A 56343-nucleotide genomic window follows, 5' to 3' on the forward strand; every position below is an offset into this window, starting at 1 on the left:
CCCCACCCCGCTCGCGCGGTGCGCGAGCGACCCTCCCCCTCCAGGGGAGGGTAAGGGAAGCGCGCTCGCGGCACAATTGCAAGTAGTGGACGGCTACACCGCCGCCGTGGTCACGCCGCCGTCGATGACGATGGTCTGGCCGGTCATGAAGCTCGATGCGTCCGAGGCGAGATAGGCGACGGCGCCGGCGATCTCGTCGGGTTCGCCGATGCGGCGGAGCGGCGTGGTGGCGGTGCGGCGCTTCAGCATGGCTTCGTCTTCCCACAGCGCGCGAGCGAAATCGGTCTTGACGAGGCCGGGGGCGATGCAGTTGACGCGGACGCCTTTCGGGCCCCATTCGCCGGCGAGCGAGCGGCACAGCGCGAAGTCGGCGGCTTTCGAGATGCCGTAGGCGCCGATCACGGTGGAGCCGCGCAGGCCGCCGATCGAGGAGATGATGATGACGGAGCCGCCTCCGCGTTCGGCCATTTGCGGGATCGCGAGCGCGGAGAGCCAGATGTTGCTCTTGACGTTGCTGCCCATGATCTTGTCGAAGGCTTCATCCGTGATGTCGAGCAACGGGCCGTAATACGGGTTCACCGCGGCGTTGCAGACGAGGATGTCGATCTTGCCGTAATGCTTGGTCGCCCCCGCGATCAACGCCTCGACCTCGGTCTTGCGTGCGATGTTGCAGGGAATGACGATGGCATCGCCGCCGGCCGCAATGATGCCGTCGGCGACCTCCTTGCACGCGTCGGCCTTTCGCGAGGACACCACGACTTTTGCCCCGAGCTTTGCCAGGAGTTCAGCGGAGGAGCGGCCGATGCCGCGGCTGGAGCCGGTGACCACGGCGACCTTGCCGGTGAGATCGAACGGGGTGTTTTTCATTGTTGGGCTCCGCTATGGCCGCACACTCGGTGTCATCGCCCGACTTGATCGGGCGATCCAGTACTCTGCGGCTGAAGTTGCGTAAACGAATTGCCGCCGCGGAGTACTGGATGCCCCGGTCAAGCCGGGGCATGACAGTCTTCGTGTGGTCTAGATCAACTCAGATCAACCCGCCCGCGTCGGCGACGCGGCGTTGGTGGTAGTCGGTGTCGCCAAAGCTGTTCTCGATCATGGTGAGGCGCTTGAAGTAGTGGCCGATCTTCGCCTCCATGGTCATGCCGATGCCGCCATGGAGCTGGATCGACTGCTGGCCGACGAATTTCAGCGACTTGCCGATCTGCACCTTGGCGGCGGCGATCGCGTTGCTGCGCTCCCTAGCGTTCTCGAAGTCGTTCGCCATGGTCGCGAACATCGACATCGAGCGCGCCTGCTCAGCGGCGACAAACATGTCGGAGGCGCGGTGCTGCAGGGATTGGAACGAGCCGATCGCGACGCCGAACTGCTTTCGCGTCTTGATGTACTCGACCGTGGTCTTGAGCGACTCGTCCATCAGCCCGACCGCCTCGGCGCAAAGCGCGACGCGGGCCTCGTCGACGACGCGCTCGATCAGCGCGAGCGAATCCTCGGGATTGCCGAGCACGGCCTCGGGGCCGACCTCGACGCCGGTGAAGGTGATGTCGGCAGCATGCAGGCCGTCCTGGGTCGGATAGCCCTTCTTAGCTACGCCCTTTGCATTGGCGGGAACCAGGAACACGCCGATGCCGCCATGATCGCGGCGCTCGCCCTTGGTGCGTGCGGTGACGATGAGGGTGTCGGCATTCTCGCCGTTGAGCACGACGAATTTCTCGCCGTCGATCACATAGCCATCGCCCTTCTTCTTCGCGGTCGTGGTGACATCGAACAGATCGTAGCGCGAGTTCTTCTCGAGCTGGGCAAACGCGAGCGTCTTGCTGCCGTCGATAAGCGAAGGCACGTGCGCGGCCTTCTGCGCGTCGGTGCCGGCATGGCGCAGGAAGCCGCCGCCGATCACCACCGTTGCGAGATAGGGCTCGAGCACCAGCGCCTTACCGAGCGCCTCCATCACGATCATGGTCTCGACGCCGCCGCCGCCGAAGCCGCCATCGGCCTCGCTGAAGGGCAGGCCAAGCAGGCCCTGTTCGGCAAGCTTGAGCCAGACGGCTTTGCTCCAGCCGCCCTTCTCCTTCATGTACTTCTTGCGGCTCTCGAAATCGTAGGAATCGGTCAAGAGGCCGTCGATGCTTTCCTTGAGAAGCCGCTGCTCCTCGGACAGATCAAAATCCATTTCTGTTTCCTCAAGTAACGAGTGTGTGCGTTGCGTGGGGCCCTTCTTCACCTCTCCCCCGTTTGCGGGGAGAGGTCGGATCGCCTCGGCGATGCGAAGCATCGTCCGGTGCGATCCGGGTGAGGGGGTACCGCTCTCTCGACGATCTCAAGCTCGGAGAGAGGCCCCTCACCCCGACCCTCTCCCCGCAAGAGCGGGGCGAGGGAGAAGGGAGATCACAGCCCCAGCACCGCCTTCGCGATGATGTTGCGCTGGATCTCGTTGGAGCCGCCGTAGATCGAGACCTTGCGGTTGTTGAAGTAGCTCGGCGCGATCTGGGCGGTCCAGTCCATGGCTTCGTTCGAGCCGTCGTCGCCGTGCACGTCGTAGGGCGCGGCGAACGGGCCGATCACTTCCATGAGCAGCTCGGTGGTGGTCTGCTGGATCTCGGAACCCTTGATCTTCAGCACGGACGAAGCCGGATTTGGCTTGCCCTTGCCGTGCTTGCCTTCATCCGCGACGACCCGGAGCTGCGTCAGCTCGAGCGCCTTGAGCTCGATCTCGCAGGCGGCGAGCTTCTCGCGGAAGGCGGGATCCTGGATGATCGGCTTGCCAGCGGATTCCACCTTGGAGGCGAGATCCCTGATGCGGCGGATGCGCTCCTTGGAGACGCCGACGCGGGCGATGCCGGTGCGCTCATTGCCGAGCAGGAATTTTGCGTAATCCCAGCCCTTGTTCTCCTCGCCGATCAAATTCTCGACGGGCACCTCGACGTCGTCGAAGAAGACCTCGTTGACCTCATGGCCGCCGTCGATGGTCTGGATCGGGCGCACGGTGACGCCTTTCGACTTCATCGAGAACACGATGAAGGAGATGCCCATCTGCTTCTTGGCATTGTTGTCGGTGCGGCAGAGGCAGAAGATCATGTCGGCGTGCTGGGCGAGCGTGGTCCAGGTCTTCTGGCCGTTGATGATCCATTTGTCGCCCTTGCGCTCGGCCTTGGTCTTGAGCGAGGCGAGGTCGGAGCCGGAGCCGGGCTCGGAGAAGCCCTGGCACCACCAATCGTCGACATTGGCGATGCGCGGCAAATACTTCTTCTTCTGCTCCTCGTTGCCGAAGGTGTAGATGACCGGGCCGACCATGCTGACGCCGAAGGCGAGCGGCTGCGGCGCCGGATAGGACTGCAGCTCCTCGTTGAAGATGTAGTGCTGCACGGATGTCCAGCCGGTGCCGCCATATTGCTTGGGCCAGTGGCTGACGCCCCAACCCTTCTTGTTGAGGATGCGCCACCACGTCACCATCTCGTCCTTGCTGAGGTGACGGCCCTCGACCAGCTTGCGCCGCGTATCCGGCGGCACGTTGTCGCGGAAGAACTGCCGCACTTCCTCGCGAAACGCCTGCTCTTCTTTCGTGAATGCGAGATCCATCGGATCCTCCTACCCTTGTCGTCCCGGCGAAGGCCGGGACCCATAACCACCGGCCTTCGTTGTTTTGTGAAGGCCACTACCATCTGCGTTCCACACTCCTGCTGCGGAGTATGGGTCCCGGCCTCCGCCGGGACGACGTAACTACTACAACACCTCAAGAAGTCCGGCCGCGCCCATGCCGCCGCCGACGCACATGGTGACGACGGCGTACTTCGCCTTGCGGCGGCGGCCTTCGATCAGGGCGTGGCCGGTGAGGCGCGCGCCCGACATGCCGTAGGGATGGCCGACCGCGATCGCGCCGCCGTCGACGTTGATCTTGTCGGGGTCGATGCCGAGCTTGTCGCGGCAATACAGCACCTGCACCGCGAAGGCTTCGTTGAGCTCCCAGAGGCCGATGTCGTCGACGGTAAGGCCGTGACGCTTGAGCAGGCGCGGCACGGCGAAGACCGGGCCGATGCCCATCTCGTCCGGCTCGCAGCCGGCGGAGACGAAGCCGCGGAAGATGCCGAGCGGCTTGAGGCCGCGCTTGGCGGCTTCCTTGTCGCTCATGATGACGGAGGCGCTGGCGCCGTCGGAGAGCTGGCTGGCATTGCCGGCGGTGATGGTGAAACCTTCGCCGCGCACGGGCTTGAGGCCGGCAAGGCCTTCGGCCGTGGTTTCGGGACGCGGACCTTCGTCTTGCGACAGCGTGACCTCTTTCATCGACACCGCACCGGTGGCCTTGTCGGTCACCGCCATCTGCGTGGTGATCGGCGCGAGCTCGTCCTTGAACTTGCCGCCCTGCTGCGCGGCGACGGTGCGGCGCTGGCTCTCCAGCGAATACTCGTCCTGCTTCTCGCGCGAGATGCCGTAGCGCTTGGCGACGACCTCGGCGGTGTCGATCATGGGCATGTAGACCTCGCCCTTGATCTTGAGCAGCGCGGGATCCTGGGCGTGGAAGCCGTTCATCTTGTCGTTCTGCACGAGGCTGATCGATTCGCCGCCGCCGCCGACCGCGATCTCGACGCCATCGAAGATCACCGAGCGTGCGGCGAGCGCGATCGCCTGCAGGCCCGAGGCACATTGCCGGTCGATGGTGGTGCCAGCGACGGTGACGGGCAGGCCGGCGCGCAGCAGCGCCTTGCGCGCGATGTTGCCGCCGGTCGCGCCCTGCTGCAGCGCTGCGCCCATCACGACGTCCTCGATCTCCTTGGGGTCGACCTTGGCGCGGGCGACGGCCTCGCCGATGGCGTGGCCGAGCAGGGTCGCCCCCTCGGTGGCGTTGAGCGCGCCGCGATAGGCCTTGCCGATCGGGGTACGGGCGGTGGAAACGATGACGGCGTCGGTCAAGAGCGACCTCCTGATGCGGTTTTGGTGGATTGTGACGATTTCTGCTGCTGGCGCAATTCGTGGCGCGACAGCTTTCCGACCGGCGTGCGCGGCAGATCATCGACGAATGCGACCTCGGCCGGCAGTTCATGCTTGCCGAGCTTGCCGGAGAGCTGCGCGCGGAGCTCGTCGAGCGAGAACGGTTTTGCGTCGGGCCTCAGCTTGATGAAGGCTTTTGCGGCCTCGCCGCGATACTGGTCGGGAATGCCGAGCACGATCACCTCGTGCACGCCGGGGATGGTGTAGATCGCCTGCTCGATCATCTGCGGATAGACGTTGAAGCCGCCGGAGATGATCATGTCCTTCTTGCGATCGACCAGGAAGAAATAGCCGTCGGCATCCATGTAGCCGATGTCGCCGCTGAGGAAGCGGCCGTCGACGAAGGCATCAGTGGATCCCTCCGGCTTGTTCCAGTAGCCCTTGGTGACGTTCGGACCCTTGATGCGGATCTCGCCGACGTCGCCCGGCGGCAGCACGCGTCTCGGATCGTCCAGCGCGACGACGTCGAGCTCGATGCCGGGCAGCATCAGGCCGATCGAGCCAGGCTTGTCAGGGCCAACAGGCGGATGGCCGGTGCCGGGCGAGCAGGTCTCGGTCATGCCCCAGCCGCTGCGCAGCTTCTTGCCGACCTTGCGCTCGAAGAAGCTCGCGATCTCCACCGGCAGCGGCGCGCCGCCGGAGCCGATGCTGGCGAGCGAGGAGAAGTCGCGCTTGTCGAGATCGGGCTGCGCGGCGATCGCAATCCACATCGTCGGTACGCCCGGAAAATATGTCGCGCGCTTGACCTCGATGTCGCGCATCACGGCTTCGACGTCGAAGCGCTGATGCAGCGAGATCAGATTGCCGCGGCGGAGCGAGGACAAGAGCACGACGGTCAGCGCATAGATGTGAAACAGCGGCAATACGCAGATCACGCGCTCGACGACATCGCCGCGCGCGGCGCGCGCCGGCTTGCCCCAGACGTCGTAGATCGACACCGCGGAGGTGAGATTGCCGTGGGTGAGCATGGCGCCCTTGGGCAGACCGGTGGTGCCGCCGGTATATTGCAGCAGCGCGACGTCGTCGGCCGCGACGGATGGCCACTCTGCCGGCGCGGCCGCGCCCTCGACGAAGGCTTTGAACGTGACGATGCGGGGATCCCTGGGGATCGCGGCCTGCGGCGTGCCGACCTTGCCCCAATGATCGTCCTCGCAGACGACCAGGCGATCGATCAGCCCCTTCTCCAAAAATTTCAGCGCCGTCGGCAGCAGCGCCGCGAGATTGGAGGTGACCAGCAGGCGCGAGCCTGAGTCTGACACCTTGTGCGTCAGCGCGATCTCGCCGTCGAGCGGCGACAGATGCGCGACGCGGGCGCCGGCCTTCAGCGCGCCGAAGAAATTGACGGGATGATCCGGCGTGTTGCCGAGGAACAGCGCGACGGAACTGTTCTTGCCACAGCCGGCGCGCAGGAACGCCGCGGCGGCGCGTTCGGCCATCGCGGCGAGCTCGGTGTAGCTGATCGGACGGTCCCGGAATTCCAGCGCGGTGCGCGGACCGTAGTCAGCGGCGGCCTTTGCCAGCAAGTCCGGAAGCGTGCCCTGGACGATGGTATCATCCCACCGCACGCCCTCGGGATAAAACTGTTCGCCGGGATGGGTCATTCTCTGCACCACAATCAGTCGTCATTCCGGGGCGCGACAAAGTCGCGAGCTACGATGCGCAATTGCGCATCGGAGAATCCATCAGGCAGCACACTCAAAGGCGAAATGGATTCCGGGCCTGGCCCTTCGGGCCATCTCCGTTGCGCAATTGCGCAACGGAGAATGACGCCCGGAGAGGCAGCCGCCATCACGCCGCCTTCGACGCCGCCGCCAGTGACGCGAAGGTCTTGCCCTCCGCCGCGAGCTTCTTCAGCAGCGGCGCGGGCTCGAGGCTCGGGTCGTTGGTCTCCTTGGCATAGAAGGCCAGGCGATCGGCGATGTGCTTGAGGCCGACGCTGTCGGCCCAGAACATCGGGCCGCCGCGGTAGATCGGCCAGCCATAGCCGTAGAGCCAGACCACGTCGATGTCGGAGGGACGCGCCGCGATGCCCTCCTCGAGGATCTTCGCGCCCTCGTTGATCATCGGATACATCATGCGCTCGAGGATCTCCTCGTCGCTGACGGCGCGCTTCTTGCGGCCGAGACGGGCAAGCGTCTCGTCGATCAGCTTCTCGACCTCGGGATCCGGCAGCGGCGCGCGCGAGCCTGCCTCGTATTTGTAGTAGCCCTTGCCGGTCTTCTGGCCGAAGCGGCCGGCTTCGCACAACGCGTCCGCGATCTCCGACTTGATGCCGCGATCTTTCCGCGAGCGCCAGCCGATGTCGAGGCCGGCGAGGTCGCCCATCGCGAACGGCCCCATCGGCATGCCGAACTTGGTCACGACAGCATCGACCTGCTGCGGCAGCGCGCCTTCGAACAGCAGCTTCTCGGACTGCTTGCCGCGCTGGGCGAGCATGCGGTTACCCACAAAACCGTCGCAGACGCCGACCACGGCCGGCACTTTGGCGATCTTGCGCGCGATGGTGACGGCGGTCACCAGTGCGTCCGGCGCGGTCTTGTCGGCGCGCACGATCTCGCACAGCTTCATGACGTTGGCCGGCGAGAAGAAGTGCATGCCCAAAACGTCCTGCGGACGCTTGGTCGACTTCGCGATTTCGTCGATGTTGAGATACGAGGTGTTGGAGGCGAGCACCGCGCCCGGCTTGGCGTACTGGTCAAGCTTGCCGAACACTTCCTTCTTCACCGCCATGGTCTCGAACACGGCCTCGATGATGAGATCAGCATCGCCGACATTCTCGATGCCAACGACGCCGTTGATCAAAGCCATGCGCTTGGCGGGCGCATCGGCCGGGATGCCGCCGCGCGCCGCGGTGGCTTCCCAGTTCTTCTGCATGACGCCCATGCCACGCTTGAGCTGCTCCTCGCCGGTCTCGATCAGGGTGACGGGGATGCCGGCATTGGCAAACGACATAGCAATGCCGCCGCCCATGGTGCCGGCGCCGAGAATGGCAACACGGTTGACCGAGCGCGACTTGGTCCCGTCAGGGACACCCGCGATCTTGGCAGCTTCGCGCTCGGCGAAGAAGGCATAACGCTGCGCCTTGGACTGGTCGCTGGCGACGAGCTTGAGGAAGCCCTCGCGCTCCTTCTTCAGACCTTCGTCGAACGGTAGGTCAATGGCGTAGCCAACGGCGTCGGCCGCCGCGAACGGCGCTTCCAGGCCGCGCGACTTCTTGGTCATGGCCGCAACGGCATTGGTGAAGATCGAACGGTCGGCCTTGGCCGCCGCGAGCTTGGAATCGTCGTCGCACAGGCGCCGCAGCGGGCGCTTCTCGGCCAGCAGCTTGCGCACAAAGGCCTCGCCGCCCGAGGCCGGGCCTTCGATGATCTCCTCGATCAGGCCGTTCTTGAGCGCTTCCGCAGCACCGATGGGATCACCGCCGACGATCATCTTGACCGCGAGCTCGGGGCCGACCGCGCGCGGCAGGCGCTGGGTGCCGCCGGCGCCTGGCAGCAGGCCGAGCTTCACCTCGGGCAGGCCGAGCTTGGCTTCCTTAACAGCGACGCGGTAATGACAGGCGAGCGCGACCTCGAGGCCGCCGCCGAGCGCGGTGCCGTGGATCGCGGCGACCACTGGCTTCGGCGAATTCTCGATCTCGGACAGCACGTCATTGAGGGCGGGCGGCTTCGGCGGCTTGCCGAATTCGGTGATGTCGGCGCCCGCAATGAAGGTGCGGCCGGCGCAGGTCAGAACGATGCCCTTGATCGCGGGATCGGCGACCGCGGCCTTGATGCACTCCAAGATGCCGCCGCGGACCGCGGCACTCAGCGCATTGACCGGAGGGCTGTCGACCGTAACGATCCCGACTTCATCATGACGCTCAAGCTTGACCACTTCGCTCACGGTGTCCCTCCTTGGTGGGGATTTAATTTTGTTCGATTTCGCGGTGCGGAATTTAATTCCGCATCTTGACGGCAGGGTTATTTTGAAGCACGGACGTTGTCAACGACTCCGCGCAAGAAGCAGATTAGGGATGAAGCGTACAGGAAAGAAGACCGCGACTGATCGGAATTTCGTCGTCGCGCTTTCCCGCGGACTGGACGTATTGCGCGCATTCCAACCCAATGACGGCCTTCTCGGCAATCAGGAGATCGCGGCGCGGACAAATCTGCCCAAACCGACCGTGTCGCGGCTGACTTATACGCTGACGAAGCTCGGTTATCTGACGCCGGTTCCCCGTTTCGAGAAGTACCAGCTCGCACCCGCGGCGATGTCGCTCGGTTACGCCGCGCTCGCCAATCTCGGCGTTCGGCATTTGTCCGAGCCGTTCCGCGAGGACGTGATGCGCGCGACCGGCGGAGCGGTTGCCGTCGGCGGCCGCGACCGTCACAGCATGATCTATTTCGGGCAGAGCCGCGGCAGCGAGACGGTCGGGGTTCAACTTGACGTCGGCTCGCGCGTGCCGATTGCAACCAGTGCGATGGGTCGCGCCTATTTCTGGGCGCTCGACGCCGATGATCGCGCAGAGCTCTCGCGTCTCTTGCGCGAGCATTACGGCAGCCGCTGGCCAAAGATGCGCGATGGATTGGAACGCTCCGGCGAGACCGTGGCGAAATACGGCTTTGCGATTTCCGTCGGCGACTGGCACGACGACATCGGCGCCGCCGGCGTCGCGCTCAAGCTCAACGACGGAACCGGACCCTACGCATTCAATTGCGGCGCGCCCGCATTCCGTTTCACGGAAGAGCGTTTGATCAACGACATTGGACCGCGTCTGCTTGCGATGGTAAGGAACATCGAAGCGGCACTCGGGGGTCTGATGCCGCATTCAAAAAAAGACGTCAGCAAAAAGCTGAAATCAGGAGGAAAAGTTGCGCGTGTGGCCGAGGGATTCAGATAGCCTTTGTCATCATCGGGAGCGGTCCGCATCGCCCCTTCGCCCACTGCTCAGTGTGGGCGAGACGAGATGACGCAGGCACAGCTCGCGCGGGGGACATCGCCCCTGCTCGCGGTTCGCGACGTCAGCGTCGTGTTCGGCGGCATCATCGCGCTCAACGGCGTGTCCTTCGACATGCACAAGGGACAGATCCTCGGATTGATCGGCCCCAACGGCGCCGGCAAGACCACGCTCTTCAACTGCCTTTCGCGGCTCTACCAGCCGTCGTCCGGCGACATCCTGATGGAGGGCGTGAGCATCCTGTCGCGGCCGCCGCACCGGATCGCCGAGATCGGCATCGGCCGCACCTTCCAGAACGTGGCGCTATTTCCGAATCTCTCGGTGATGGACAATGTCCGTGTCGGCGCCCATTCGAAGACCTCCAGCGACATCGTCAGCGACTCTCTGAAATTGGCCTGGGTCCGGCGCAGCGAAACCAGCGTCAACAAGAAGGTGCACGAGATCCTCGCCTATCTAGACCTCGAGAATGTCGCCCACACTGTCGTCTCCGGCCTGCCCTTCGGCACACAGAAGCGCGTCGAGCTGGCCCGTGCGCTGGCGGCCGACCCGAAGATCCTGCTGCTCGACGAGCCGGCCGGCGGCCTCAACCACGAAGAGGTCTATGTGCTCGGCGACCTCATTCGCCGCATCCGCGACGATCGCCACATGACCGTGCTGCTGGTCGAGCACCACATGGGCCTCGTGATGTCGATCGCCGACCACGTCGTCGCGCTCAATTTCGGCAAGAAGCTCGCGGAAGGCACGCCTGCCCAGGTGCAGGCGGACCCGGACGTCATCAAGGCCTATCTCGGGAGCAAGGACCAATGACGACGCTGCTCAACGTCAAGGACCTGCGCGCCTATTACGGCCAGGTCCAGGCGCTCCATGGCCTGTCCTTCTCGCTCAACGAGGGCTCGCTGACGACGCTGCTGGGTGCCAACGGCGCCGGTAAGACCACGACGCTGCGCGCGATCTGCAACATGGTGCGCTCGACCGGCGGCATCGAGTTCGACGGCAAGCCGCTGAACAACCGCTCGACCGAGAACATCGTGCGGTTCGGCATCGCCCATGTGCCGCAGGGTCGCGGCACCTTCACCACCATGACGGTGGAGGAGAACCTCCAGCTCGGGGCCATTACCCGCAAGGACAGCGCCGGCATCGTCTCCGACATCGAGCGCATGTATGCGCATTTCCCTGTGCTGAAGCAGCGGCACACCCAGCAGGCCGGCACGCTGTCCGGCGGCGAGCAGCAGATGCTCGCGGTAGCCCGCGCGCTGATGCTGAGGCCACGGCTGATGCTGCTCGATGAGCCCTCCTTCGGCCTCGCGCCGCTGGTGGTCCGCGACCTCTTCGGCATCCTCGGCAAGATCAACCGCGAGGACAAGGTCACGATCCTGGTGGTCGAGCAGAACGCCCAGCTCGCGCTCGAACTCGCCGACCATGCCTATGTGATCGAGACCGGCCGCATTGTGATGTCGGGCAAAGCCAAGGACATCGCGAACAACGAAGAAATCCGCAAATCCTATCTGGGTTACTGAGGGAGCGGATGATGGCAATGAATTATCCGCGCTCTCCGCATACCTCTCCCCGCAGGGGAGAGGTCGATTTGCGCAGCAAATCGGGTGAGGGGCCGCAGCTTCACCGTGAGACCAAGACCCCTCACCCGCGCCTTCGGCGCGACCTCTCCCTAAGGGAGAGGTGGACCTTTGAAGCATCTCAACCCACATCGGGCAAGTTTTAGGGAGCCGGGACAATGGAGCTGTTCACCAACCAGGTCCTGGCCGGGATTGCCACCGGCGCGATCTATGCCTGCATGGCGCTCGCCGTGGTCATGATCTACCAGGCGATCGACCATCTCAACTTCGCGCAAGGCGAGATGGCGATGTTCTCGACCTTCATCTCCTGGCAGTTGATGCAATGGGGCGTGCCCTATTGGGTCGCTTTCGTCCTTACGTTGGCTTTCGCGTTCGCAGGCGGCATCGCCATCGAGCGCATCCTGTTCAAGCCGCTCGCCAAGGCGCCGATCCTGACCAATGTCGCCGGCTTCATCGCGCTGTTCGCCATCATCAACTCCTCGGCCGGCCTGATCTGGGATTTTACCATCAAGCAATATCCGACCCCGTTCGGCTCCTCGCCGTTCCTGGGTAGTCAGCTGATCTCGACCCACCAGGCCGGCATGATCGGTGTCACCCTGCTGCTCCTGGTCGCGCTCTACTTCTTCTTTCAGTACACCCGGATCGGGCTCGCAATGCGGGCGGCCGCCTCGTTACCTGAATCGGCGCGGCTCGTCGGCATCAACACGAGCTGGATGATCGCGCTCGGCTGGGGCATGGCTTCTGCCATCGGCGCGATTGCCGGCATGCTGATCGCGCCGGTCGTGTTCCTGGAGCCCAACATGATGGTCGGCGTCCTGCTTTATGGCTTTGCTGCGGCGGTGCTGGGCGGTCTGTCGAGCCCGTTCGGCGCTGTGGTCGGCGGCTTCCTGATGGGCATCTTCGAAAACCTCGTCGGCACCTACATTCCCGGCGTCGGCAATGAACTGAAACTTCCGATCGCGCTTGCGCTGATCATTTCCGTCCTGGTCGTCAAACCCGCTGGCCTGTTCGGCCGGCACATCGTCAAGCGAGTTTGATCATGAGCGCAGCAGAAGAAGTCGTCGCGGAAGGCCACGAGACGGTCGAAGCCGTTCCGAAGCGGGCCATGACGCTGAGCACGACCACCTCGCTGGTCGTGCTGGCTGCACTGCTAATCGCGCCCGTCTTCGTCAAGAACTTCATCATCTTCCAGATGACGATGCTGCTGATCTACGGGCTTGCGGTGCTGGCGCTGAACATCCTGACCGGCGGCTCCGGCCAGTTCTCGCTCGGCCAGAGCGCCTTCTATGCCGTCGGCGCCTATACGACCGCGGTGTTGATGGAGTACTTCAACGTCAACTACGCGCTGACGCTGCCGATCGCCGGAGTCGTCTGCTTCGGCTTCGGCTTCCTGTTCGGGCAGCCGGCGCTGCGGCTTTCCGGCGTTTACCTCGCGCTCGCGACCTTCGCGCTCGCCACAGCTATGCCGCAACTGCTCAAGCTTAACTTCCTCGAGCACTGGACCGGCGGCGTGCAGGGCCTGGTCGTCACCAAGCCGGACGCGCCGTTCGGGCTGCCGATGTCGCAGGACATGTGGCTCTATTACTTCACGCTTGCGGTCACGCTCGCGATCTACGTCTTCTCGGTGAACCTGCTGCGCTCCCGCTCGGGACGCGCCTTCATGGCGATCCGCGACAACGAGATCGCGGCGTCCTCAATGGGCGTCAACGTCGCGCTCTACAAGACGCTGGCGTTTGGCGTGTCCGCCGGCATCACCGGCATCGCCGGCGCTTTGGGTGCGATCGCGGTGCAGTTTGTGGCGCCGGACAGCTTCACGATCAACCTCGCGATCTCGCTGTTCCTCGGCATGGTCGTCGGCGGCGTGGGCTGGCTGCCCGGCTCGTTCGTCGGCGCGGCCTTCATCATCTTCGTGCCGAACATCGCGGAGGGCATCTCCAAGGGCCTCTCCGGCGCTGTGTTCGGCGTGCTCCTGTTGCTCGTCATCTACCTCGTGCCGCATGGCGCAAGGCAGCTCGCGATCCTGGGCCAGCAACTTTCCGGCAAGCTCAGAAAGACCTGAATACCTCTCATCACGACAGTCGTTTAACGAAGGAGACCGAATTGCTTTCTGGAAGAACACTGCGAGCCGCCGCGCTGGTCACGGCAACGGCGGCCATTGCCCTCACCTCCGGCGCTGCACTCGCCCAAAAGAAATACGACACCGGCGCGTCCGATACCGAGATCAAGATCGGCAACATCATGCCGTACAGCGGTCCGGCGTCGGCCTATGGCATCATCGGCAAGACCGAAGAAGCCTATTTCAAGATGATCAACGACAAGGGCGGCATCAACGGCCGCAAGATCAACTTCGTCACCTATGACGACGCCTATTCGCCGCCGAAGGCGGTCGAGCAGGTCCGCAAGCTCGTCGAGAGCGACGAGGTGCTGGCCGTGTTCAACCCGCTCGGTACGCCGTCGAACAGCGCGATCCAGAAATACCTGAACGCCAAGAAGATCCCGCAGCTCTTCGTCGCCACCGGCGCCACCAAGTGGAACGACCCGAAGAACTTCCCCTGGACCATGGGCTGGCAGCCCTCCTACCAGAGCGAAGCGCAGATCTACGCGAAATGGCTGATGAAGGAGAAGCCGGACGCCAAGGTCGCGATCCTCTACCAGAACGACGATTTCGGCAAAGACTACCTCAAAGGCACCAAGGACGGCCTCGGCGCCAAGGCCTCGTCCATGATCATCATGGAAGAGAGCTATGAGGTGTCCGAGCCGTCGATCGACGGCCATATCGTCAAGATCAAGGCCGCCAATCCCGACGTGCTGCTGATCTATGCGACGCCGAAGTTCGCGGCCCAGACCATCAAGAAGACCGCCGAGCTCAGCTGGAAACCGCTCCAGATCCTCACCAACGTGTCGATCTCGGTCGGCAGCGTGATGAAGCCGGCCGGCTTCGAGAACGCTCAGGGTGTGCTGTCGGCAGCCTATGCCAAGGACTCGACGGATCCGCAGTGGAACAACGACCCCGGCATGAAGAAGTGGAACGAGTTCGTCGACAAGTACATGCCGGGTGCCGACAAGACCGACACCGCCATGGTCTACGGCTATGGCGCAGCGTCGACCCTGGCCAAGGTCCTGGAACTGTGCGGTGACAATCTGACCCGCGCCAACCTCATGAAGCAGGCGGCGTCGTTGAGGGACTTTGCTCCGGACACGTTGCTGCCCGGCGTCAAGATCAACACCAGCGCCACCGACTTTGCCCCGATTGCGCAGCTCCAGATGCAGCGCTTCAAGGGCGAGAAGTGGGAACTCTTCGGCGAGATCATCAGCGGCGACGTCGCCTCCGAATGACACGCTGACGCAATAATTCAAGTCGATAAGCCCCCGCGGGCGACCGCGGGGGCTTTTTGTTGACGCCGAGCGCCAATCTTGTTCAATGCGGCGCCGATCCAGCTCGGGGTAGGAGAACAATGACTGCCGTTCGTTTTCAGGTTGCGGCCTTCTTTGCCGCACTCGCGTTGTGCACTGCAATGAGCAGCGAGGCGCTGGCGCAAAAGAAATACGACACCGGCGCGTCCGATACCGAGATCAAGATCGGCAACATCATGCCCTATAGCGGCCCCGCCTCCGCCTATGCCGCGATCGGCAAGACCGAGGAGGCCTATTTCAACAAGATCAATGCCGAGGGCGGCATCAACGGCCGCAAGATCAAGTTCATCTCCTATGACGACGCCTATTCGCCGCCGAAGACGGTGGAGCAGGCACGCAAGCTGGTCGAGAACGACGGGGTGCTGCTGATCTTCGGCTCGCTCGGCACCTCCACCAACAGCGCAATCCGCAAGTACATGAACGAGATGAAGGTGCCGCAATTGTTCGTGGCGAGCGGCGCCTCCAAGTGGAACGATCCCAAGCAATATCCCTGGACCATGGGCTGGCAGCCGAGCTACGTCAGCGAGGCGCGGATCTACGCCAAATACATCATGAAGGAGAAGCCGGACGGAAAGATCGGCGTGCTCTATCAGAACGACGATTTCGGCAAGGACTATCTGAAGGGATTGAGGGACGGCTTGGGGTCCAAGGCCTCGATGATCGTGCTGGAAGAACCCTACGACACCTCCGAGCCGGCGATCGACGAGCACGTCGTAAAGCTGAAGGCGGCTGGCGCCGACATCTTCATCAGCATCACCAGCCCGAAATTTGCCGCGCAGGGCATCAAGAAGGCGGCGGAGATCAATTGGCATCCGATGCACATCATCTCCAACGTCTCGGCCTCGGTCGGCGGCGTGATCGAGCCGGCGGGCTTGGAGATCTCGCAAGGCATCCTGTCGGCGAGCTATACCAAGGACGGCTCCGACCCGCAGTGGAACGCCGATGACGGCATGAAGAAGTTCTATAACTTCCTCGCCCAATACGCGCCCAAAGCGAACAAGCTCGATGCCGGCGTGGTGTTCGGCTATGCCGCCGCGCAGACCATGGTGAAGGTGCTGCAAATGTGCGGCGACGACCTCACCCGCGAGAACGTCATGAAGCAGGCCGCAAGCCTGAAGGATTTCGAACCGGATACGCTGCTGCCCGGGATCAAGATCAACACCGCGCCGGACAATTTCGCCCCGATCGAGCAGCTCCAGATGATGCGCTTCAAGGGCAAGAAGTGGGAGCTGTTCGGCGACATCATCTCCAGCGAGATCGGACACTGAGCGTCGCAAGCGCGCAATTCAAAATAGCCTACATTTAACAAGACAACTTCCGCGCAGCTGGTTAACGGCGCAGCCCATCTCAAGCGCCGGAATATTCCACATCCTCTCAAAAAAGATCGCCTCGCGGCGGCAGCCCCGGCGGGGCGTTCTCCTTGCTGGCCGCCCGGGAAGGGTATTGAATGCTTACCAGAGCGACGCGCAACGATCGCTTCCGATCAAGAACACGGCACATTCAAACCTACCTAGGGAGATCAAGATGCCTGCAATGCATGTGCGATTGGGGGCCTTCTCGGCTGCCCTCGTGCTGGCTGCCACCCTGTCCACGACAGCCCTGGCGCAGAAGAAATACGACACCGGCGCATCCGACACCGAAATCAAGATCGGCAACATCATGCCCTATAGCGGACCAGCCTCGGCTTACGGCGTGATCGGCAAGACCGAGGAGGCCTATTTCCGCAAGATCAACGCCGAGGGCGGCATCAACGGCCGCAAGATCAATTTCGTCACCTATGACGACGCCTACTCGCCGCCGAAGACGGTGGAGCAGGCACGCAAGCTCGTCGAGAGCGACGAGGTGCTGCTGATCTTCAACTCGCTCGGCACACCGCCGAACACCGCGATCCAGAAATACATGAACCAGAAGAAGGTGCCGCAGCTGTTCGTCGCAACCGGCGCCACCAAATGGAACGATCCGAAGGACTTCCCCTGGACCATGGGCTGGCAGCCCAACTACCAGAGCGAGTCGATCATCTACGCCAAGTACATCCTGAAGAACCATCCGAACGCCAAGATCGCCGTGCTCTACCAGAACGACGATTACGGCAAGGACTATCTGAAGGGCTTCAAGGACGGGCTCGGCGCCAAGGCCTCGATGATCGTGATGGAGGAAAGCTACGAGGTATCGGAGCCGACCATCGACTCCCACATCGTCAAGATGAAGGCGACCGGCGCCGACGTGTTCTTCAACATCACGACGCCGAAATTCGCGGCACAGGCGATCAAGAAGAATGCCGAGATCGGCTGGAAGCCGCTACACTTCCTCAACAACGTATCGGGTTCGATCGGCAGCGTGATCAAGCCGGCCGGCTTCGAGAACGCCCAGGACATCATCTCCTCGCAATATTTCAAGGACCCGACCGACGCGCAATGGAAGAGCGATCCGGCGATGATCACCTGGAACGAATTCCTGGATAAGTACTATCCGGAAGCCAACCGCGCCGACGCCTCCGTGATGTACGGCTACATCGTCGCGCAAGGCCTGGTGCACGTGTTGAAATCCTGCGGCGACAATCTGACCCGCGAAAACATCATGAAGCAGGCCGCCAATATCAAGGACTACGAGCCGGCCGGCCTGTTGCCGGGCATCAAGGTCAACACCTCGGCCACCGATTTCGCGCCCCTCTCGCAGCTGCAACTGATCCGCTTCAAGGGCGAGCATTGGGAGCGATTTGGTGACATCTTGAGCGGCGACGTCGGCGGCTGACCTTAACCAATCGCTAAAGACGTAATCCCAATCGACTAAAGACGAAGCCCCTGCGGCCTTGCCGCAGGGGCTTTTCCTTGAAGCTCTTGGGCAAATCGTATTGAATTGCGGGCTGCGTCACCAAAAACGATCAAGCCAAGAAGAAGGACGCACACACCAAGAAAATTAGGGAGATTGGAATGCCTGCTGTCACCGGCAAACTTGCGGCCGCGTCACTGGCGCTCGCGCTCATTGCGGCCTCGGCCTCCACTGCATCGGCCCAGAAAAAATACGATACCGGTGCGACCGACACCGAGATCAAGATCGGCAACATCATGCCCTATAGCGGACCGGCCTCCGCCTACGGCATCATCGGGCGGACCGAAGCCGCCTATTTCAAGAAGATCAACGACGAGGGCGGCATCAACGGCCGCAAGATCAATTTCATCAGCTACGACGACGCCTATTCGCCGCCGAAGACGGTGGAGCAGGCGCGCAAGCTGGTCGAGAGCGACGAGGTGCTGTTCATCTTCAACTCGCTCGGCACGCCGCCGAACTCGGCGATCCAGAAATACATGAATTCGAAGAAGGTACCGCAGCTGTTCGTCGCCACCGGCGCCACCAAATGGAACGACCCGAAGGACTTCCCCTGGACGATGGGCTGGCAACCCAATTACCAGAGCGAGACGCAGATCTACGCGAAGTGGCTGCTCAAGAACAAGCCGGATGCCAAGATCGCCGTGCTCTACCAGAACGACGACTACGGCAAGGACTATCTGAAAGGCCTCAGGGACGGCCTAGGGGCGAAAGCCGCTTCGATGATCGTCATCGAGGAGAGCTACGAGACCTCCGAGCCGACCATCGACAGCCACATCGTCAAGATGAAGTCGACCGGTGCCGACGTGTTCATGAACATCACGACGCCGAAATTCGCCGCGCAAGCGATCAAGAAGAACGCCGAGATCGGCTGGAAGCCGCTGCACTTCCTCAACAACGTCTCGGCCTCCGTCGGCAGCGTGATGAAGCCCGCTGGTTTCGAGAACGGCCAGGACATCATCTCGGCCGACTATCTCAAGGACGTGTCGGATCCGGAATGGAGCAACGATGCCGGCATGAAGGAGTTTCTGGCGTTTATGACCAAGTACTTCCCCGACGGCGACAAGCTCGATAAGGGCACCATCGTCGGCTACGCGGTGGCGCAGACGCTGGTTCAGGTGCTGAAGCAGTGCGGCGATAATCTCACGCGCGAGAACCTCATGAAGCAGGCCGCCAGCCTGAAGAACTTCCGCACGGAGGCACTGCTGCCGGGTATCCAGATCAACACCGGGTCGAACGACTTTGCGCCGATCAGCCAGCTCCGCCTCGAGAAGTTCAAGGGCGAGCGCTGGGAACTGTTCGGCGAGGTGATCAGCGCCGACGCCGGCGGCTAGCAGCCTGACGCAACGACAACAGGCCCCCCCGCGAACCATCGCAGGGGGCTTTTGCTTGCGTGCCGATTATGATCACGCGATTGCATAATCGAATGATGGCAAAGCCTGCTTACGCTTTTGCGCCCGATGCGGTAGGCATGTGACTGACGGCGCTTGCCGCCGATCTCTCCTGCCCAAGGCCTTCGTCATGATCGACCGACGTCCCCTGCTCCGCGCGCTCTACGACGCCGCCGTTGCCGCCGCCCATCCGAGCACAATTCTGGCGCCGCACTTAAGGCCCGCGCCCAAAGGACGCGTGATCTGCCTCGCCGCCGGCAAGGGTGCAGGCGCGATGGCCGCGGCCGCCGAGCGGCATTATCTCGACACCTTGAAGCTCGCGCCGGAGCGGCTGCTCGGCATCGCCACCACGCGCCACGGCTATGGCGTGCCGACGCGCCGCATTCGCGTGGTCGAGGCCGGCCATCCCGTGCCTGACGAGGCCGGGCTGAAGAGCGCGGCCGATACGCTCGCGCTCGCAGGCGAGGCCGGCCCTGACGATCTCCTCCTGGTGCTGCTCACCGGCGGCGGTTCGGCGAACTGGATCGCGCCGGTCGACGGCATCAGCTTTGCGCAGAAGCAGGCGGTCAACAAGGCGCTGCTGCGTTCGGGCGCACCGATCGGCGAGATGAACACGGTCCGAAAGCATCTGTCGCGGATCAAGGGCGGCCGGCTGGCGCGCGCCGGCAAAAATGCCGCCGAGATTGTGACGCTGGCGATCTCCGACGTGCCGCATGACGACCCTTCCGCGATTGCCTCCGGCCCCACCGTGCCGGATCCGACCACGCTGGCCGATGCGCGCGCGATCGTGGCGAAATACAAGCTCGTCATCGACGAAGCCGTCCGCCGCGCGCTCGACGATCCCGCCAATGAAAGCTGCAAGCCCGCCGACGCCGCCTTCGCGCGCGCGCATTTCGAATTGATCGCGCGGCCCAAGCAATCGCTCGAGGCGGCGGTGAAGCTCGCGCGCGAATCCGGTTACGAGACCATCGACCTCGGCGCCGATCTCGAAGGCGAGGCCCGCGAGGTCGCTGCCGATCATGCCAAGCTCGCGCTGCAAGCGCGCGCGCAAGGCAAGCGCGTCGCGATCCTCTCCGGCGGCGAGCTCACGGTCACGGTGCGCGGCAATGGGCGCGGCGGACCGAACCAGGAATACGCGCTGGCGCTCGCCAGCCTCTTGAAGGACACGGCTGGCATCTCGGCGCTGGCCGGCGACACCGACGGCGCCGATGGCGGCGCCGGCCATCCCACCGACCCCGCCGGCGCGCTGATCGACGCGGCCACCTTCGCCAAGATGAAGGCGCAGGGGCTTAAGCCGCAGGCCTATCTCGACAACAACGACGCGACGACCTTCTTCGAGGCGACCGGCGATCTGCTCATGCCGGGACCGACGCTGACCAACGTGAACGATATCAGGGTGATCCTGGTGGATTAGGGCTCGTCCTGTTCGACACCATCGCGGCTTGGCCTGACCATGATCGCCTTGAGGAGTGTGTGGGTGCGGCTTAGCGCTTGCGGCTGACGTGCTCCAACAGCGCGAGCAGGCCCTTCAACAAGTCCGTCGGCGACGGCGGGCAGCCCTTGATGTGCAAATCCACCGGAATGGCTTCGGACACGCCGCCAACGCAGGCGTAGCTGCCTCTGAAAATGCCGCCATCGATCGCGCAGCCGCCGACCGCGACGACCCATTTCGGATCGGGCGTCGCGTTGTAGGTCCGCTCCAGCGCCTGTCGCATGTTCTTCGTCACCGGACCCGTGACCAGCAGCACGTCGGCGTGGCGCGGCGAGGCGACGAAGCGCAGGCCGAAACGTTCGATGTCGTAGAAGGCGTTGGACAGCGCGTGGATCTCCAGCTCGCAGCCGTTGCAGGACCCGGCATCGACCTCGCGAATGGCAAGAGAACGCCCAAGCCTGGCCTGGGCGGCGCGGTCAACTCTCGTTGCAAGCTCCGCCAGCGCCGACTCGTCCGGCGCCGGTGCGGGCTCCGTCAGCGAACCATGAGTGAGGCTTTCGAGCAGGGTCTTGCGCATGGCTTAGAGGTCCGCGCCCGAATAGGAACAGTTGAACGACTTATTGCAGAGCGGAAAGTCGGCAATGATGTTGCCCTCGATCGCGGTTTCCAGCAGCGGCCACTGGAACCACGACGCGTCGCGCAGGTGGCAGCGTTCGACGCGCAACTCGTCATCGAGCCGCAGCCACACCAGAACGTCGCCGCGGAAGGCCTCGGTGAGCGCCATGCCTTCACAGGCACCGTGGCCGATCCTGGGAGGCAGCGCGGTTGCGAGCTCTCCCGGCCCAAGTCGGTCGAGGATCTGCTCGATCAACTCGACGCTCTGCTCGACCTCGCGGATTCGGATCCAGACCCGCGCGTTCACGTCACCGGCCTGTAGTACCGGCACCTCGAACGATAACGCGTCGTAAGGCGTGTAGGCAATCGCCCGCCGCGCATCGAAATCGCGGCCCGAGGCGCGGCCGACATAACCGCCGGCGCCAAACTGGCGCGCATATTCCGCCTTCACGATGCCCGTGGTGACGGTGCGGTCCTGCAAGGACGCCGTGTTGTCATAGAGCTCGATCAAGCGCGGAAAGACCTTTCGTAGCTCCGCGAGCAGCGCGCGTAGCGCGGCAACGCCGTCCGGCGCGATGTCACGCGTCACGCCACCGGGCACGATGACGTCCATCATCAGGCGATGGCCGAACGCGACATTCGCAGCGCGCAAGCAGCGCTCACGCAAAATGCCGGTCTGGGCATGCATCAGCGCGAACGAAGCGTCGTTGCAGATGGCCCCGATGTCGCCCAAATGATTGGCGAGGCGCTCCAGTTCCGCCATCAGCGCCCGCAAAAGCGTCGCTTGCCGAGGCGCCTCGATCTGCAGCGCCGCTTCCACGGCGCACGCAAAGGCGAAGGCATAGGCGACGGCGCTGTCGCCGGAGGTGCGGTTGGCGAGCTTTGCCGCGGCCTCGAGGCTCGCGCCCTGCATCAGCGACTCGATACCCTTGTGGGTGTAGCCGAGCCACTGCTCCAGCCGCACCACATGCTCGCCATTGGCGGTGAAGCGGAAATGGCCGGGCTCGATGGTCCCGGCATGGACGGGGCCGACCGCCACCTGGTGCAACGCCTCGCCCTCGGCCGGTAGGAACTGGTATGGCCGCACGTCGCGCGATGCGTTGCGGCCCGAGAGCGGATAGGATTTTCCCCAGACATAGTGATCGAGCCATGGCCGCAGATCGTCAGCGACGGTTGGAATAAGCCCGAACAGATCATGAATGCTACGCTCCAGCCGAAGCGCCGGCGGATGACGACTGGCGACGCTTGGAAATGTGCTGGCCGTACACTCGTAGGTCACGACCGCGATCTCGGCCGAGCCGCCATCGAGCATCGCCATATGCACCGCGGTCGGCTCGCCCCAGAAGCCAAGCAGTGTGAGGCTTCCCTCGACCAGTCGATCGATCGCCGCCTGCCAGCCCGCCTCCGTCACGACCGCGCGCGGCCAGGGCCGATGCGACGACACCGCATGGATATGGGAGATGCTGTCGAGGATGCCCATGGCTTACCCCAGGAGCTTCGCGACGTTCTGGAAGCCGGTGACCAGCACCGGCGGCAGATAGATGCCGGCCATCAGCACCAATCCGAGGTGCGTGAACATCGGTACGTAGGAGGCTTCCGCCGGCGCGGTCTTGCCTTTGGGCTCGCCGAACATCACCGCGCCGATCCGCAACCAAAGCCCGCCGAGCGCAATGATGATGCCGAGCACCAGGATTACCGTCAGCCAGGGCGCGCGGGCGAAAGTCGAGCTCACCACTAGAAACTCGCTCATGAAGATGCCGAGCGGCGGCAGCCCGACGATGGCGATGACACCGAGCATCAGGCCCCAGCCGAGCGCGGGGTTGGTCACCGTGAGCCCGCCGATATCGGCGATCTTCTGTGTGCCCTTGACCTGTGCGATATGGCCGACCGCGAAGAAGATCGCCGACTTGGTCAGCGAATGCATGGTCATATGCAACAGCCCTGCGAAATTCGCGAGCGGCCCGCCCATGCCGAAGGCAAAGACGATGATGCCCATATGCTCGATCGAGGAATAGGCGAACATCCGCTTGATGTCGCGGCGCCGGTACAGCATCAGCGCGGCGAAAATCACCGAGATCAGACCCATGGTCACCATCAACGGACCCGGCGCGATCGCCGCGGAGTTGACCGCGAGCATCATCTTGAAGCGCAGGAGCGCATAGAGCGCGACATTGAGCAACAGGCCGGACAGCACCGCCGAGATCGGCGTCGGGCCCTCGGCATGCGCATCCGGCAGCCAAGCATGCAGCGGTGCGAGACCGACCTTGGTGCCGTAGCCGAGCAGGAGGAAGGCGAAGGCGACGTTGAGCAACGCCGGGTCGAACTGTGCGGCGTGCTTCACCAGTACCGTCCACACCATGCCGTCCAGCCCCTCGCCCACCACGGGGCGCGCTGCCATATAGACCAGGATCGTGCCGAACAGCGCGAGCGCGATGCCGACGCTACCGAGGATGAAATATTTCCAAGCTGCTTCCAGCGCCTCATGGGTACGGTAGATGCCGACCATCAGGACGGTCGTCAGCGTCGCCACCTCAACCGCGACCCACATCAGGCCGATATTGTTGGCGACGAGCGCGAGGTTCATCGCGAACATCAGCGTCTGATACATCGCGTGATAGAAGCGCAGGAACGCCGGCGCCAGGCGCCCGATCTCGATCTCGTGCTGGATGTAGCTTGCGCTGAACACCGATGTGGTGAGGCTGACGAAGGTGGTCAACACGATGAAGACCTTGTTGAGATCGTCCATCAGCAGATACTGCCCCGATACCGGTTCGACCACGAACAGCGAGAGCGAGGTAAGGAAGGTCGCGAGCGCTGCCACTACGTTCAGCTTCGCCGTCAGTCGGTAGCCGGGCAAAATTGCCAGCACCGCCGCCGAGAGGGCCGGAATCAAGAGGATGGCGCTGAGGGCGTCGATGCTCATCGCCGCTCTCCGCGAAAACGATCAAGTTCCTGCACGTCCACGCTGTCAAAACGCTCGCGGATGCGGAACAGGAAGACGCCGATCACGATGAAGGCGATCAGTACCGAGAAGGCGACACTGATCTCGACCACCAGTGGCATGCCCTTGGCGCCGGTTGCCGCCAGCACCAGGCCGTTCTCCAGCGACATGAATCCGACGACCTGGCTCACGGCGTTGCGTCGCGTAACCATGATCAGGAGCCCCAACAGCACCACCGACAGCGCGAAGGCAAGGTCCTCGCGCGCGAGCGCATCGGCGCTCGGCGTCACCCGCAGCATCACCACCATCGACAGCGCGACGAGGCCGATGCCAGCCATCATGGTCAGCCCGATGCCGATCACATTCTCGATCTCGCGGTGGATACCGAGCCGCTTGATGATCCGGTGCAGCGCCACCGGGATGATGATAGCCTTAAAGACCAGCGCGATCAGCGCCGTGACATAGAGATGCGGCGCTTGCTGCACATAGGCCTGCCAGGCTACCGATAGCGCCAGCACGCTGGCATGCAGCGCATAGACATTGAGCAGCGCATAGAGCCGGTCCTGATAGAGCATCATGAAGCTCGCCAGCACGAGGCAGCCGGCGAGCAGATGGGCGATGTCGAATTGCAGGCTGCTCATCTCTTAGAGGCTCCCCGACACGAAGCGCAACAGGGTGGCAAGCAATGCCAGCATCAGCGCCGCGCCCAAGAACTCCGGAATCCGGAACACACGCATCTTGGCGATCGACGTCTCGAACACGGCGAGCAAGAAGCCAAGTACCGCCAGCTTGCCGAAATAGAGTAGCGCGCCAAAGACGAGCCTCCCAACTCCCGCGTCCACAGTCGCCGTGCCCCATGGCAGGAACACGCAGGCGATCAGCGAGACATAGAGCAGGAGCTTGAGATGCGACGACAGATCGATCAGCGCGAGATGCCGCCCCGAATATTCCAGCACCATGGCCTCGTGCACCATGGTCAGTTCGAGATGGGTGGCGGGGTTATCGACGGGGATACGGGCATTCTCCGCCAGCGCTACGATGGTCAGTGCCACAAACGCCATGCCCAGGGACACACGCAGACCGACCGCGTCCGAGCCCATGAACTCGGCCACGTTGGGGAGCTGCGTCGAGCCAGCGATCATTGCAACCGAGAACACTGTGATCAGCATCGCGGGCTCGGCGAGGGAGGCGATCATGACCTCGCGGCTGGAGCCGATGCCGCCGAAGGCGGTGCCGACGTCCATGCCGGCGAGCGCTTGGAAGAAACGGGCGCTGCCGAGCAGCGCAATGATGGCGATGAGATCGGCGGTCCAGGAGAACAACAGGCCATTGCCGAAAGTCGGCACCAGCGAGGCGGCGACCCAGGTGCCCGCGAAGATCAGATAGGGAATGACGCGGAACAGCCAGGATGCGTTGTCCGCGAGCACGACGTCCTTGCGCATCAGGCGAATGAGGTCGCGATAGGGTTGGAGCAGCGGCGGCCCGCGCCGGCGTAGCAGCCGAGCCTTCACCTTCCGCACGAAACCCGTCAGTAGCGGCGCGACCCCCAGCACCAGCGACATCTGGGCGCCCTGGGAGAGGATGTCGCTCAGCGCGTTCATAGTGCCACCACCAGCAGCAGCACGATTAGCGCCACGAAGACCAGCGTCAGGTAGCGGCGGATGGTGAGGAACTGCAAGATATTGATGCGGTCCGTCGCAAAGCCGATGAGCTTCGCAATCGGCGCGTACAGCACATCCCAGATCAGATCGTGCAGTTCGACCCGGAGCCGCGCAGGAACCGGCGAGGACGGCGGCGGCATCTCGCCGATCTCGCGTGCGGCAAAGATGACGCTGCCGAATACGCGGCGGATCGGCTGCGAGAAGCTGGAGGCTGAGTACTGGATCGCTGGGTTCGGATCGGGATAGCCGCAATCCCAGGCCGGCGCGCGGCGTAAGCGGTCGGAGGCGAAACGGTGAATGGCTGTCGCCGCCGTCGTGCCGCAGAGTGCCGCGAACAGGAACACCAGAAGGCCGTTATAGGAGCTGCGGCTTTCCGCGATCGGCACGATGGTGAGCCACTGCAATCCGACCTGATGCGGCATAATGTTGCCGACCATTTTCTTGCTCACCGGCGCCAACGCATCGATGAACAACCCGGGCAGGATGCCGGCAACGAGGCAGAAGGCGGCAAGCACGAGCATCGCGGTCAGCGAGAAGCGGTCGGTCTCATGTGCCGACGCCGCGACATCCGAACGTGGCCGGCCAAGGAAGCTGATGCCATAGAGCTTGACAAAGCAGGCCGCGGCAAAGGCGGCCGCGAGCGCCAGCAAACCGCCGACCGCCGGAATGATCAGCTTGAGGCCCCAGGAGGGCAGCTGGGGTGAGAGCAGGATCGCCTGGAAGGTCAGCCATTCCGAAACGAAGCCGTTGAATGGCGGCAATGCCGAGATCGCGACGCAGCCGACCAGCACCGCGAACGCCGTCTTCGGCATGCGATGGATCAGCCCGCCGAGTTTCTCCATGTCGCGTTCGCCGGTTGCTCCCAGCACCGCGCCGGCGCCGAAGAACAACAGGCTCTTGAACAGCGCATGATTGAATACATGCAGCATCGCCGCGGTGAAAGCGAGCGCCGCCACCCAGTCGAGCCCTTCCGCCTTGAAAGCCAGCGCCAGCCCGAGGCCGGTGAAGATGATGCCGATATTCTCAATCGTTGAATAGGCGAGCACGCGCTTGATATCGCGCTGCATCAGCGCATAGAGCACGCCCAGCGTCGCCGACGGACCGCCGACCAGCAGCACCACCATGCTCCACCACCACACCGGTTCGGGCAGAAGATCAAAGACGATGCGCACGAAGCCGTAGACGGCGACCTTGGTCATGACGCCGCTCATGAGGCCAGAGACGTGGCTGGGTGCGGCGGGATGGGCGAGCGGCAGCCAAGCGTGTAGCGGCACCAGGCCAGCCTTGGAGCCGGCGCCCAGCAGCATGAGGATCACCACCACGCCGCTCAGCGCAGCGGAAGGATGCGAGGCTCGGATCGCATCGAAATCGTAACCGGCGCCGCTCGCGAGCAGGCCGAAAGCGAGCAGCAGCGCCAGCGTGCCGAAACTTGCCATCAAAAGATAGACATAGCCAGCGCGGACATTCTCGGCCTCCCGGTGATGCGACACCACCATCGCCCAGGAGGTCAGCGACATGAATTCCCAGGCGACCAGGAAGCTGAAGGCATCGTTTGCCAGCACTACGACGTTCATCCCAGCGAGATAGGCAGGATAGAACGGCAGCACGCGGCCGGGGGAGTCCTCGTGCCGGCCGTAGCCGAGCGCGAACAGGCTCGCGGCAGCGCCGCCGAGATTGACGACGACGAGGAAGAAGGCGGACAGCGCATCGAGCCGGAAATGGGCACCGAGCCAGGGCAGGCCGATCGGCAGTGTCGCGCTCGGCGTCAGATGAGGGAAATAGAGCAGATCTGACAGCGCCGTGACACATAGCGTCGACGTGGCGATCAGACATCCGCCGTAGAGGATGATCGAGCCGCGCGGGCGCGTCGACAGCACGACTCCCGCAGGCGCCAGCGCCAGCAGGGCCGCCACTGACCATAGCGCCACGGCGATCATAGCCGCTCCTGGATCATGATTTGCGCGCGCGTCATCATCGCTATTGGCCACCTGCGCTCGGGGGTGGAGACTTCAGCCGCACACCGCGCCCCCCCGCGCTCGACGTTGCCCCCTCGGCGATCAGCTCGATGCCGGCAACCGACAGCGCGTCGACCAGCTTCACCAGGGAATCGACATTGCCGCGGATCACCCCTTCAGAGGCTTCCATGCGCTGGATCGTTGGCAGCGACAGCGAGCAGCGCTGCGCGAGTTCGCGCTGGTCGATCCTGAGCAAGGCACGGGCGGCTCGAAGCTGCGCGGCGGTGATCACGGGGCAGAATGTCCGTGGCAGTTACAGCGCTTGATTTACCAAGCTTAGGACGCACAAAATGACGTTTCAAGCATCATTTTCTAGATGCAACGCATCATTCCGCTCGATGTCCTCCGAGCTCACGCCCCGCACCCCGCCATCATAGCCGGGCTCGTCCCGCCCCAGCGTCATTCTGGGACGCGTGTGGGCCCGGGCATGACGACCGCATAAATGCGGCGTGAGATTCCGGGGCGCGCTCGCGCGCATCCGGGAATGACTGTCCGCCTCAAAACTCGTTGGCGATCTTCGCGAGCATCCCGATCAAGGCCTCGCGGTTGCTCTGCCCGAGCAGGTCGTTCAGCCGGGCCTCGTGCTTGGTGGCGACGAGCTTCTTGGCGCGGGTCAGCACGGCCTTGCCCTTGTCGGTCAGCACCAGGATGTGCGAGCGGCGGTCGTTGGTGGAGCGGATCCGCGCGCATAGGTCGCGGCTTTCGAGATTGTCGAGCATCGCCACGAAGTTCGGCCGGAGGATGCCGAGCGTGGAGGCGATCTCGGTCTGGTTCCGGCCCGGATTCTTCTCGACCAGCAGCAGCACCGAGAATTGCGCCGGCGTGAGCTGGAGCGAGGCCATGCAGCGCAAAAAGTTCTCGAACACCTTGAGCTGGGCCCGCTTCAGCACATAGCCGAGCTGCTCGGAGAGCTCGTCGAGCTGGAGCGCTTCGGCCTGCGGCTCGGACGCATCCTTGCGACCCTTGGCCGTATCGGCAGGCTTTTCGGAGGACTTTTCAGCGGTTTTGGAAACGGTCATCGCCTCGTGCTCGTAATCCCGCTAAGTTCGGGACGGGTCGTTCCCCACGCTTGATGTTATATTTGATAATTGTTATGGACCATATCAAATATCGCCAACGTTTTTCAATGGCTGTGAGCGGACCGTCCACCACAATCGGGAGGACCGGTCCTTATCTTTAGGGGGAGCGTCCGGTCTTGAATACCACCATCATGCTGTTCCTGGTGCAGGACGGCATCACCAATGGCGCGATCTATGCGCTGCTCGGCCTGGCGCTGGTGCTGGTGTTCGCCGTCACCCGCGTCATCCTCATTCCCCAGGGCGAATTCGTCACCTATGGCGCGCTGACCTATGCCTCGCTGGCGGCGGGCCAGATGCCGGGCACGGCAAAGCTCGCACTGGCGCTGGGCATCGGCGCCTTCGCCTTCGATCTCTTCGTCGCGCGCAAGGCGCTGCATGGGCGGCTGGTCCTGCGCAGCATCCTCACCAACATCGTGCTGCCGGCCATCGTGCTGGCGCTGACCCTGTACTTCGCCGCTCAGAAGCCGCCGGTCGCGATCTGCATCGCGCTGTCGCTGGTGATCGTCGCGATGATCGGCCTGTACCTCTACCGGATCGCATTCCAGCCGCTGGCGCACACCTCCGTGCTGGTGCTGCTGATCGCATCAGTCGGCGTGCATCTCGCGATGCAGGGGCTGGGCTTGCTGTTCTTCGGCGCCGAAGGCCAGCGCGGGCCGGCCGTGCTGTCCGGCGCCTTCACCGCCGGCGCGCTGCGCTTCACCGGCCAGAGCATCACCGTCTACGCCATCACCATCGCCTTCATCGTCGGTCTCTGGCTGTTCTTCGGGCTGACCCTCTACGGCAAGGCGCTGCGCGCGACCGCGGTGAACCGGTTAGGGGCGCGGCTCGCCGGCATCCGCACCACGCTGTCGGGGCAGATCGCCTTCCTGCTGGCGTCCGTGATCGGCGCGCTGTCGGGCATCCTGATCGTGCCGATCACGACGCTCTATTATGACTCCGGCTTCCTGATCGGCCTGAAGGGCTTTGTCGCCGCGATCATCGGCGGCCTGGTCAGTTACCCCCTCACCGCCGTCGCGGCGCTGGTCGTCGGCATCGTCGAGGCGTTCTCGTCCTTCTATGCCTCCAACTACAAGGAGGTGATCGTTTTCATGCTGCTGATCCCCGTGCTGCTGCTGCGCTCGCTCGCCGCGCCCGCGGTCGAGGAAGAGAAGGACTGACGCGCGATGCAGAGCCGGCTTCCCATCCTCGTCTTCGCGCTTGTCATGGCGGCGATCCCGTTCGTTCCCGGGATGCCGCCGTTCTGGATCGTGCTGCTCGACAATATCGGCCTTGCCGCGCTCGTCGCGATGGGCCTCGTGCTACTCACCGGCGTCGGCGGCCTGACTTCTTTCGGTCAGGCAGCTTTCGTCGGTTTCGGCGCCTACACCACCGCGGTGCTGTCGACGGCCTACGGCCTGTCGCCCTGGCTGACCCTGCCGCTGTCGCTCGTCGTCAGCGGATCGCTGGCAGTGCTGCTCGGGCTGATCACCGTCCGCCTCTCCGGCCATTATCTGCCGCTCGGCACGCTCGCCTGGGGGCTGGGCCTGTTCTATCTCTTCAGCAAGCTGGAGTTTCTGGGCCGCAACGACGGCATCTCGGCGATCCCGCCGCTGTCGATCGGCGCCTTCAAGATGCTCTCGCCCGGCTCGATCTATTACGCGATCTGGGTCGCCGTCATCGTCTCGGCCCTGCTGACGATAAACCTGCTGGACTCCCGCACCGGCCGCGCCATCCGCGCACTCAGGCGCGGCCATGTCGCGGCGGAAGCCTTCGGCGTGCACACGCCGCGCGCCAAGCTGCTGGTCTTCATTCATGCCGCGGTGCTCGCCGGCCTCTCCGGCTGGCTCTACGCGCATCTCCAGCGCGCGGTGAACCCGACGCCGTTCGGCGCGCAGGCCGGCATCGAATATCTCTTCATCGCGGTGGTCGGCGGCGCCGGCTATGTCTGGGGCGGCGTGCTGGGCGCGGCGATCGTGGTGGTGCTGAAAGAGGTGCTGCAAAGCTATCTGCCGCTGATCCTGCCCGGCTCCGGCCAGGTCGAGACCATCGTTTTCGGCATCATGCTGGTGGCGCTGCTGCAACTCGCGCCCGGCGGCCTCTGGCCCTGGCTGATGTCGTTCCTGCCCGAGCGCACCAGTGGCAGAAAGCCCGATACCTCGCTGAAGCTGGAGCATCGCCCCCGCGCGCCCGGCGAGTCCAGCATCCTGCTCCAGGTCGACAAGGCGCGAAAGCAGTTCGGCGGCGTGGTCGCGGTCAACAACGTCTCCTTCGACGTCCAGGCCCGCGAAATCGTCGCGCTGATCGGACCGAACGGCGCCGGCAAGAGCACGACGTTCAACCTGATCACCGGCGTGCTGTCGGCGACCGCAGGCTCGATCTCGGTGCTCGGCAAGAAGGTCGACAAGGCGCCGCCGCAGGAGATCGTCAAGCTCGGCATCAGCAGGACCTTCCAGCACGTCAAGCTAGTGCCTGACATGACCGTGCTGGAGAACGTCGCGATCGGCGCCCATCTGCGCGGCCATTCCGGGCCGATCGCCTCGATGCTGCGGCTCGACCGCGCCGATGAGGCCAAGCTGCTCGCGGAAGCCGCGCGCCAGATCGAGCGCGTCGGCCTTGCCGAGCAGATGCATCAGCTCGCAGGCTCGTTGTCGCTCGGCCAGCAGCGCATCGTCGAGATCGCCCGCGCGCTCTGCGTGGACCCGATGCTGCTGCTGCTCGACGAGCCGGCCGCCGGCTTGCGCCACATGGAGAAGCAGCGGCTCGCGACGCTGCTGCGCGAGCTGCGCGACGGCGGCATGAGCGTGCTCCTGGTCGAGCACGACATGGGCTTCGTGATGAACCTCGCCGACCGCATCGTGGTGCTCGATTTCGGCACCAAGATCGCGGAAGGCACCCCCGCCACGATCAAGACCAATCCCGAAGTGATCAAGGCCTATCTCGGAGTGGCGGCATGAGCACGCTGTTGTCCGTCACCGACGCGCACGTTGCTTACGGCAAGGTCGAGGCCGTCCGTTCAGTCTCGCTCGAGGTCGGCACCAATGAGATCGTCACCATCGTCGGCGCCAACGGTGCCGGCAAGACTACGCTGCTCTCGGCCATCATGGGCATTTTGCCGCTGAAGGGCCGCGTCGCCTTTGCCGGCCAGGATCTCGCCCGGCTCGACATCGAGGATCGCGTCGCGATGGGGCTCGGCCTCGTTCCCGAGCACCGCGAATTGTTCGTGACCATGAATGTCGAGGACAATCTCGAACTCGGCGCCTTCCGCATCGAGCGAAGCCGAGCGAAGTCCTCGATCGAGCGGGTCTATACCCTGTTTCCGCGGCTGAAGGAACGGCGCAAGCAGCTCGCCGGCACGCTCTCCGGCGGCGAGCAGCAGATGCTCGCGATGGGCCGTGCGCTGATGGGCGAGCCGAAACTGCTGATGCTGGACGAGCCGAGCCTGGGCCTTGCCCCGATCATCGTCGCCGACATCTTCCGCATCGTCACCGAGCTGCGCGCCAGCGGCGTCTCCGTCCTGCTGGTCGAGCAAAACGCGCAGGCCGCGCTGAAAATCGCGGACCACGCCTATGTCATGGAGCTCGGCGAGTTCATGCTCAGCGGCAAGGCCAGCGACATCGCCGCGAACGAGCGCGTGGCGGCGAGCTATCTCGGCTTCCAGCATGAAGGTGAGAGTGCGATCTGATTTTGTAGTGAGCCCCTCTTCCCTTCTCCCCTTGTGGGAGAAGGTGGCGCGAAGCGCCGGATGAGGGGTCCTCTCGAATCGTGAAACCGCCCGTTAGGAGAGAGACCCCTCACCCGTCTCGCCGCTTTGCGGCGAGCCACCCTCTCCCACAAGGGGAGAGGGTGCACTGTGCTCGTGGCTAACGCTTTTACTTGAGGATCAAAGGTTAGCCCGCCTTCTCCTTCAACTCCGCGACCTCCGCTTCCAGCTCCGCGATCCTCGCATCCCTTGCCGCCAGTGCCGCGGCAACATCGCCCGCGTCGAACTTCTGCGGGATGTGCTGCGGGCAGTTGGTGTCCCACGCCGCGATCTTGAACAGGATCACCTGCTCCGGCCGCGCGCGGTAGCCCTTCGGCATCAGCGACGTGGTCAGCGCCTCGTCGTCCTCGACGACGCGCGCCTCGCCCCAGATCTTCACCCGGCGGCGATGGGCGTAGTCCATCACGAAGATGTAGGCCTTGGGATTCTCCGAGAGATTGCCCTGGGTGATGAACTGCTGGTTGCCGGCATAGTCGGTGAAGGCGAGCGTCTGCTTATCCAGCACCTTGAGAAATCCCTTCGGGCCGCCGCGGTGTTGGATATAGGGCTGGCCGTCCGCCGAAGCAGTGGCGAAATAGAAGCTGTTGGCATCAGCCAGGAAGGCGGCGAGGTTGTCGTCGACCTCGGTGCGCCAGCCGCGCTGCTCGCTACGCGCATAGGCCTCGCGCGAGCCCTTCCGCGCCTGGATCGCCTTCACCGCCGGCGAGAACGCGACGTCGCTGGCATAGGGCTGGGCTGCTGTCGTCATCGGAACGTCTCCTGGAATTCCGGCGCATGCTTGCGTCTTTCGCCAGTTAACATGGACTTGCCCGCCGCCAGAACAATCTGGCCGCTTGACACTTCATCATTGCAATATATGCAATAATGCCATGGACCGGCTCGAAGCCATGAACGTCTTCGTCACCGTCGCCGATTTGCGCGGCTTTGCGCCGGCGGCGCGCAAGCTGCGCCTGTCGCCCTCGGCGGTGACGCGGTTGATCGCGGCGCTGGAAGAGCATCTCGGCGCGCGACTGTTGCAGCGCACCACGCGACAGGTGACGCTGACCGATGTCGGCACGCGCTATCTCGAACGCGCCCGCCGCATCCTCGCCGACGTCGAGGAGGCCGACGGCTCGGCGCGGCAGGAGCGCAACCGGCCGAGCGGTCGCCTCGTGGTGTCGGCGCCGGTCGGCTTCGGCCGGCTCCATGTCGGGCCGGTCATGACCGCTTACCTCAAGCGCTATCCCGAGGTCGCCGCCGAATTGCGGCTGTCCGACCATCTCGTCAATCTCGTGGAGGACGCGGTCGACGCCGCCGTCCGCATCGGCCATCTCGCCGATTCCTCCCTGGTCGCGCGCCAGGTCGGCGAGATGCGGCGGATCGTGGTGGCCGCGCCGGACTATTTGAAGCGCCGTGGCGAGCCGAAGACGCCGGAAGCGCTCGCCGCACACCAGACCATCCAGTTCGGCCCCGCATCCGAATGGCGCTTCTTGCGCGACGGCCGCGACATCGAGGTGACGCCAGCGCCACGCTTCATCAGCAACAGCGCCGACGCGGCGCTGCAATATGCCGAGGCCGGCGGCGGCGTGACGCGGGTGCTAGCCTATCAGGCCGCCGAAGGGCTGAAGCGCGGGCGCTTGAAGATCGTGCTCGCGGCATACGAGCAGCCGGCGCTGCCGATCCACATCGTCTACCCGACCTCGCGCCTGCTCTCGGCCAAGGTGCGCGCGTTCGTCGATCTCGTGGTGGAGACGGCGGAATGGAGGTTTGGCTAGGCGCGTGTCCCGGACGCGGAGCGGCGCAGAGCTGGGACCCAGCAGATGGATGGGCTTCGGCTCAGCAGCGCATCGCCGAAGAGGGCGCTGCGCTGCGTCCGGGGCATGAGAGAACTACTTCTTCGGCACGACGCGAAACGTGCCGCTGGCGCGCGCGATCACGGCATCATCGGCCTTCACCAGGCATTGCGCGAAGCAGATCGTAGAGCCGGTCTTGATCGCCTCGCCCTCGACCGCGAGCCATTGGCCGATCTCGGCAGCGCCGACATAGTCGACCGACAGCGAGATCGTGACGAACGACGTCGTCCAGCCCGTCGCCTGGGCGCAGCTATAGCCCATGGCGGCATCGGCCAGCGCCGCTATCAGCCCGCCATGGATCAGCCCGCGTGCATTGGTGTGCGGCTGCGCCAGGCGCAGTCCCACGGTGACGCCCTTCTCGGTCTTCTTCGAATAGAGCGGCTCCCAGGGATCGGTGAGCGGGGCCTTGCGGAAATGCGGCTCGAAGCCGGCGGGGATGTCGGTGGCGGTCATGGCTGTCTCGCATCGTTGATTGCTGCTATTGAACGCGATGTGGATGACAGTTTCACCGCCTACAAAGTTTTAAACGGGATTTGCCGAGGTGTTTGAAACGGCCTCGCCGTCGCCCCAACTACACTGTCATCACCCGCGAAGGCGGGTGATCCAGTATTCCAGAGGCGGTTGTGATTAAACCGAGAGGCCGCGGCGTACTGGATGCCCCCGCCTGCGCGGGGCATGGCACCTGTGGTCAAAACGGCAGTGCCGTAGGGTGGGCAAAGGCGCGCAGCGCCGTGCCCACCATCTCTCCACGATTCAGGCCGGAGTGGTGGGCACGCTTGCGCTTTGCCCACCCTACGGCACCGATGTCTTCCTCTTAAAACGGCAGCCCGACGTAATTCTCCGACAGCGAGGTCATCGCGGCCTGCGACTGCGTCACGTAATCGAGTTCGGCGAGCTGGATGCGGGCGCCGATGGTGCCGGTGTCGGGGAATTTGTGCAGCATCGAGGTCATCCACCAGGAGAAGCGCACGGCTTTCCAGACCCGTGCCAGCGCCTTGGCGGAATAGGCGTCGATGCCGGCGCTGGATTTCTCGTCGTAGAACTCGCGCAGCGCGCTCGACAGATAATGCGCGTCGGACGCGGCGAGGTTCAGCCCCTTGGCGCCGGTCGGCGGCACGATGTGCGCGGCATCGCCGCACAAGAACATCCGGCCGAAGCGCATCGGCTCGGCGACGAAGCTGCGTAAGGGTGCGATGCTCTTCTCGATCGACGGTCCCGTGACGAGGCTGGCGGCCGCCTCCTGGTCGAGCCGGCGCTTCAATTCGTCCCAGAAGCGGTCGTCCGGCCATTGGTCGACATGATCGTCGAGCGCGCACTGCACATAGTAGCGGCTTCGTTTGGTCGAGCGCATGGTGCAGAGCGCAAAGCCGCGCGCGTGGTTGGTGTAGATCAGCTCGTGGCTGACTGGCGGCGTGTCCGAGAGGATGCCGAGCCAGCCGAACGGATAGACCCGCTCGAACTCCTCGATCGCCGAGGCCGGGACGCTGGCGCGGCTGACGCCGTGGAAACCGTCGCAGCCGGCGATGAAGTCGCAATCGATCGTGTGGGTGACGCCGTCCTTGACGTAAGTTACGCGCGGGTGACTGCGGTCGAAATCATACGGCTGCACGTCCTTGGCCTCGTAGACCGAAACGAGACCTGCGGCCTTGCGCGCATTCATCAGGTCGAGCGTGACCTCGGTCTGGCCGTAGATCATCACCGTCTTGCCGGTCGCGCCCTTCATGTCGATGCGGTGACGCTGGCCGGAGAAGGCAAGCTCGATACCTTCATGCACCAGGCCTTCGGCATGGGCCCGCGCGCCGGCGCCGATCTGGTCGAGCAGCGCGACGGTCCCCTCCTCCAGCAAGCCGGCGCGGATGCGGCCGAGCACATAGTCCGGGCTCTGCCGCTCCAGAATGACATTGTCGATGCCATAAGTGTGCAGCAGTTGCCCAAGCAACAATCCGGCCGGCCCGGCCCCGATGATTGCGACTTTTGTCCGCAATACTTGCTCCTTCCGATGCTGTAGGCTTTCGTCGCGGCCTGCTTGTCGCGCCGGCCCGCAGACGATAATTATATCATATAATTGTTGGGCAAAAGGGAGCGCTCGTCGCCCAAGCAGCGACAAATCCATGCAACATGGCTGACGTAGATGACGCGACAGGGTGCGCGCCAGTTCCGGCTTGAACACGCCGGCCAATTAGATAACATGTTAATTAACGAGACCGGGCCATCGAAGCCCGTCGTCGAAAACAGGGAGAGACGCGTGATGAGGAAAGTCTGTCTGGCGTTGCTGCTGGCAGCAAGCGTGACGCCTGCGTTCGCGCAGGACAAGACCTTCGATTTGAAGATCTCGCACTGGGTGCCGGCCTCGCATCCCCTGCAGAAATCGCTGGAAGACTGGGCGGCCGCGGTCGAGAAGGATTCCGGCGGCACCATCAAGGGCAAGGTGTTTCCGGCCCAGCAGCTCGGCAAGGCCTTCGATCATTACGACATGGCCCGCGACGGCATCGCCGACGTCACCTACGTCAATCCCGGTTACCAGCCCGGCCGCTTCCCGATCATCGGCGCCGGCGAATTGCCGTTCCTGATCTCGGACGCCAAGGGCGGCTCGATGGGGCTGGATGCCTGGTACCGCAAATATGCCGAGAAGGAGATGAAGGACGTCAAGTACTGCCTCGCCTTCGTCCACTCGCCCTCCTCCTTCCACTCCCGTACCAAGAAGATCGTGGCTCCCGAGGACGTGAAGGGCCTGAAGATCCGTCCCGCCCACGCCACCATGGCGAATTTCGTCACCTCGCTCGGCGGCACCAACGTGCAGTCCTCCGCGCCCGAAGTGCGCGACATCATCGAGCGCGGCGTCGCCGACGGCGTCACCTTCCCCTGGGGCTCCCTGGTGCTGTTCGGTATCGACAAGGTGACCAAATACGACATGGAGGCGCCGCTCTACACCACGACCTTCGTGTTCGTGATCAACAAGGACAAGTACAATGCAATGTCCGACAAGCAGAAGGCCGCGATCGACAAGAATTGCACGGTCGAGATGGCCGGCGCGGTCGGCGAGCACTGGGGCAAGTTCGAGGATGCCGGCATCGACAAGGTGAAGGCGGAATCGAGCCACGAGGTCTACAAGCTGACGGCCGAGCAGACCGCGGCCTGGAAGAAGGCCGCCGAGCCGCTGGTCAAGACCTGGAGCGACGGCGCCAAGAAGGCCGGCGCCGATCCGGATGCGGCGCTCGCGGATCTCAAGGCATCGCTGAAGAAGTACAACGCGCTGGCGGAGTAGTGCTGCGCGGCGCGCTCTATCCCGCCCCCTCTCCCCGTTCGTACGGGGGCGCGACGAGCTTCGCTCGCGCTGAGAGGGTTGGGGTGAGGGGCTGCTTCCGCACAGTTACTGACAGATGGACTCGCGGAGAGTCCCCCTCACCCGCCGCGCTTCGGACGATGCTTCGCATCGCTCGGCGCGCGTCGGCCTCTCCCCGCACGCGGGGAGAGGCGTAAAGCCGCCGCCGGAGCCGAGAGCGAGAATGACATTTCGTAGGACACCCCCATGAAGCGCGCCTGGATGGACCGCTTTATCGACACGATCGAATGGATCGCGGCCGGCTTCGTCGGCCTCGTCGCGCTCGACATTTTCCTATCGGTGCTGCTGCGTAACACGCTGAACTATTCGATCCCCGACAGTTTTGACATCGGCCGCATGCTGCTCGGCATCCTCATCTTCTGGGGCATCGCGGCGACGTCTTATCGCGGCACCCACATCACGGTCGACCTCGTCTGGGGCAATGTCGGGCCGCGCTATCAGCGCTGGATCGACGTGTTCGCAACGCTGGTGCTGCTGTTCGTCGTGACCGTTCAGACCTGGACGCTGTTCGACAAGGTGCGCGGCACCTACAATGACAACGTCCAAACCTTCGACATGCATATGCCGACCTGGCCGTTCTTCGCGATCGCCTGGATCGGCGACGTCTCCGCCGTGCTGCTGATCGCGATCCGCACCTACCGGCTGATCTTCCATCCCGAAGAGATGCACGACCCCAAGCTGAAGGCGACGGAGTAATCATGAGCACCGATGCCGTCGCCGTAATCGGCTTCGTTTCCCTGTTTGTGCTGATGCTGCTGCGCGTGCCTGTCGGCATGGCCATGGGCCTCGTCGGCGTGTCCGGCTTCTCCTATCTGGTCGGCGCGACGCCGGCGCTGAAGCTGGTCGGCCAGACCTCGATGCGCACGGTCACTGACTACACCTTCGGCGTCATTCCGATGTTCCTGCTGATGGGCTCGTTCGTCAGCAATTCCGGCATGAGCCGCGAGCTGTTCCGCGCCGCCAACGGCTTTGTCGGCCACCTGCGCGGCGGGCTCGGCATCGCCACCGTCGGTGCCTGCGGCGGCTTTGCCGCGATCTGTGGCTCCTCGGTCGCGACCGCCGCCACCTTCTCCGCCGTCGCCTATCCCGAGATGCGCCGCTTCGGCTATCCGCAATCGTTTGCCACCGGCGTGATCGCGGCAGGCGGCACGCTGGGCGCGATGCTGCCGCCCTCCACCGTGCTCGCGGTCTACGGCATCATCACCGAGCAGGATATCGGAAAACTCTTCATCGCCGGCATCATCCCGGGCCTCTTGGCGATGACCATGTACATGATCACGATTGGCCTGATCGGTTATTTCCGGCCCGACTTCCTGCCCAAGGGCAAGGTGCTGTCGTGGCGCGAGCGCTTTGCCGGATTGAAGGACATCTGGGCGCCGGTGCTGCTGTTCGTGTTCGTCATCGGCGGCCTCTACGGCCTGCCGTTCCTGCCGCGCTTCACGCCGACGGAAGCCGGCGGCGTCGGCGCCACCGGCGCCTTCATCATCGGCGTGCTGACCGGCCGGCTCGACCGCGAGAAGGTGCTGGCCTCGCTGCTGCAGGCGACGCGCACCGCGGCCGCGGTGTTCACCGTGCTGATCGGCGCGCTGATCTTCGGTTACTTCCTGACGGTGACGCAGACGCCGCAGAAGGTCACGGAATTCCTCACCGGCCTCGGCCTCGGTCCCTACGGCGTGCTGGCGCTGATCATGGTGATGTATCTCGTGCTCGGCTGCCTGATGGATGCCATGGCGATGATCATCCTCACCGTACCGATCATCTTCCCGGTGATCATGCATCTCGGCTTCGACCCGATCTGGTTCGGCGTCATCATCGTCATGACCGTCGAGCTCGGCCTGATCCATCCGCCGGTCGGCATGAATGTCTTCGTCATCAAAAGCGTGGTGAAGGACGTCTCGTTCTCCACCATCTTCAAGGGCGTGATCCCGTTCGTCGCGACGGATCTGGTGCGCCTCGTGATCCTGATCGCCTTCCCGCTGCTGGCGACCTGGCTGCCGACGCGTATGATGGCGCATTAGGCCTGCGTGATAGAGCGGCGAGCAGTCCTCCCCTCTCCCCTTGTGGGAGAGGGTGGCCGCCGCGATAGCGGCGAGACGGGTGAGGGGTCTCTCTCCACACGCACATTTGCGTTTGCGGAGGCAACCCCTCATCCGGCGCCATAGCCGATGCGAAGCATCGGCGTTCTCAAGAACGGCGGCCGAAGGCCGCCTATGCCACCTTCTCCCGCAAGGGGAGAAGGAAGAGCTGCGGCGCTAATGGGTACATGAGAGGTGATCAATGACCACACCGAGGCTCGACACAAAATACGCTTTCACCATCACCGCTCGTATCGGCGACGTCGTCACCGCGGGCGAGACCGGAATCGGCGTGCGCCGCATCATTCCGATCATCGGCGGCGAGGTGACGGGCGCAATCACAGGCAAGGTGCTGCCGTTCGGCGCCGACTTCCAGACCATCCGCCCCAACGAGCTGATCGATCTCGAAGCCAGATACGCCTTCGAGACCGACGACGGCGCGACCGTCTATGTCGAGAACAAGGGCATGCGCTTCGGCCCGGTGGAGCTGCTGCAAAAGCTCAAGCGCGGCGAGCCGGTCGATCCGAAGCTGATCTATTTCCGCACCGTGCCGCGGTTCGAGACCGGGCACCAAAAATACCGCTGGCTGATGGAACATATTTTCATCGGGTCAGCTGCGCGGCATGCCGACCGCGTGGTGATCGACGTGCATCAGGTGATGTGATCCTCGCTACCACCTCGTCATTGCGAGCGCAGCGAAGCAATCCAGAATCTTTCCGCGGCGGCAGCCTGGATTGCTTCGTCGCAAGAGCTCCTCGCAATGACGAGGATAGGGCTGCGGCAGCCTATCACAACGGACTCCCTCGCCGGAGCAGGCCCCAAACCGGCCCAATGAGCGCCGGAGTTCATATCGCCCTCCTTGACTCCACCAAAATTCGTTATACAACATAACTATTCTGACAAGGACGCAAATGACACAGGGAAACGCCGAGACCGCTAACGCGGGCGCCTCCGGGCTTTTGAGGATCGAGCGGGCGGAGCGGGTTCTGACCGTGGGTCTGAACCGGCCGGCCAAGCGCAATGCGCTCAATGACGGCATTATCCTGGAAATCGGCGAGTGTTTTGCGAACCTGCCCGAGGATATCGGCGCGGTCGTCATTCACGGCATCGGCGACCATTTCTCCAGCGGTCTCGACCTGTCCGAGCTGACCGAGCATGACGCGACCGGCGGCCTGCTCCATTCCCAGATGTGGCACCGGGTGTTCGACCGCATCCAGTACAGCCGTGTACCCGTGATCGCCGCGCTGAGAGGCGCCGTGATCGGCGGCGGCCTCGAGCTCGCCTGCGCCGCACATATCCGCGTCGCCGAGCCCTCGACCTATTTCGCCCTGCCGGAGGGGCAGCGCGGCATCTTCGTCGGCGGCGGCGGCTCAGTGCGGCTGCCGCGGCTGATCGGCGTCGCCCGGATGATGGACATGATGCTGACCGGCCGGGTCTATTCCGCGACCGAAGGCGCCTCCTACGGCTTCGCGCAATATCTGACGGAAGCCGGCAACGGGCTCGGCAAGGCGCTGGAGCTTGCGACCAAGGTCGCCTCCAACGCGCCGCTGACGAACTTTGCTGTGCTCCAGGCGTTGCCGATGATCGCGGAGGCCAATCCGCAGACCGGCCTCCTCATGGAATCACTGATGGCGACCGTCGCGCAGAGCGATAAAGAGGCAAAGCGCAGGATCCGCGAATTCCTCGAACACAAGACCGCAAAGGTGAAGCCGAAGTCATGAGCGCGCAGCCGTCCTCTTCCAGCATGGAGCGCGGCGCGAGCACTTTTCCGCTGCGGCCCATCTCGTTCGGCGATCCCGTCGTCAACATCGAGCGCCGCGACGACGGCACGATTTACCTCAGGCCCAAGCAGCCGCTCGGCGACTATCCCGTCCGCATCACCGACCGCCTGCATCATTGGGCGACAACGACACCGGATCGCGTCTTCATGGCCGAGCGCGACGGCGGCCGCGGGTGGCGCAAGATCACCTATGCCGAGCTGCTCACCGCGAGCCGGCACATCGCATCAAGCCTGATCGCGCGCGGCCTGTCGGCTGAGCGGCCGGTCGTCATTCTCTCCGGCAATTCGATCGACCACGCCCTGCTTGCGTTCGGCGCGCTCTATGCCGGCATTCCGTTCTGCCCGGTGTCGCCGGCCTATTCGCTGGTGTCGAAGGATTACGGCAAGCTCTCCTATCTGATGAAGCTGCTGACGCCCGGCCTCGTCTTCGCCGAAGACGCCGACAGATTCGCCGATGCGCTCGCCGCAAACGTCTCACTCGGCACCGAGATCGCCACGTCCTATGGCAAGGTGCCGGGCCGCGACGTCACCCTGCTCGCCGATCTCATGGCGACGCCGATCCGCGACGATCTCGACGAGGTCCACGGCAAGATCGGCCCCGACACGATCGCAAAGTTCCTGCTGACGTCGGGCTCGACCGGCAATCCCAAGGCCGTCATCAACACCCAGCGCATGATCTGCGCCAACCAGGTGATGCTGCGCGAGACGCTCGCCTTCCTCAAGGACGAGCCGCCCGTCATCATCGACTGGCTGCCCTGGAATCACACTTTTGGCGGCAACCACAATATCGGGCTGACGCTGTACAATGGCGGCTCGATGTATCTGGACGCCGGCAAGCCGGTGCCCGGCGGCATCGAAGAGACGGTGCGCAATCTCCAGGAGATTTCGCCGACGGTCTATTTCAACGTGCCCAAGGGCTATGAGTCGCTGCTGCCGTATTTGCGCGACGATCAGGGCCTGCGCGCAAAGTTCTTCGACCGGCTGCATGCGATGTTCTTCTCGGGCGCGGCGCTGTCGCCGTTCGTCTGGAACAGCCTCGACGAGCTCGCGGTGAAGGAGAAGGGCTATCGCGTGCCGATGCTGACGGGCCTCGGCGCGACCGAGACCGCGCCGTTCTTCATGTCGGTCAATCCGCGCACCAGCCGCTCGGGCCATGTCGGCCTGCCCGTCTCCGGCAACGAGGCCAAGCTGGTGCCGAACAACGGCAAGCTCGAGGTCCGCGCCAAGGGGCCGAACGTGATGCCCGGCTACTGGCGCCAGCCCGACATCAGCGCAAAGTCCTTCGACGAGGAAGGCTTTTACAAGATGGGCGACGCGCTCAAGCCCGCCGATCCCGACGATCTCAATGCCGGCTTTGATTTCGACGGGCGCGTCAGCGAGGATTTCAAGCTCGCGAGCGGCACCTGGGTCAGCGTCGGCCCCTTGCGCGCGCGTCTCACTGCTGCCTGCGCGCCGCTGGTGCGCGACGTCGTCATCGCCGGCATCAACCGTGACGAGGTCTCCGCACTCGTGGTGCTCGATCTCGACGGTTGCCGCCTGATCAACCCGACGCTGCCGGCCGACGATCTCGTCGTCGCGACGCGCGACCGGCTCGTGCGCGAAGCATTCCGCGAACGCCTGACCGGTTTCCTCAGCTCAGCTACCGGCTCCTCGACGCGGATCACGCGCGCGATCCTGATGGACACGCCGCTGTCGATCGACAAGGGCGAGGTCACCGACAAGGGCTCGATCAACCAGCGCGCGGTGCTGGAACATCGCAACCTCCTGATCGAGGAGCTCTACGCTGCCAATCCGTCGGACCGTGTGATATCGGTCGGGTAACATGTCAATTGGAATGAACCAGCCGGCTCTTCCTTCACCTCTCCCCGCTTGCGGGGAGAGGTCGAATTTGCGCACTGCGCATATTCGGGTGAGGGGGACTCTCCGCGAGTCTCACTCTCACCTCCTCCGCGGAGAGTCCCCCTCACCCCAACCCTCTCCCCGCAAGCGGGGCGAGGGAGCGCATCGAGCGCTTGGATACGATCGCGTCTGAATTAGAATCGCCAAAGGAGAACGCCATGTTGTTGAAGGATCAGGCAGTCATCGTCACCGGCGGCGCATCGGGGCTGGGCGCTGCGACCGCGCGAAAACTGGCGGCGCAGGGCGCCAAGGTCGCGGTGTGCGACCTCAACGCCAAGCTTGCCGAAACCGTTGCCGCCGAGATCAAGGGCGTGGCCGTGACCTGCGACGTCTCCGATGCCGCTTCCGCTGAAGCCGCGATCGCGCAGGCGGCCAAGGCCCACGGCCCGGCGCGCGTGCTGGTGAATTGCGCCGGCATCGGCGTTGCAAAACGCGTCGTCGGCCGCGACGGGCCGATGGCGCTCGCCGATTTCGACAAGGTGATCAAGGTCAATCTGATCGGCACCTTCAACATGCTGCGCCTTGCCGCAGCCGAGATGTCCAAGCTGGAGCCGCAGGCGACCGGCGAGCGCGGCGTCATCATCAACACCGCCTCCGTTGCCGCCTATGACGGCCAGATCGGCCAGTCGGCTTATTCGGCCTCCAAGGGCGGCATCGTCGGCATGACGCTGCCGATCGCGCGCGAGCTCGCGCAATTCGGCGTCCGCGTGCTGACGATCGCGCCGGGCCTGTTCCTGACGCCGCTGCTCGCCAACCTGCCGCAGGAAGCGCAGGACTCGCTCGCCGCCGCGATCCCCTTCCCGCGCCGGCTCGGCAATGCCGACGAGTTCGCCGCGCTTGCGCTGCACATGGTCGAGAATGCGTATCTGAACGGCGAAGTGGTGCGCCTCGACGGCTCGCTGCGCATGGCGCCGAAGTAAATCGATGAGCGCTATTGGAGCAGCGATCTCGGCCGCACCTCTCCCATTGGGAGAGGTCGGCGCAGAGCGCCGGGTGAGGGGCCCTGCCCTATCGAGGGACCGTAATCCCTCACCCGAATTGCTCTTGACGATGCTGCGCATCGCAAGGCGCAATTCGACCTCTCCCTCCGGGAGAGGTGTGGCACAGCGCTTATGGATGCATAACGCATGTTCGTGAACCGGCGCGACGTCCAGATCCAGTGGGGTGATTGCGACCCCGCCAACATCGTCTACTACCCGCGCTATTTCGCGATGTTCGACGATTCGACGTCGACCCTGTTCGAGGTCGCCGGATTCTCCAAGCAGGATCTGGTCCGCAAATACGGTCTGGTGGGCATTCCCATGGTCGACACGCGGGCCAAGTTCTACATTCCCTCGACCTATGGCGACTGGATCACCATCGAGACCAAAATCGAGAGCATCAAGCGCTCGAGCTTCGAGGTGAAGCACAACGTCTACAAGGGCGATGCGCTGGCGATCGAGGGATTCGAAACCCGCGTCCTGGTCGGCCGCGATCCCGTTAACCCCGACAAGCTGAAATCGGCACCATTCCCGGCGGAAATGGTAGCCAAGTTCACGGGAAGTTAGAGCCGGAGCTAAATCGCCGCATCACCAAAAGAGGGGGCTGAATTACCCCCCGATTTCTGCTTTCGAAGAAAGACGTAAAGGGAGGAATAGATGAAACGCTTTTACCTGACCGCCGCCATCACCGCGGCCGCGCTGGCGCTGCCGGCCCTGCCCGCGCTGGCCCAGACCAACGAAATCACCATCGGCATCACCACCACCACGACCGGCCCGGGCGCAGCGCTCGGCATTCCCGAGCGCAACGCGCTGGAATTCGTGCCGAAGGAGATCGGCGGCGTACCGCTGAAGGTGATCGTTCTCGACGACGGCGGCGATCCCACCACCGCGACCACCAACGCCCGCCGCTTCGTGACCGAATCCAAGGCCGACATCATCATGGGCTCGGCGCTGACGCCGCCGACCATCGCGGTCTCCAACGTCGCCAACGAAGCCGGCATTCCGCATTTCGGCCTCGCGCCGTTTCCGATCACGCCGGAGCGCATGAAGTGGTCGGTGGCGATGCCGCAGCCGATCCCGATCGTGGGCAAGGTGCTGTACGATCACATGAAGGCCAAGGGCGTGAAGACCCTCGGCTATATCGGCTATTCCGACTCCTATGGCGACCTCTGGTTCAACGACCTCAAGGCGCAGGCCGTGCCGATGGGCATGACCATCGTCGACGAGGAGCGCTTCGCCCGTCCCGATACCTCGGTGACCGGACAGGTGCTGAAGCTCGTCGCCGCCAATCCCGACGCGATCCTGATCGGCGCCTCCGGCACCGCGGCCGCGCTGCCGCAGACCGAGTTGCGCGAGCGCGGCTATCAGGGCCTGATCTACCAGACCCATGGCGCGGCCAGCATGGACTTCATCCGCATCGCCGGCAAAGCGGCCGAGGGCGTGCTGATGGCCTCGGGCCCGGTGATGGACCCCGAGGATCAGCCGGACACCGCGCTGACCAAGAAGCCGGGCCTCGCACTCAACTCGGCCTATGAAGCCAAGTACGGTCCGAACAGCCGCAGCCAGTTCGCCGGCCATTCCTACGATGCGTTCGAGCTCCTCAAGCGCATCATTCCGGCGGCATTGAAGATCGCCAAGCCCGGCACGCCGGAATTCCGCGAAGCGATCCGCCAGGCCCTGCTGTCTGAGAAGGAATTGGCGGCAAGCCAGGGCGTCTACAATTTCACCGAAAAGGACCGCTACGGCCTCGACGACCGCTCGCGCATCCTGCTCACGGTGAAGAACGGCAAGTACTCGCTGGTGAAGTAGGCGCCGCGATAGTTCGCAACGAGAAGAGCCGGCCCGATGGGCCGGCTCTTTTGTTTTGCGGTTAGACACGAGCTGCGGCTACGGGCGTTGGTGCGCCCCCTCTCCCGCTTGCGGGAGAGGGTTGGGGTGAGGGTTGCCTCCGCATAATGACTATCTGAGGCCTACGGAAAGTCCCCCAGCGGAGAGAACCCTCACCCGGCGCTGCGCGCCGACCTCTCCCGCAAGCGGGAGAGGTTACAGCGATCGGGCGGATACACCGCGGGCCTCAAGCCGCCTGTCGCAACGGGGTCCAGGCGAACTCCGGATAATATGTATCCATCATGCGATCGACATAGGCGGTGAGGTTCGGAAATCCCTCGGCGCGCTGGCGCAAGGCCGATTCGAAGAACGGCGTCAGGATGCCGGAGAGTGCGCCGAAGGCGGTGGCATCGACGCCGCAGGGCTTGTTGCCCATCAGATACGACTTGTCGCCGAGCTGCACCGAGAGCGCGAACAGCGAGCGCACGGCGAGATCGACATCGTCGTCGGGCGCGTGGCGGCCGAGACCGGAGAGCAGATAATTCTCGGCGACGCGGAATTGCGCGTCCTCGCGCAGCTTCTCACGATTGTGCTCGGGTGCGCCGTCGAAGAAATGCGACGGCCCCTTGGCGAAATTGACCGGATCGACCCAGCGCGCTCCGACCAGCGCCCAATAGACGTGATGCTCGATCATGCGCTCGAACGCCCAGGCCTGCGCACGTTCCTGCAACGAAAGCCCGGCGTCGAAATCGAAGCCGTAGCGCCGCTCGATATGGGCGCGGATGAAGGTGGAATCGGCCACCGCCTCGCCGCCGTCGTCGATGAAGGGCAGCTGCCCCTTGGGCGAAGCTGGCGGCATCGCGCGTTCCTTCCGGTAGGGCAGCCCCGCCATCTTGAGCTGCACCTCCGTCTTGGTGACGAAAGGGCTGATTTCCGGCAGGCCGAAGCCGGTGCCAAAACCGTAAAGCGTGATCATGAAACCTCTCCTGAACCTGCCGAACGTGAACGGAACCTACCTGCCGGCTGCTGCCACCATGATGGCAGCAGCCGTGATATCTTCTGCGAAACGGGCCCCCTGCCAGGCCCGGCTCATGATGTGGCGGGCGAGCGCGTCCGCAGCCTGGATCAGCGCGCGTGCCACCACGCTTGCGAACGCAAATCGGAGATCGACGGCCATGAGATCGAGCGAAACGAGACGGCTAAACACCCGGGCCTGCCACATCTGGGCGCGCCACAGCGGGCCGGCGGGGCCGAAATGGGTTGGAACGATCATGGACAAATCCTCTTCAGTCGACGTGTTGTCCCGGTATAGAACTCCCCTGCTGCCAACATCCTGTCAGCAGCCGCGCGTCGCCTTTTGAAAAGACCACGAACAAGAGACCCGTCATGAGACGCGCCGACAGGCTGTTTCAGATCATCCAGGTGCTGAGGCGTACGCGTAAACCGCTGACGGCGGACGCGATCGCGGCCGAGCTCGAGACGTCGAAGCGCACCATCTATCGCGACATCGCAACGCTGATCGGCCAGCGCGTGCCGATCCGCGGCGAAGCCGGCATGGGCTACATCCTGGAGAAGGGTTTCGACCTGCCGCCGCTGATGCTGACGCCCGACGAAATCGAGGCGGCGGTGCTCGGCGCGCAATGGGTCGCGGGCCACGCCGACTCCGCGCTGGCGCGCGCCGCTGAGGATTTGATGGCCAAGATCGCCGACACCGTCCCCGAGCGCCTGCGTCCCTTCGTGCTGGAGCCGGCGAGCCGCGCGCGGCCGAGCTGGAACAGGGAGCCGGACCGCCTGGACATGGCGCGCACGCGCACCCAGATCCACGAAGGCAAGAAGATCATGCTGCGCTATCGTGATGAGCAGGGCCGCGCCAGCGAGCGCATGATCTGGCCGATTTCGGTCGGCTATCTCGAAGCCGTGCGCCTGCTCGCGGCCTGGTGCGAGCTGCGCAGCGACTTCCGCAGCTTCCGCACCGACCGCGTGGTCGAGGCAACCTATCTCGACGAAAAATATCCGGAGCGGCGCGACGTGCTGCGCGCAAGATGGCGGCAGAGCCTGGTCTGGGGTCCGCCAAAGGACACGTGACGACGATGGAACAGACCTCGCCGCTCGATCTGTCGAGCTGTTGCCAGAGTTGCGGTGCCTGCTGCGGCTATTCGGCGAACTGGCCGCGCTTCTCGATCGAGAGCGACGACGAGCTTGCAGCGATCCCGGAGGCGCTGGTCAACGCGCGTCAATCCGGCATGCGCTGCGAGGGCGATCGCTGCTCGGCGTTAAAGGGAGAGATCGGCAAGGCGACGGCGTGCGGCATCTATGCCGCGCGGCCGGAGGTGTGCCGCACCTGCATGCCCGGTGACGCCGAATGCGCGATGGCGCGGCGGAAGTTCGGGCTTGCGGTGATAGAGGCCGCTTAGGCCGGAACGGCTTCGCTGATCTCGTCGTCGAGTTCGTCCTCGAGCGGTGCCAGCACCGACAGCGGCTTGGTCGACAGCGTGATCGGCTTGCGCCCGCCCGACAGCGACGGCGAGGATTTCGCTGCGCCTTCGCGCGACAGCGCGTAGAGCGTCGAACCGACGCGGCCACCGTTGTCGATCAGGTCGCGCTCGCTGCAGCTGGCGGCGATCGCGACCGCCAGCGAATGCAGATGGCTGCGGCGATAGCAGAACAGCGCCAGCCTGGCGCGTGCGTCAGGGGAAACACTCTCTACCAGCCTCGGCAGGCCACTCGCGCTGGCGCGATACATCTCGCCAAGGAGCTCGTCGCGAACCGGGCAGAAATCGCTTTCAAAGGAATCGCGGCTTGAAAACATTGCAGTTCTCCCTCGTGTGGGGAAGATGCAGCGCAATTCTCTAACGAAAGGTTAACCACGCTGCCCGGTAGTGACCCGGGGTGCTTGCGTCGTGGCCGCGAATCGGAGGCAGAGGAAAAAACGTTTCCGGTGGCCCTCCTTCGAGACGCCCGCCTTTGGCGGGCCCTCAGGATGAGGTCTTGTCCCGCGGCGAGATCCCAGACCCTCATGGTGAGGAGCGCCGCCGCACGGCGCGTCTCGAACCATGCAAGGCCGAGCAGCCGGCCAAACGTGGCTAGCCTCAGTTCGCCGCCATGAAGATGGAGAGGCCGAAGCCGGTAAGGTGATGCAGCGCCTGGTCGACGCCGATCAGGGTCCAGAACCAGGGATGCGCCAGGTCGACACCGAAATTGGCCGAGATGAACCCCTTGGCGCGGTCGATCGTGATGTGGATCGCGAAGTCGATGAACGCCACGAACCAGAATTTCGGCGCCACGATCAGGATCAGCGGCAGCGCAACCGCAAGGTGAACGAGGCAGTGCACCAGAAGCGGCAAGGCCCAGCCGTGCTTCTGGTCCTTGCCATGCGCCATCCAGGCGGTCTGGAGGACGAAATCGGCGATGATGTGCTTGAAGGTGAGCAGCAGCATCCAGCCAATGAGCGCTTCAACCGGAACCGCCGAAGACATGGGTGGAAACGACAAGCCGACGCCCTCATTGAGGTGACAAGAAAAATTGGAGCGTTCAGCGCAACTTCTTCTTGGACCGGTCAAATCGCCGGGACCTCTGATTTATGACATTTCCCGCGGCGGAATGCAGCCGGGGGAACCGGAAAATCGCCAACTGTGGCTAACTGGTGATAGGATGACCAATCGCCGCGGCGGCGTCGAGTAAGGTTACCTTCGGCTCGAAATTTGCATCCCGTGACCTTCGCGCTATCATCGGCGGCAGAGAATATCGTTCTTTTTTCAGGCGTTTACGAATTACAGGGCGACCGCTGCGCTTCCCATGCTACGCGCCGCCAGCCAAAGAATGAGGCCAGAGTGCTGCCATGAGTACTGTAGGCCCCACCGCATCACTACCTGAGCCGCCGCCGCGGCGCCCCAAGGTGATCAAGACCAACCAGCAGCAGGTCTTCCTCTACGTCGTGCTGACCCTTCTGCTGTCGCTCGCCACCGTCTGGGCCGGGCGCACGCTGGTGCACAATTCGGAAACGCTGACATTTGCCGTCGGCGGCCCCAACAGCGACGAGGCGCTGTTCGCGGCCAAGCTCGCCACTCTCCTGAAGAACAACGCCTCGCGTTTCCGGATCAAGATCGTCAACAACGCGGACAACGCCAAGGCGATCGCACAGTTCGACCGCAAGCAGGCCGACCTCGCCGTGCTGCGCACGGACGCCAAAGTGCCGCTGCGGGCGCGCACGCTTGCGATCCTCGAGCACGATCTCGTGCTCCTGCTCGGTCCCGGCAACAAGAAGATCAAGTCGCTCGCCGAGCTTAAGAAGAAGAAGGTCGCGGTCGTCGCCGAGAACGAATCTTCGCTCGCCTTCGTCCGCAGTATTCTCGACGTCCCCGACGGTCCCGATGCCGCGAAGATCCAGATGGCACCGCAGGGTGTAGCACTCGACAAGCTGTTTGCGCCGGCGAGCGGCTTCAGTGCGGTGATCGCCATCGTCCACGCCTCCAGGGCGGTGCGGGACAAGTCCTATGAACAGGTTGCCAAGCGCGGCGGCTTCACGCTCAACGCGATCGACGACGCCAAGACGCTGGCGCGCAAACTCCCGGGCATTTCCGACGAGACGCTGACAGCAGGCACGTTGTCGACGTACCCGCAAATTCCCGACGACGATCTCGACACGATTGGGCTCGAATGGCTCCTGGTCGCACAATCCAGGATGTCCCCGACCACCGCAGGCGAGCTCGCGCGCATCGTCTACGAGAACAAATCCGCGCTCGGGCTCGACAACGGCTTTGCCAGCAGGATAGAGCCGGCCTCCGTCGAGAAGGACGCCTTCGTGATGGCGCATCGGGGTGCCGCCGATTACATCAACGACGACACCAAGTCGTTCATGGATAAGTACAGCGACGTGATGTATCTGGGCGCCGCCGCGCTCAGCGTCATCGGCTCGATCTTCGCTGCGATCTACGCCAAGATCACGAGGATCGCGCCGGAGAAGGCCAGCGAGCTCTCCACCGCCATCCTCGACATTGGCGAGCGGATCGAGCACGCCCACTCGCTGGATCAGCTCGAATGTCTCCAGGACGAGCTGGAAGGCATCTTGCGCGGGGCTGTCATTGGACTCAGGGACGGCACGATCAGCACCGACGGGCTCGATACCTTCAAGCTCGGCTATGAGTTCGTCCGCGACGAGATCAGCATGCGCCGCGACTATCTGAAACGTCATGCCAGCGAGAGTGAAAAGGCCGCCCGCGATGCCGGCTCGCCGCAGCAGGACGACAGCAACGTCGTGGTCGTCAAGACCGCCCAGAGCGCCTGATCCGACAGTTTGATGTCCTCAGGTCGGGGCTGCCGGACGTCTTGGCGGTGGATGGACAGTCGGAACCCAGGAACCGTCCCCATCTACAGCCGTTGGCTCACGGATTGCAGCCGGAGAACGCGCCATGCGTACACTCCTCGTCATCTTCCTGCTGGGAATGCTGGCGGCAGTTGGCTATTTCGCCTATTCCGCCATGGCGGTCGAAGGCGATCCGATCCCGACGGAAGGCTATTGGGCCCTCGCGCTGGGGGCAGGATTTTCCCTCGTCGTCGGCGTTGGCCTGATGGTGCTGCTGTTTTTCAGCAGCCGCCGCGGCTACGACGAGCCACCGCATTTCAGATAGCCTCAGCCAGCCGCCTCACCGCCCTCCCCTGTTCGACGACGCTGCGGCCCGCGCCTGTCGTTGACGGCCTCGGCCCGGGCGGGCACTTTGGCCCTGAAGTCCCAGCCGGGACCACACGAGTCAGAACCGAGCCGCCTTCCCGCATGTCCAAGCCGCTGATTTCCGCTCTGGCCCAGTTCGCGGCCGCCACGGCCGGCCGCAACATGACCAAGACGGCCTATGTGGCCGTCGGCGTCGGCGTGCTCAGCATGGTACTGCTGACAGACAACCGGGCCAATGAGGCGCGCGGCTGGGTTAACGGCCTGCTATGGGTCTGCCTCGCCTATTTCGTGTTCGAATGGCTGATTCGGCTGCGCCACATGACGCGCCAGGGTCGGCTTTCGCTCTATATGTCCTCCTCCGCCGGCATCGTTGACGCGATCGGGGCGCTGGCCGTGCCGCTCGCGCTGGTTCTCGGCATCGAGCCGAAGACGGCGTGGCTGCTCAGCGTGCTCTGGGTGCTGAAAGTGGTGCCGGGCATTCCGGGCTTGCGGCAGCTCCGCCGCGTGCTCGTGCTGGAATCCGGGCCGCTGGTCAGCGTGCTCGTGATCTTCCTGATGGTGATCTTTCTCGCCTCGGTCGCCGAATATTTCCTGGAGCGGGACGTGCAGCCGCAGACGTTTGGCAGCGTGCCGGCCGCGTTGTGGTGGGCGGTGGTGACCTTGACGACGACGGGCTATGGCGACGTCGTGCCGGTCACGCCGCTCGGACGCATGGTGGCGGCGCTGGTGATGATCTCCGGCCTCGGCGTGTTCGGGCTGTGGACCGGTATTCTGGCGACCGGCTTTGCCGCGGAGACCCGTCGCGACAATTTCCTCAAGACTTGGGAATCCGTCAGCAAGGTGCCGTTCTTTGCGGCGCTGGGGCCTGCGGCCATCGCCGACGTCACCCATATGCTGCGGACCATGGAGCTGCCGGCGCGCACCTTGGTCATCCGCAAGGGGACGCAGGGCGACTGCATGTATTTCATCGCCGCCGGCGAGGTCGAGGTCGACCTGCCCGGCAAGAAGGTGCAGCTCGGCGAAGGCGCCTTCTTCGGCGAGATGGCGCTGCTCGGCAACAACAAGCGCGGTGCCAACGTCGCGACCACGAAAGTATCGCGGCTTCTGGTGCTCGACCTCGTCGATTTCCGCGTGCTGATGGCGCGGCATCCCGATCTTGCCGAGACCATCGACGCTGAAGCAAGACGGCGCGCGCTCGAGAACAATTAAATGGAGACAAGAATGTCGGACACAGCCGACGCGACCAGCCCCGTACTCGACATCACCGGCGCACGCGCCACCATCCGCCTCAACAGGCCAAAACATCTCAACCGGCTCCAGGCCGAGGATCTCAGCGACCTGGTCAAGTTGTTCGACCGGATCGAGAGCGATCCGGCCATTCGCGTGCTGGTGCTGACCGGCACCGGGCGCGCCCTCTCCGCGGGCTACGATCTCAATTCGGTGGCGGAGCGCGCGGTGAGCGCGAGCGAGCAGCAGAGCGCGGGCTCGGCCTTCGAGGTGGTCGTCAACCGTCTCGAGGATTTGGGCGTGCCGACGATCTGCCGGCTCAACGGCGGCGTCTATGGCGGCTCGACCGACCTCGCGCTGGCCTGCGATTTCCGCATCGGCGTCGACACCGCCGAGATGTTCATGCCGGCGGCACGCCTCGGGCTGCACTATTACCCGAGCGGCATCAAACGCTACGTGACCCGGCTCGGCGTCGACAATGCGAAAAAACTGTTCCTCACCGCCGCAAGGATCAGCGCGCCGGAGATGCTGCGCATCGGCTATCTCACTGCCATGGTGCCGGTGGAGTTTTTGGACGAGGAGGTCGACAAGCTCGCCAGCGTCCTCGCCGGCAACGCGCCGCAGGCGATGCGCGGCATGAAGCGCGCCATCAACGAGTTCGCCCGCGGCGAGCTCGACGAAGCCGCCGCCGACCAGCGCCACCGCGACAGCATGCGCGGCGACGAGATCAAGGAAGGCATCAAGGCGTTCGCCGAGAAACGGGCACCGCGGTTTTGAGAGACCGGTGAGGGAGCACGAGGGCGCGCTCCACATTCAGCCGTCGTCCCGGACAAGCGCGCCTCAAGCGCGCAGATTCGGGACCCATAACCACAGGGAGTGGTAACGATGGCGAGCTGATAACTTCGAGTCTTCGCCACACCAAATCCTGTGGTTATGGGTCCCGGGTCTGCGCTTACGCTTGCCCGGGACGACAGCGGAGATTGAGGCGCGCTGCCTACCCCCCAACAGCCTTGGCATGCTGCGCCGCCATCTCGGCGTCGGCCGCAGTGATGCGCTGGTACGCAGGGCGCGAGGTCATGCGCTCGGCATAGCGGACGAAAACATCCTTCTTCGGCACGATGCCGAACATCATGGTCCAGCTGAACGCGACGCCCCACAACACATCCGCCGCCGTCATGCGCTCGCCGAGCAGATACGGCCCCTTCGACAGCTGCGCCTCGAGCGCGCCCAGCATGGTGTCATAATCGGCATACGGCGATTGCGTGATCGGCGCCGGCTCGCGCTGCATGAACTTGTCGATCATGGCCGGCTCGAACGAGGCACCGTAATAGGCGATCCAGCGCAGATAAGGACCGCGCAAGGAATCGTTCAGCGCGGGCGTCAACCCCGCCTGTGGAAACAGGTCGGCGAGATAGATGGTGATCGCGACCTGCTCGGTCACCAGCGCCTCGCCGTGGCGGACCGCCGGTACCTTGCCGAGCGGGTTGATGGCGAGATAGGCGGGCTTGCGCTGTTCGCCCGCCTTCATGTTGAGGACATGGAGATCGTAGGCCGCGCCCAACTCCTCCAGTAGCACCCGCGTGCCGGTGGCGCGGCTCTGCGGCGAATAATACAGCGTGATGCGGTTCTAATCGGTCATGGCGGGTCTCCCATCTGCCCATTTGGCGATGGCATTCTGTAGCGGATCATACCTGACATCCTGTGTCAGGTATGGTTTAAGGGATCATGCGCGCAAGCCGGATGCTGTCGATCCTCACCACCCTCCAGGCCAGAGGGCAGGTTACCGCGCCCGAACTCGCCGAAGCCTGCGAGGTCTCGGTGCGCACGATCTATCGCGACATCGATGCGCTCGCCGCGACCGGCGTGCCTGTCTACGCCGACCGCGGCGCCGAGGGCGGCTATCGCCTGCTCGACGGCTATCGCGTGCGGCTGAACGGGCTGTCGCAGAGCGAGGCAGGCGCACTGTTCCTGGCGGGTTTGCCGGGCCCGGCCGCGGCGCTCGGGCTGGACGCTGCGATGATCGCCGCGCAGAACAAGCTGATGGCCGCGCTGCCTGCAAATCTGCGCGAGGACGCCGGGCGGATGCAGGAACGGTTTCACCTGGATGCGCCGGGCTGGTTCGGCGAGGCCGAGGACCCAAAGCATCTGCGCACCATCGCCGGCGCGGCGTTGCGCGGAACGCTGATCAAGATCCGATACCAGAGCTGGCGCGCAGAGAAACAGCGCCGCGTCGCCCCGCTCGGCCTCGTGCTGAAGGGCGGCAGCTGGTATCTCGCAGGGCAAGTCGACGGCAACGTGCGCACCTATCGCGTCGCGCGGGTGCTCGACTGCACGGCGCTCGACGATCGCTTCGATCGTCCGGCCGATTTCGATCTCGCGGCTTACTGGCAGGCCGCGACACTTCGTCTCGAGGCCGAGATGCATCCCAATGTCGCGGTCGTCCGGCTGTCGCCATTCGGCGTCAAGCTGCTCGACGCGTTGAGCCAACCTTACGTCAAGGCACGCACGCAACTTGAGGAGACCGTCGACGCAGATGGCTGGCGCATCGCCAGGGTCCCGGTCGGCAAGACGTCATGGCATGCCGCGGCCGAACTGTTGCGGCTGGGCCCCGAGGCCGAAGTGCTGGAGCCCGCCGATCTCCGCGACAAGATGATCGAGCTGACGCAGGCGATGGCCGCGCGCTATCGCGTGGCACGGAAAGCCTGACGGCGGCACATTTTGCCGCGGCCCAAGAAACAATCCTGAAACACGATTCTCAGCCATCGCGGTGAACGCATTCGCGTCTCGGTCCGACCGAGATGCAGGGACACAACAATGGCCCTGCGCCACATGGAGAATGAAGATGTTTCGTAAGCTTGCACTTGGTCTGATCGCTGCCGGCTCGCTCGGCGTTGCCGCGCTCGCCCCCACCGCCGCCTCGGCCGGCGGCTTCCATCATCACCACTGGGGTCATGGCTGGGGCCCGGGTTGGGGCTTTGGCGGCGTCTATCTCAACACCGGCGTCAGCAACTGCTACCAGGAGCGCCTCGTCCAGACCCGCCACGGCCTGCGCGTCCGCGTCGTGAATGTCTGCGCCTACGGGATCTACTGATACCTCGCCTTC

Annotated in this window: 53 protein-coding genes; 31 read left to right on the forward strand and 22 right to left on the reverse strand. The window is 64.1% G+C overall.

What is annotated here, in order from left to right:
• Positions 1 to 93 precede the first annotated feature (93 nt).
• The 6 genes from AAE027_RS16420 to AAE027_RS16445 form a co-directional block, all read right to left on the reverse strand.
• Positions 94 to 867 (reverse strand): SDR family NAD(P)-dependent oxidoreductase, encoded by a 774-nt coding sequence (locus AAE027_RS16420; RefSeq protein WP_128936664.1) that lies wholly within the window; start codon positions 865 to 867, stop codon positions 94 to 96.
• 160 nt (positions 868 to 1027) lie between these two features.
• The gene (gene pimD, locus AAE027_RS16425) at positions 1028 to 2170 is read right to left on the reverse strand and encodes a pimeloyl-CoA dehydrogenase small subunit (protein ID WP_370987953.1); all 1143 of its coding nucleotides are present in this window, start codon (positions 2168 to 2170) and stop codon (positions 1028 to 1030) included.
• Positions 2171 to 2385: 215 nt separating this feature from the next.
• Entirely contained in the window at positions 2386 to 3576 is a 1191-nt protein-coding gene (gene pimC / locus AAE027_RS16430; protein ID WP_370987952.1) for a pimeloyl-CoA dehydrogenase large subunit, read from the reverse strand.
• 144 nt (positions 3577 to 3720) lie between these two features.
• Positions 3721 to 4905: an acetyl-CoA C-acyltransferase gene (locus AAE027_RS16435; protein ID WP_370987951.1), complete on the reverse strand. Its 1185-nt coding sequence runs from the start codon at positions 4903 to 4905 to the stop codon at positions 3721 to 3723.
• Complete coding sequence (gene pimA, locus AAE027_RS16440) at positions 4902 to 6584, reverse strand: dicarboxylate--CoA ligase PimA (RefSeq protein WP_370987950.1); 1683 nt, start codon at positions 6582 to 6584, stop codon at positions 4902 to 4904. The genes AAE027_RS16435 and pimA overlap by 4 nt, the downstream gene beginning before the upstream one ends.
• A gap of 187 nt (positions 6585 to 6771) precedes the next feature.
• Positions 6772 to 8868, reverse strand: a complete 2097-nt coding sequence (locus AAE027_RS16445; protein WP_370987949.1) for a 3-hydroxyacyl-CoA dehydrogenase NAD-binding domain-containing protein — start codon at positions 8866 to 8868, stop codon at positions 6772 to 6774.
• Positions 8869 to 8998: 130 nt separating this feature from the next.
• Here AAE027_RS16445 and AAE027_RS16450 point away from each other — a divergent pair, with 130 nt between their 5' ends.
• The 10 genes from AAE027_RS16450 to AAE027_RS16495 all read left to right on the forward strand — a co-directional run bounded on the left by AAE027_RS16450 (position 8999) and on the right by AAE027_RS16495 (position 20541).
• On the forward strand, positions 8999 to 9865 hold the full coding sequence (locus tag AAE027_RS16450; protein ID WP_370987948.1) for an IclR family transcriptional regulator: 867 nt from the start codon (positions 8999 to 9001) through the stop codon (positions 9863 to 9865).
• Positions 9866 to 9931: 66 nt separating this feature from the next.
• A complete protein-coding gene (locus AAE027_RS16455) occupies positions 9932 to 10729 on the forward strand; it encodes an ABC transporter ATP-binding protein (RefSeq protein WP_091890387.1) in 798 nt (265 codons plus the stop codon).
• A complete protein-coding gene (locus AAE027_RS16460) occupies positions 10726 to 11439 on the forward strand; it encodes an ABC transporter ATP-binding protein (protein ID WP_370987947.1) in 714 nt (237 codons plus the stop codon). Before AAE027_RS16455 ends, AAE027_RS16460 begins: the two co-directional genes overlap by 4 nt.
• 215 nt (positions 11440 to 11654) lie before the next feature.
• Positions 11655 to 12533: a branched-chain amino acid ABC transporter permease gene (locus AAE027_RS16465; RefSeq protein WP_091890393.1), complete on the forward strand. Its 879-nt coding sequence runs from the start codon at positions 11655 to 11657 to the stop codon at positions 12531 to 12533.
• Between the two features lie 2 nt (positions 12534 to 12535).
• Positions 12536 to 13555 (forward strand): branched-chain amino acid ABC transporter permease, encoded by a 1020-nt coding sequence (locus AAE027_RS16470; RefSeq protein WP_370987946.1) that lies wholly within the window; start codon positions 12536 to 12538, stop codon positions 13553 to 13555.
• 41 nt (positions 13556 to 13596) lie between these two features.
• Entirely contained in the window at positions 13597 to 14832 is a 1236-nt protein-coding gene (locus AAE027_RS16475) for an ABC transporter substrate-binding protein (RefSeq protein ID WP_370987945.1), read from the forward strand.
• Between the two features lie 119 nt (positions 14833 to 14951).
• A complete protein-coding gene (locus tag AAE027_RS16480) occupies positions 14952 to 16178 on the forward strand; it encodes an ABC transporter substrate-binding protein (protein WP_370987944.1) in 1227 nt (408 codons plus the stop codon).
• Positions 16179 to 16434: 256 nt separating this feature from the next.
• Positions 16435 to 17661, forward strand: a complete 1227-nt coding sequence (locus AAE027_RS16485) for an ABC transporter substrate-binding protein (protein ID WP_370987943.1) — start codon at positions 16435 to 16437, stop codon at positions 17659 to 17661.
• A gap of 179 nt (positions 17662 to 17840) precedes the next feature.
• On the forward strand, positions 17841 to 19070 hold the full coding sequence (locus tag AAE027_RS16490; RefSeq protein WP_370987942.1) for an ABC transporter substrate-binding protein: 1230 nt from the start codon (positions 17841 to 17843) through the stop codon (positions 19068 to 19070).
• A gap of 187 nt (positions 19071 to 19257) precedes the next feature.
• On the forward strand, positions 19258 to 20541 hold the full coding sequence (locus AAE027_RS16495; protein ID WP_370987941.1) for a glycerate kinase type-2 family protein: 1284 nt from the start codon (positions 19258 to 19260) through the stop codon (positions 20539 to 20541).
• 70 nt (positions 20542 to 20611) lie between these two features.
• Here AAE027_RS16495 and AAE027_RS16500 read toward each other — a convergent pair whose 3' ends face one another.
• The 8 genes from AAE027_RS16500 to AAE027_RS16535 all read right to left on the reverse strand — a co-directional run bounded on the left by AAE027_RS16500 (position 20612) and on the right by AAE027_RS16535 (position 28810).
• Entirely contained in the window at positions 20612 to 21136 is a 525-nt protein-coding gene (locus tag AAE027_RS16500; protein ID WP_370987940.1) for an NADH-quinone oxidoreductase subunit B family protein, read from the reverse strand.
• 3 nt (positions 21137 to 21139) lie between these two features.
• Entirely contained in the window at positions 21140 to 22654 is a 1515-nt protein-coding gene (locus AAE027_RS16505) for a hydrogenase large subunit (protein ID WP_370987939.1), read from the reverse strand.
• A 3-nt stretch (positions 22655 to 22657) separates the two neighbouring features.
• Positions 22658 to 24097 carry a hydrogenase 4 subunit F gene (locus AAE027_RS16510; protein ID WP_091890421.1) on the reverse strand — a complete coding sequence of 480 codons (1440 nt, stop codon included), beginning with the start codon at positions 24095 to 24097 and terminating at the stop codon, positions 22658 to 22660.
• On the reverse strand, positions 24094 to 24756 hold the full coding sequence (locus AAE027_RS16515) for a hydrogenase-4 component E (protein WP_091890424.1): 663 nt from the start codon (positions 24754 to 24756) through the stop codon (positions 24094 to 24096). Before AAE027_RS16515 ends, AAE027_RS16510 begins: the two co-directional genes overlap by 4 nt.
• 3 nt (positions 24757 to 24759) lie before the next feature.
• The gene (locus AAE027_RS16520) at positions 24760 to 25716 is read right to left on the reverse strand and encodes a respiratory chain complex I subunit 1 family protein (RefSeq protein ID WP_370987938.1); all 957 of its coding nucleotides are present in this window, start codon (positions 25714 to 25716) and stop codon (positions 24760 to 24762) included.
• Entirely contained in the window at positions 25713 to 27713 is a 2001-nt protein-coding gene (gene hyfB, locus AAE027_RS16525) for a hydrogenase 4 subunit B (protein WP_370987937.1), read from the reverse strand. The genes AAE027_RS16520 and hyfB overlap by 4 nt, the downstream gene beginning before the upstream one ends.
• A gap of 40 nt (positions 27714 to 27753) precedes the next feature.
• Positions 27754 to 28023 carry a helix-turn-helix domain-containing protein gene (locus tag AAE027_RS16530; RefSeq protein WP_091890433.1) on the reverse strand — a complete coding sequence of 90 codons (270 nt, stop codon included), beginning with the start codon at positions 28021 to 28023 and terminating at the stop codon, positions 27754 to 27756.
• Positions 28024 to 28288: 265 nt separating this feature from the next.
• Positions 28289 to 28810: a MarR family winged helix-turn-helix transcriptional regulator gene (locus tag AAE027_RS16535; RefSeq protein ID WP_370987936.1), complete on the reverse strand. Its 522-nt coding sequence runs from the start codon at positions 28808 to 28810 to the stop codon at positions 28289 to 28291.
• Between the two features lie 176 nt (positions 28811 to 28986).
• On the opposite strand from AAE027_RS16535, the gene AAE027_RS16540 reads away from it, so the two are divergent.
• Genes AAE027_RS16540 through AAE027_RS16550 form a run of 3 tightly spaced genes read left to right on the forward strand, consistent with a single transcriptional unit; the run spans position 28987 to position 32531 of the window.
• Positions 28987 to 30027, forward strand: a complete 1041-nt coding sequence (locus tag AAE027_RS16540; protein WP_370987935.1) for a branched-chain amino acid ABC transporter permease — start codon at positions 28987 to 28989, stop codon at positions 30025 to 30027.
• 6 nt (positions 30028 to 30033) lie between these two features.
• Positions 30034 to 31803 carry a branched-chain amino acid ABC transporter ATP-binding protein/permease gene (locus AAE027_RS16545; RefSeq protein ID WP_370987934.1) on the forward strand — a complete coding sequence of 590 codons (1770 nt, stop codon included), beginning with the start codon at positions 30034 to 30036 and terminating at the stop codon, positions 31801 to 31803.
• Positions 31800 to 32531: an ABC transporter ATP-binding protein gene (locus tag AAE027_RS16550; protein ID WP_091890442.1), complete on the forward strand. Its 732-nt coding sequence runs from the start codon at positions 31800 to 31802 to the stop codon at positions 32529 to 32531. Before AAE027_RS16545 ends, AAE027_RS16550 begins: the two co-directional genes overlap by 4 nt.
• Positions 32532 to 32736: 205 nt before the next feature.
• On the opposite strand, the gene AAE027_RS16555 is transcribed toward AAE027_RS16550, so the two are convergent.
• The gene (locus AAE027_RS16555; protein ID WP_370987933.1) at positions 32737 to 33357 is read right to left on the reverse strand and encodes a pyridoxamine 5'-phosphate oxidase family protein; all 621 of its coding nucleotides are present in this window, start codon (positions 33355 to 33357) and stop codon (positions 32737 to 32739) included.
• 121 nt (positions 33358 to 33478) lie between these two features.
• On the opposite strand from AAE027_RS16555, the gene AAE027_RS16560 reads away from it, so the two are divergent.
• Positions 33479 to 34363 carry a LysR family transcriptional regulator gene (locus tag AAE027_RS16560; RefSeq protein ID WP_370987932.1) on the forward strand — a complete coding sequence of 295 codons (885 nt, stop codon included), beginning with the start codon at positions 33479 to 33481 and terminating at the stop codon, positions 34361 to 34363.
• Positions 34364 to 34477: 114 nt separating this feature from the next.
• Here AAE027_RS16560 and AAE027_RS16565 read toward each other — a convergent pair whose 3' ends face one another.
• Together AAE027_RS16565 and pobA are read right to left on the reverse strand one after the other, a co-directional pair.
• Entirely contained in the window at positions 34478 to 34894 is a 417-nt protein-coding gene (locus tag AAE027_RS16565; protein WP_091890450.1) for a PaaI family thioesterase, read from the reverse strand.
• 361 nt (positions 34895 to 35255) lie between these two features.
• Positions 35256 to 36425, reverse strand: coding sequence for a 4-hydroxybenzoate 3-monooxygenase (gene pobA / locus AAE027_RS16570; RefSeq protein ID WP_370987931.1), 1170 nt, complete (start codon positions 36423 to 36425; stop codon positions 35256 to 35258).
• A gap of 264 nt (positions 36426 to 36689) precedes the next feature.
• Here pobA and AAE027_RS16575 point away from each other — a divergent pair, with 264 nt between their 5' ends.
• From AAE027_RS16575 to AAE027_RS16615, 9 genes are all read left to right on the forward strand, one after another.
• Entirely contained in the window at positions 36690 to 37706 is a 1017-nt protein-coding gene (locus AAE027_RS16575) for a TRAP transporter substrate-binding protein (protein ID WP_370988018.1), read from the forward strand.
• A 264-nt stretch (positions 37707 to 37970) separates the two neighbouring features.
• Complete coding sequence (locus AAE027_RS16580) at positions 37971 to 38480, forward strand: TRAP transporter small permease (protein WP_128936689.1); 510 nt, start codon at positions 37971 to 37973, stop codon at positions 38478 to 38480.
• Positions 38481 to 38482: 2 nt separating this feature from the next.
• Complete coding sequence (locus AAE027_RS16585; RefSeq protein ID WP_091890463.1) at positions 38483 to 39802, forward strand: TRAP transporter large permease; 1320 nt, start codon at positions 38483 to 38485, stop codon at positions 39800 to 39802.
• 259 nt (positions 39803 to 40061) lie between these two features.
• Positions 40062 to 40523: a DUF3237 domain-containing protein gene (locus tag AAE027_RS16590; RefSeq protein ID WP_370987930.1), complete on the forward strand. Its 462-nt coding sequence runs from the start codon at positions 40062 to 40064 to the stop codon at positions 40521 to 40523.
• 247 nt (positions 40524 to 40770) lie between these two features.
• Positions 40771 to 41580 carry a crotonase/enoyl-CoA hydratase family protein gene (locus AAE027_RS16595; protein ID WP_370987929.1) on the forward strand — a complete coding sequence of 270 codons (810 nt, stop codon included), beginning with the start codon at positions 40771 to 40773 and terminating at the stop codon, positions 41578 to 41580.
• Positions 41577 to 43460: a feruloyl-CoA synthase gene (locus AAE027_RS16600; RefSeq protein WP_370987928.1), complete on the forward strand. Its 1884-nt coding sequence runs from the start codon at positions 41577 to 41579 to the stop codon at positions 43458 to 43460. The genes AAE027_RS16595 and AAE027_RS16600 overlap by 4 nt, the downstream gene beginning before the upstream one ends.
• A gap of 236 nt (positions 43461 to 43696) precedes the next feature.
• Complete coding sequence (locus AAE027_RS16605) at positions 43697 to 44458, forward strand: SDR family NAD(P)-dependent oxidoreductase (protein WP_091890475.1); 762 nt, start codon at positions 43697 to 43699, stop codon at positions 44456 to 44458.
• A gap of 207 nt (positions 44459 to 44665) precedes the next feature.
• A complete protein-coding gene (locus tag AAE027_RS16610; protein ID WP_130220568.1) occupies positions 44666 to 45085 on the forward strand; it encodes an acyl-CoA thioesterase in 420 nt (139 codons plus the stop codon).
• Between the two features lie 90 nt (positions 45086 to 45175).
• Positions 45176 to 46327 (forward strand): ABC transporter substrate-binding protein, encoded by a 1152-nt coding sequence (locus AAE027_RS16615; RefSeq protein ID WP_370987927.1) that lies wholly within the window; start codon positions 45176 to 45178, stop codon positions 46325 to 46327.
• Between the two features lie 265 nt (positions 46328 to 46592).
• Here the strand turns inward: AAE027_RS16615 and AAE027_RS16620 are convergent, their stop codons facing one another.
• The gene (locus AAE027_RS16620; protein ID WP_370987926.1) at positions 46593 to 47321 is read right to left on the reverse strand and encodes a glutathione S-transferase family protein; all 729 of its coding nucleotides are present in this window, start codon (positions 47319 to 47321) and stop codon (positions 46593 to 46595) included.
• Positions 47322 to 47357: 36 nt separating this feature from the next.
• Positions 47358 to 47618 (reverse strand): hypothetical protein, encoded by a 261-nt coding sequence (locus AAE027_RS16625; RefSeq protein ID WP_370987925.1) that lies wholly within the window; start codon positions 47616 to 47618, stop codon positions 47358 to 47360.
• Positions 47619 to 47731: 113 nt separating this feature from the next.
• Between AAE027_RS16625 and AAE027_RS16630 the strand changes: the two genes are divergently transcribed.
• Positions 47732 to 48430, forward strand: coding sequence for a helix-turn-helix transcriptional regulator (locus AAE027_RS16630; protein WP_091890491.1), 699 nt, complete (start codon positions 47732 to 47734; stop codon positions 48428 to 48430).
• 5 nt (positions 48431 to 48435) lie between these two features.
• Entirely contained in the window at positions 48436 to 48759 is a 324-nt protein-coding gene (locus tag AAE027_RS16635) for a YkgJ family cysteine cluster protein (protein WP_370987924.1), read from the forward strand.
• Here the strand turns inward: AAE027_RS16635 and AAE027_RS16640 are convergent.
• Both AAE027_RS16640 and AAE027_RS16645 read right to left on the reverse strand, forming a co-directional pair.
• The gene (locus tag AAE027_RS16640; RefSeq protein WP_176945723.1) at positions 48756 to 49154 is read right to left on the reverse strand and encodes a hypothetical protein; all 399 of its coding nucleotides are present in this window, start codon (positions 49152 to 49154) and stop codon (positions 48756 to 48758) included. The two genes, AAE027_RS16635 and AAE027_RS16640, sit on opposite strands and share 4 nt — an antisense overlap.
• Before the next feature lie 280 nt (positions 49155 to 49434).
• A complete protein-coding gene (locus AAE027_RS16645) occupies positions 49435 to 49782 on the reverse strand; it encodes a DUF3307 domain-containing protein (protein ID WP_176945729.1) in 348 nt (115 codons plus the stop codon).
• Between the two features lie 401 nt (positions 49783 to 50183).
• Here AAE027_RS16645 and AAE027_RS16650 point away from each other — a divergent pair, with 401 nt between their 5' ends.
• From AAE027_RS16650 to AAE027_RS16665, 4 genes are all read left to right on the forward strand, one after another.
• Positions 50184 to 51629, forward strand: coding sequence for a TAXI family TRAP transporter solute-binding subunit (locus AAE027_RS16650; RefSeq protein WP_370987923.1), 1446 nt, complete (start codon positions 50184 to 50186; stop codon positions 51627 to 51629).
• A gap of 124 nt (positions 51630 to 51753) precedes the next feature.
• A complete protein-coding gene (locus AAE027_RS16655; RefSeq protein WP_370987922.1) occupies positions 51754 to 51972 on the forward strand; it encodes a hypothetical protein in 219 nt (72 codons plus the stop codon).
• A 143-nt stretch (positions 51973 to 52115) separates the two neighbouring features.
• Entirely contained in the window at positions 52116 to 53222 is a 1107-nt protein-coding gene (locus AAE027_RS16660; protein ID WP_370987921.1) for a cyclic nucleotide-gated ion channel, read from the forward strand.
• Positions 53223 to 53234: 12 nt separating this feature from the next.
• Entirely contained in the window at positions 53235 to 54017 is a 783-nt protein-coding gene (locus AAE027_RS16665; RefSeq protein WP_370987920.1) for an enoyl-CoA hydratase/isomerase family protein, read from the forward strand.
• 217 nt (positions 54018 to 54234) lie between these two features.
• Here the strand turns inward: AAE027_RS16665 and AAE027_RS16670 are convergent, their stop codons facing one another.
• Entirely contained in the window at positions 54235 to 54861 is a 627-nt protein-coding gene (locus tag AAE027_RS16670) for a glutathione S-transferase family protein (RefSeq protein WP_370988017.1), read from the reverse strand.
• A 104-nt stretch (positions 54862 to 54965) separates the two neighbouring features.
• Between AAE027_RS16670 and AAE027_RS16675 the strand changes: the two genes are divergently transcribed.
• Positions 54966 to 55946, forward strand: a complete 981-nt coding sequence (locus AAE027_RS16675) for a helix-turn-helix transcriptional regulator (RefSeq protein ID WP_370987919.1) — start codon at positions 54966 to 54968, stop codon at positions 55944 to 55946.
• Between the two features lie 136 nt (positions 55947 to 56082).
• On the forward strand, positions 56083 to 56331 hold the full coding sequence (locus tag AAE027_RS16680) for a hypothetical protein (RefSeq protein ID WP_091890704.1): 249 nt from the start codon (positions 56083 to 56085) through the stop codon (positions 56329 to 56331).
• Positions 56332 to 56343 lie beyond the last annotated feature (12 nt).

Source organism: Bradyrhizobium sp. DN3, from assembly GCF_041357655.1.
Lineage (GTDB): Bacteria > Pseudomonadota > Alphaproteobacteria > Rhizobiales > Xanthobacteraceae > Bradyrhizobium.

Bases quoted from the DNA above. Each gene is read 5' to 3' on its own strand.
- AAE027_RS16545 (WP_370987934.1), top strand. From the start codon at position 30,034: ATGCAGAGCCGGCTTCCCATCCTCGTCTTCGCGCTTGTCATGGCGGCG.
- pimC (WP_370987952.1), bottom strand. From the start codon at position 3,576: ATGGATCTCGCATTCACGAAAGAAGAGCAGGCGTTTCGCGAGGAAGTG.
- AAE027_RS16610 (WP_130220568.1), top strand. From the start codon at position 44,666: ATGTTCGTGAACCGGCGCGACGTCCAGATCCAGTGGGGTGATTGCGAC.
- AAE027_RS16650 (WP_370987923.1), top strand. From the start codon at position 50,184: ATGAGTACTGTAGGCCCCACCGCATCACTACCTGAGCCGCCGCCGCGG.
- pimD (WP_370987953.1), bottom strand. From the start codon at position 2,170: ATGGATTTTGATCTGTCCGAGGAGCAGCGGCTTCTCAAGGAAAGCATC.
- AAE027_RS16455 (WP_091890387.1), top strand. From the start codon at position 9,932: ATGACGCAGGCACAGCTCGCGCGGGGGACATCGCCCCTGCTCGCGGTT.
- AAE027_RS16620 (WP_370987926.1), bottom strand. From the start codon at position 47,321: ATGATCACGCTTTACGGTTTTGGCACCGGCTTCGGCCTGCCGGAAATC.
- AAE027_RS16655 (WP_370987922.1), top strand. From the start codon at position 51,754: ATGCGTACACTCCTCGTCATCTTCCTGCTGGGAATGCTGGCGGCAGTT.
- AAE027_RS16600 (WP_370987928.1), top strand. From the start codon at position 41,577: ATGAGCGCGCAGCCGTCCTCTTCCAGCATGGAGCGCGGCGCGAGCACT.
- AAE027_RS16480 (WP_370987944.1), top strand. From the start codon at position 14,952: ATGACTGCCGTTCGTTTTCAGGTTGCGGCCTTCTTTGCCGCACTCGCG.
- AAE027_RS16585 (WP_091890463.1), top strand. From the start codon at position 38,483: ATGAGCACCGATGCCGTCGCCGTAATCGGCTTCGTTTCCCTGTTTGTG.
- AAE027_RS16485 (WP_370987943.1), top strand. From the start codon at position 16,435: ATGCCTGCAATGCATGTGCGATTGGGGGCCTTCTCGGCTGCCCTCGTG.
- AAE027_RS16490 (WP_370987942.1), top strand. From the start codon at position 17,841: ATGCCTGCTGTCACCGGCAAACTTGCGGCCGCGTCACTGGCGCTCGCG.
- AAE027_RS16520 (WP_370987938.1), bottom strand. From the start codon at position 25,716: ATGAACGCGCTGAGCGACATCCTCTCCCAGGGCGCCCAGATGTCGCTG.
- AAE027_RS16560 (WP_370987932.1), top strand. From the start codon at position 33,479: ATGGACCGGCTCGAAGCCATGAACGTCTTCGTCACCGTCGCCGATTTG.
- AAE027_RS16595 (WP_370987929.1), top strand. From the start codon at position 40,771: ATGACACAGGGAAACGCCGAGACCGCTAACGCGGGCGCCTCCGGGCTT.
- AAE027_RS16625 (WP_370987925.1), bottom strand. From the start codon at position 47,618: ATGATCGTTCCAACCCATTTCGGCCCCGCCGGCCCGCTGTGGCGCGCC.
- AAE027_RS16465 (WP_091890393.1), top strand. From the start codon at position 11,655: ATGGAGCTGTTCACCAACCAGGTCCTGGCCGGGATTGCCACCGGCGCG.
- AAE027_RS16590 (WP_370987930.1), top strand. From the start codon at position 40,062: ATGACCACACCGAGGCTCGACACAAAATACGCTTTCACCATCACCGCT.
- AAE027_RS16630 (WP_091890491.1), top strand. From the start codon at position 47,732: ATGAGACGCGCCGACAGGCTGTTTCAGATCATCCAGGTGCTGAGGCGT.
- AAE027_RS16500 (WP_370987940.1), bottom strand. From the start codon at position 21,136: ATGCGCAAGACCCTGCTCGAAAGCCTCACTCATGGTTCGCTGACGGAG.
- AAE027_RS16645 (WP_176945729.1), bottom strand. From the start codon at position 49,782: ATGCTGCTGCTCACCTTCAAGCACATCATCGCCGATTTCGTCCTCCAG.
- AAE027_RS16675 (WP_370987919.1), top strand. From the start codon at position 54,966: ATGCGCGCAAGCCGGATGCTGTCGATCCTCACCACCCTCCAGGCCAGA.
- AAE027_RS16640 (WP_176945723.1), bottom strand. From the start codon at position 49,154: ATGTTTTCAAGCCGCGATTCCTTTGAAAGCGATTTCTGCCCGGTTCGC.
- AAE027_RS16605 (WP_091890475.1), top strand. From the start codon at position 43,697: ATGTTGTTGAAGGATCAGGCAGTCATCGTCACCGGCGGCGCATCGGGG.
- AAE027_RS16665 (WP_370987920.1), top strand. From the start codon at position 53,235: ATGTCGGACACAGCCGACGCGACCAGCCCCGTACTCGACATCACCGGC.
- AAE027_RS16420 (WP_128936664.1), bottom strand. From the start codon at position 867: ATGAAAAACACCCCGTTCGATCTCACCGGCAAGGTCGCCGTGGTCACC.
- pimA (WP_370987950.1), bottom strand. From the start codon at position 6,584: ATGACCCATCCCGGCGAACAGTTTTATCCCGAGGGCGTGCGGTGGGAT.
- AAE027_RS16505 (WP_370987939.1), bottom strand. From the start codon at position 22,654: ATGGGCATCCTCGACAGCATCTCCCATATCCATGCGGTGTCGTCGCAT.
- AAE027_RS16510 (WP_091890421.1), bottom strand. From the start codon at position 24,097: ATGAGCATCGACGCCCTCAGCGCCATCCTCTTGATTCCGGCCCTCTCG.
- AAE027_RS16460 (WP_370987947.1), top strand. From the start codon at position 10,726: ATGACGACGCTGCTCAACGTCAAGGACCTGCGCGCCTATTACGGCCAG.
- AAE027_RS16550 (WP_091890442.1), top strand. From the start codon at position 31,800: ATGAGCACGCTGTTGTCCGTCACCGACGCGCACGTTGCTTACGGCAAG.
- AAE027_RS16535 (WP_370987936.1), bottom strand. From the start codon at position 28,810: ATGACCGTTTCCAAAACCGCTGAAAAGTCCTCCGAAAAGCCTGCCGAT.
- AAE027_RS16555 (WP_370987933.1), bottom strand. From the start codon at position 33,357: ATGACGACAGCAGCCCAGCCCTATGCCAGCGACGTCGCGTTCTCGCCG.
- AAE027_RS16580 (WP_128936689.1), top strand. From the start codon at position 37,971: ATGAAGCGCGCCTGGATGGACCGCTTTATCGACACGATCGAATGGATC.
- AAE027_RS16615 (WP_370987927.1), top strand. From the start codon at position 45,176: ATGAAACGCTTTTACCTGACCGCCGCCATCACCGCGGCCGCGCTGGCG.
- AAE027_RS16680 (WP_091890704.1), top strand. From the start codon at position 56,083: ATGTTTCGTAAGCTTGCACTTGGTCTGATCGCTGCCGGCTCGCTCGGC.
- AAE027_RS16515 (WP_091890424.1), bottom strand. From the start codon at position 24,756: ATGAGCAGCCTGCAATTCGACATCGCCCATCTGCTCGCCGGCTGCCTC.
- AAE027_RS16470 (WP_370987946.1), top strand. From the start codon at position 12,536: ATGAGCGCAGCAGAAGAAGTCGTCGCGGAAGGCCACGAGACGGTCGAA.
- AAE027_RS16495 (WP_370987941.1), top strand. From the start codon at position 19,258: ATGATCGACCGACGTCCCCTGCTCCGCGCGCTCTACGACGCCGCCGTT.
- AAE027_RS16565 (WP_091890450.1), bottom strand. From the start codon at position 34,894: ATGACCGCCACCGACATCCCCGCCGGCTTCGAGCCGCATTTCCGCAAG.
- AAE027_RS16660 (WP_370987921.1), top strand. From the start codon at position 52,116: ATGTCCAAGCCGCTGATTTCCGCTCTGGCCCAGTTCGCGGCCGCCACG.
- hyfB (WP_370987937.1), bottom strand. From the start codon at position 27,713: ATGATCGCCGTGGCGCTATGGTCAGTGGCGGCCCTGCTGGCGCTGGCG.
- AAE027_RS16635 (WP_370987924.1), top strand. From the start codon at position 48,436: ATGGAACAGACCTCGCCGCTCGATCTGTCGAGCTGTTGCCAGAGTTGC.
- AAE027_RS16575 (WP_370988018.1), top strand. From the start codon at position 36,690: ATGAGGAAAGTCTGTCTGGCGTTGCTGCTGGCAGCAAGCGTGACGCCT.
- AAE027_RS16450 (WP_370987948.1), top strand. From the start codon at position 8,999: ATGAAGCGTACAGGAAAGAAGACCGCGACTGATCGGAATTTCGTCGTC.